Origin of the sequence: Streptomyces sp. NPDC021019, from assembly GCF_044333295.1 — a bacterium.
Classification (GTDB): Bacteria; Actinomycetota; Actinomycetes; order Streptomycetales; family Streptomycetaceae; genus Streptomyces.
Map to the genome: position 1 here is coordinate 1 of NZ_JBIRQR010000001.1, position 57,671 is coordinate 57,671.

Genomic DNA, 57,671 nt, shown 5'->3' on the forward strand with positions numbered 1-57,671 from the left:
GGCCGACGTCCTCTTCGCGATGCTCCGCGACGGCACCTTCTACGAACCCCAACCCGCCCGATCAGCTTGACCAAACCCATAGGGGCACCCCCCCGCGTCAGCCCGCCTTCGCCGCCTCCCCCACCGGCCGCCGGTCCACGACCCGGGCCGTCGCGTCCGCGTCCAGGTGGGCGGTACCCTCCTTGCCGGTCACCGTGACCCGGACCCGGGGGCCCTCTCCTGGGCCGGCGCCGGGCGTCACGTCGATGCGCCAGCTCTTCGGTTCGCGGACGCCCAGGGTCGTGCGGGCCTCGTGGACCAGCGCGGGGAACAGCTCGTACGGGAGCATCTGGACGTGCATCGTCTCGGCGGCCGGGCGGGCGGCGTCACCGCGGAGCCTCATGTGGCGTTCCTCGATGGTGATCGCGGTGACCTCCGAGGTGCCCACGCGGGCCTCCAGCTCCGTGGCCGTCTCCCGCATCCGCCCGAGGAGCAGCAGCGAGGTGGAGGGCCCGGAGACGGTGGTGGACGAGGTGAACGTCCGGGACGAGGAGGCGGACGACGTGACGGAGGGCTGCTTCGACGCGGGCCCCTTGTCGTCGTCGGACGTGAACAGCTCGCCCCGGAAGAGGAGCACCACCAGCGCCGCACCCGCCAGGAAGGTGAAGAGCACCAGCAGGCACCAGGAGCCCTCGCTCAGCCCCGGATTCTCCACCAGCGTGGACTCGGGCGCGGAGTCGATCTCCGCCTCGTCGGCCCGGCGGCTCCACTCCCCGGTCGGGCGGGTGACGATCCGCACCTCCCAGGGCTCGTCCGGGCGGTACTCCACGACGGCGATGGAGCGCGGCCGGTAGACAGGGAGGTCGACCAGGTTGATGTGCTGGGTCATGTTCACGCGGTACGCCGGCCGGCCGTCCTCCGGCTCCGGCGCCACGGTCAGCCGGAAGTCCACTGGCACGTCGGCCATTTCGCCGCTCGTCGCCCGCAGGTCCTCGATGCGGGCGAGGGCGGTCCGGGTGACCGGTGGTACGACGGGCCCCGGGGGCCGCCGCCCGGCGACGAAGCCGATCAGGATGAGGACGACCAGGACTCCGCCGCCGGAGAGGAAGACCGGGGGCCGCTCCAGGATCACGCCGACCACGACCGCCGCGACCGCCGCCCCGGTCACGCCCGAGGTGACCGTCAGGCGCAGCCCGGCGAAGATTGCGGCCAGTGTCGAACGGCCCTGCGCAGCCCGCGCGTTGACCTCAGCGGCGCCCTGCTCCGCCTGCCCCTGCTCCGATTTCCCCATGACCGTGATTGTGTCGTTCGGGGGCGATCCGGGGCAGGGGGCGGCGGAAGAAATACGACGAGGTCAGTCCTCGCCCTCCAGGTTCCCTTCCGTCTCCAGGTACACCTGGCGCAGCGCGTCCAGCACCGCCGGGTCGGGCTTGGCCCACATGCCGCGCGACTCGGCCTCCAGGAGGCGTTCCGCGATGCCGTGCAGAGCCCAGGGGTTGGCCTCCTGGAGGAACTGCCGGTTCTCCGGGTCCAGGACGTACGTCTCGGTGAGCTTGTCGTACATCCAGTCGGCGACGACGCCGGTGGTGGCGTCGTATCCGAAGAGGTAGTCGACGGTGGCCGCCAGCTCGAACGCGCCCTTGTAGCCGTGGCGGCGCATCGCCTCGATCCACTTGGGGTTGACGACCCGGGCGCGGAAGACGCGGGACGTCTCCTCGACGAGGGTCCGCGTGCGGACGGTCTCGGGGCGGGTGGAGTCCCCGATGTAGGCCTCCGGGGCCTTGCCCTTGAGTGCGCGCACGGTGGCCACCATGCCGCCGTGGTACTGGAAGTAGTCGTCGGAGTCCGCGATGTCGTGCTCGCGGGTGTCGGTGTTCTTCGCGGCGACCTCGATGCGCCGGTAGGCGCTCTCCATCTCCTCGCGGGCCGGGCGGCCGTCCAGCTCGCGGCCGTAGGCGTAGCCGCCCCAGACCGTGTAGACCTCGGCGAGGTCGGCGTCGGTGCGCCAGTCGCGGGAGTCGATGAGCTGGAGGAGGCCCGCGCCGTAGGTGCCGGGGCGGGAGCCGAAGATCCGGGTGGTGGCCCGGCGTTCGTCGCCGTGCTCGGCCAGGTCGGCCTGGGTGTGCGCCCGTACGTAGTTCCGCTCGGCGGGCTCGTCCAGCGAGGCGGCGAGCCGTACGGCGTCGTCGAGCAGCCCGACCGTGTGGGGGAACGCGTCGCGGAAGAAGCCCGAGATGCGCAGCGTCACATCGATCCGGGGGCGGCCCAACTCCTCGTACGGGATGGCCTCCAGGCCGGTCACGCGGCGCGAGGCGTCGTCCCAGACGGGGCGGATGCCGAGCAGCGCGAAGGCTTCGGCGATGTCGTCGCCCGCCGTGCGCATCGCGCTGGTGCCCCAGAGGGAGAGGCCGACCGAGGTGGGCCAGTCGCCGTTGTCGGTGCGGTAGCGGGTCAGCAAGGAGTCCGCCAGGGCCTGCCCGGTCTCCCAGGCGAGCTTGGAGGGGACGGCCTTCGGGTCGACCGAGTAGAAGTTGCGGCCGGTGGGGAGGACGTTGACCAGGCCGCGCAGGGGCGACCCGGACGGGCCGGCCGGCACGAAGCCGCCGTTCAACGCGTGTACGGCGTGGGTGAGTTCGTCGGTCGTGGCCGCCATGCGCGGGACGACCTCGGTGGCCGCGAAGGTGAGGATGTCGGCGACCGCGTCCGGCAGCCCGGCGGCGACGGACGCCACGGCGGCCGGGTCCCAGTCGGCGTCGTCCATCGCCTGGACGAGCGCGCGGGCCTGCTCCTCGACGGTGTCGGCGGCGGTGCGGGTGGCGGCCGACTCGTCGAGCCCGAGCGCCTCGCGCAGCCCCGGCAGCGAGGCCGTGCCGCCCCAGATCTGGCGGGCGCGGAGCACGGCCAGCACCAGGTTGACGCGGTCGTTCCCGGCGGGCGGGTTGCCCAGCACGTGGAGACCGTCGCGGATCTGGACGTCCTTGATCTCGCAGAGCCAGCCGTCGAGATGCATGATGAAGTCGTCGAAGCCCTCGTCCTCCGGCCGGTCCTCCAGGCCCAGGTCGTGGTCGAGCTTCGCGGCCTGGATCAGCGTCCAGATCTGCGCGCGGATCGCGGGCAGCTTCGCCGGATCCATCGCGGCGATCTGGGCGTGCTCGTCGAGGAGTTGCTCCAGCCGGGCGATGTCGCCGTAGCTGTCGGCGCGGGCCATCGGCGGCACGAGGTGGTCGATCAGCGTGGCGTGGACGCGCCGCTTGGCCTGCGTGCCCTCGCCCGGGTCGTTGACCAGGAACGGGTAGATGAGAGGGAGATCGCCGAGGGCCGCGTCCGGACCGCAGGCGGCCGACAGACCCGCGTTCTTGCCGGGCAGCCACTCCAGGTTCCCGTGCTTGCCGAGGTGGATCATGGCGTCCGCGCCGAAGCCGTTGTCGTCGGCGGAGGCGGCGATCCAGCGGTAGGCGGCCAGGTAGTGGTGCGAGGGCGGCAGATCGGGGTCGTGGTAGATCGCGATCGGGTTCTCGCCGAAGCCGCGCGGCGGCTGGATGAGGATGAGGAGGTTGCCGCGCCGCAGGGCCGCGAGGACGATGTCGCCCTCCGGGTTGGCGGACCGGTCGACGAACATCTCGCCGGGGGCCGGGCCCCAGTGCCGCTCGACCGCGAGCCGCAGCTCCTCGGGGAGCGTGGCGAACCAGCGGCGGTAGTCGGCGGCCGGGATACGGACCGGGTTCTTGGCCAACTGCTCGTCGGTCAGCCACTCCTGGTCATGGCCGCCCGCCTCGATCAGCGCGTAGATCAGCTCGTCGCCGTCGCCGGAGACCAGTCCCGGGATGTCGGCCTCCGGGCCGAAGTCGTACCCCTCGGCGCGCAGCCGCCGGAGCAGCGCGACGGCGCTGGCGGGGGTGTCGAGCCCGACGGCGTTACCGATCCGGGAGTGCTTGGTCGGGTAGGCGGAGAGGACGAGCGCGATGCGCTTCTCCGCGTTCGGGATGTTCCGCAGCTTCGCGTGCCGTACGGCGATCCCGGCGACCCGGGCCGCGCGCTCGGTGTCGGCGACGTACGCCGGGAGCCCGTCCTCGTCGATCTCCTTGAAGGAGAAGGGGACGGTGATCAGCCGGCCGTCGAACTCCGGCACCGCGATCTGGGTGGCCGCGTCCAGCGGGGAGACTCCCTCGTCGTTCTCCTCCCAGGCGCTGCGCGGGCTGGTGAGGCAGAGCGCCTGGAGGATCGGCACGTCGAGCCCGGTGAGCGCGCCCGCGTCCCACGACTCGTCGTCGCCGCCGGCCGACGCCTCGGCGGGCTTGGTGCCGCCCGCCGCGAGGACGGTGGTCACGATGGCGTCGGCGGCGCGGAGCGCGTCGATCAGCTCGGGCTCGGGCGTACGGAGGGAGGCGACGTACAGCGGAAGAGGCCGGGCGCCGGCGTCCTCGACGGCGGTGCACAGCGCGTCGATGAACGCGGTGTTCCCGCTCATGTGGTGGGCGCGGTAGTAGAGGACGGCGACCGTCGGCGCGCCCTCGGCCACCTCTCGGGCCTGCCGCTCCAGCGGCCCCCACGCGGGGGCCGGGGCGGGCGGCTCGAAGCCGTGGCCGGTCAGCAGCACGGTGTCGGAGAGGAACCGGGCCAGCTGCTCCAGGTTGGCGGGGCCGCCGTGCGCGAGGTAGGCGTGCGCCTCGGCGGCGATGCCGATCGGCACGGTGGAGGCGGCCATCAACTGGGCGTCGGGGGCCTGTTCACCGGTCAGCACGACGACGGGGCGGCCGGTGGCCAGCACCGCGTCGAGCCCTTCCTGCCAGGCCCGTACGCCGCCGAGGAGGCGTACGACGACGAGGTCGACGCCGTCCAGGAGCTCCGGCAGTCCGTCGAGGGAGACGCGGGAGGGGTTGGCGTACCGGTAGCTGACGGGTCCCTCGGAAGCGCGGGCGCTCAGGAGGTCGGTGTCGGACGTCGACAGGAGCAGGATCATGCTGCGTCAGGCCTTCCTCGGGGTGTCCACGCCCCGGGCGGTGTCGGAGGGTCTCCCCACGTCCGGCGGGAACCGGGCGCTCGGAGAAGGGAGTTCCTGACTCGCCCGGCCGGTGGTGGCCGGGCTCACAGTGGCGGGACCGCGCCGGAATCTCACCGGGCTTCCTCCCCTGTCGCCGTCTGGCGATGGCGGCCTGAACGGACCACCGCCTGCATCCTAAGCGGCGGGGCGGTTCAGGGGCAGGGGGCGGGGGTGCGGCGGTGATCACCACGCACGGGCACGGCGGCTCTCCGTACCCGCTGACCAGCGGGTCGAGCCTTCCCGTGTCGGTCCCGCAGGTCCGTCCCGCAGGTCTGCCTGACCCCGTTCCCGCAGACCGGCCGCACCCGTTCCCGCAGACCGGCCGCACCAGCTGTCCCGGATCGGCCACTCCCGCTGTCCCGCAGGTCACAGGAGCGAGCCCGTCGACGGGACCGGCCCGGTCGGTATGCTCGCCGCCATGCCCGATTCCGCCCCCTCGCCCCTTTCCGCGGGCGGCCCGTCCCCCCGCGACGGCGGCGACGCCTGCCCGGGGACGCTGCGGCTGCACCGGGCCGACGACGGTGCGCTGGCCCGGGTACGCGTCCCCGGCGGGGTGCTGAGCGCGGACCGGGCGGACGCGCTGCTCGCGGTGGCCCGCCGGTTCGGGGACGGTGAGCTGCATCTCACCTCGCGGGGCAACGTACAGCTGCGCGGCCTCGACGCGGAGTGCGGCGGCGGGCCGGCCGAACTGCTCGGCGCCGCCGGGCTGCTGCCGTCCGTCGCGCACGAGCGGGCCCGCAACATCATGGCCTCGCCGCTCGCCGGACTCGACGGATCTCCCTCGGTCAGCCGCTGGTCGTCCGAGCTGGACGGCCTGGTGTGCGGATCGGCCGCCGCCGCCGCGCTCTCCGGCCGCTTCCTCTTCGCCCTCGACGCGGGCCTCGGTGACGTGGACGCGCTGGGCGCCGACGTGACGCTGATCGCGGAGGGCGGCGGCTGCCTCCTGCGGGTCGGGGCCGCCGACGAGGTGCTCCGGCTGCCGGCGGCGGACGGCCCGCGCGCCGCGCTCCTGGCCGCCGAGGCGTTCCTCCGCGCCGCCCGGGACTCCGGCGCGTGGCGCGTGAAGGACCTGCCCGACGACGTACGCGCCGCGCTGGTCCGCACCATCGGGGCGTCCGTCGGCCCAGTTGTTCGCCGCCCCCGTCCGCGTACGGCGAAGGCTCCGGCCCCGGGCCTCGTCACCGCGCCGCCGGAGAGCGGCACGACCGCGACAGCTGCGGCAACCGTGACCGCGATCAGCGTCGGCGTACCGCTGGGCCGGCTCGCCCCCGCCCAGTGGCGGCTGCTCACCGAAACGGCCCGGCGGTACGGGAACGAGCTGCGGCTCACCCCGTGGCGCGGGATCGTCATCCCCGGCCCCTTCGGACGGACCGGGCAGGCCGGACCGACCGGGCAGACAAGCCGGTCCGGGCACGCGGCGGAGGCGCTCGGCACCCTGGCGACAGCCGGGCTGATCACCGGCCCGGACTCCCCGTGGACCGGCGTCGGCGCCTGCATCGGCCACCCCGGCTGCGCGAAGTCGCTGTCCGACGTGCGGGCCGAAGCGGGGGCCGCTGTCGGACCGGTCGGGCGGCTCCCTGTGTACTGGTCCGGGTGCGAACGCCGCTGCGGCCACCCCCACGGGGAGTGGATCGACGTGGTCGTCACGCCCGAAGGGCACCGGATCTCGCACGTACGGGGCGAACACCGTGACCCCCGAACAGCGGTCCGGGACGACCCGGCGGCACTCGCCGCGGCGGTGGCCGAGGCCCGCGCCTGAGCACGCTCCCCCAGTTTCCCCTCACTCCCCGACCGGCAGAAGAAAGCGACAGCACTGTGCACCAGTACGAGAAGGACGGACCGGCGATCTACCGCCAGTCCTTCGCCACCATCCGCGCGGAGGCGGATCTGGCCGGGCTGCCCGCCGACGTGAGCCAGGTCGCCGTCCGCATGATCCACGCCTGCGGCATGGTCGACCTCGTGACTGACCTCGCCTTCTCACCGAACGCCGTGGCCGACGCCCGCGCGGCCCTGCGGTCCGGCGCTCCGATCCTCTGCGACGTGGCGATGGTGGCCAGCGGAGTCACCCGCAAGCGGCTGCCCGCCGACAACGACGTGGTGTGCACGCTGTCCGACCCGTCCGTGCCGGAGCTGGCCGCGAGGATGGGGACCACGCGCAGCGCGGCGGCCCTGGAGCTGTGGCGGGACCGGATGGAGGGAGCGGTGGTCGCGATCGGCAACGCCCCGACCGCCCTGTTCCGCCTGCTGGAGATGGTCGAGGAGGGCGCCCCGCGCCCCGCCGCCGTCATCGGCGTCCCGGTCGGCTTCGTCGGCGCGATGGAGTCCAAGGAGGCGCTGGCCGGGCACCCGTCGGGCCTGGAGCACCTGATCATCCGGGGCCGGCGCGGCGGCAGCGCGATAGCGGCCGCGGCGCTCAACGCCATCGCGAGCGAGGAGGAGTAGTGACTTCTCCGGTGAAGGACACCAGTACCGGCAGGCTCTACGGTGTCGGGCTCGGCCCCGGCGACCCGAATTTGATGACGCTGCGGGCCGTCCGGGCCATCGGCGAGGCCGACGTCGTCGCGTACCACAGCGCCCGGCACGGCCGCTCGATCGCGCGGTCCATCGCGGCGGCGCACCTGCGGCCCGACCACATCGAGGAGGCCCTGGTCTACCCCGTCACGACGGAGACCACGGACCACCCGGGCGGCTACCGGGGCGCGCTGGAGGAGTTCTACGAGAAGGCCGCGGCCCGTCTCGCGGCACACCTGGACGCGGGCCTGACCGTCGCGGTGCTCGCCGAGGGCGACCCGATGTTCTACGGCTCGTACATGCACATGCACAAGCGCCTGGCCGACCGCTACACCACCGAGGTCATCCCGGGCGTCACGTCCGTCAGCGCGGCGGCGGCCCGCCTCGGCACCCCCCTGGTCGAGGGCGAGGAGATCCTCACGATCCTCCCCGGCACCCTCCCGGAGGAGGAGCTGACGGCCCGTCTCGCCGCCACGGACACGGCCGTGGTGATGAAGCTGGGGCGCACGTTCCCGGCGGTGCGCGGGGCGTTCGAGGCGTCGGGGAGGCTGGCGGAGGCCCGGTACGTGGAGCGGGCGACGATGGCCGGGGAGCGCACGGGCGCCCTGGCGGACATCGACCCGGCGTCGGTCCCGTACTTCTCGGTGGCGGTGCTGCCGAGCCGCGTCGACGCGCCGCGGCCTTCCGGGCAGGGCGACTCGGGTGAGGTCGTGGTCGTGGGAACCGGCCCGGCGGGCCCGCTGTGGCTGACGCCGGAGACGCGGGGAGCGCTGGCCGCCGCCGACGCCGTGGTCGGCTACACGACCTATCTGGACCGGGTGCCGGTCCGTCCCGGTCAGGCGCGGCACGGCTCGGACAACAAGGTGGAGTCGGAGCGCGCCGAGTTCGCGCTGGACCTGGCGCGGCGGGGCCACCGTGTCGCGGTGGTCTCGGGCGGCGACCCCGGGATCTTCGCGATGGCGACGGCGGTGCTGGAGGTGGCCTCGCAGGACGCGTACGCGGACATCCCCGTGCGGGTCCTGCCCGGCGTCACCGCGGCCAACGCGGCGGCGGCCCGCGCGGGTGCCCCACTGGGCCACGACTACGCCACGATCTCCCTCTCGGACCGGCTCAAGCCGTGGGAGGTCATCGCGGAGCGCCTGCGCGCGGCGGCCTCGGCGGACCTGGTGCTGGCCCTGTACAACCCGGGCTCCAGGTCCCGTACCTGGCAGGTCGGCAAGGCCCGCGACCTGCTCCTGGAACACCGCTCGCCGGACACCCCGGTGGTGCTGGCGCGCGATGTGGGCGGCCCGGCGGAGAGCGTACGGACGGTGCGGCTGGCCGACGTCGACCCGGCGGAGGTGGACATGCGGACGCTGCTGATCGTGGGCTCGTCGCAGACCCGGTGGGTGCGGAGGGGCGGTTCCGGCGCGGACCGGTCCATCGTCTGGACGCCGCGCCGCTACCCGGAGGCGTAGAGCCGGCGCACCCACTCCACGGCCTCATCGGGCGTACGGGCCACCGGCACCCCTTCCGGTACCGGTGGCCGCCGGACGACGACGACGGGAATCCCGGCTTCGCGGGCGGCGGCGAGCTTGGGGGCGGTGGCGTCCCCGCCGCTGTCCTTGGTGACGAGCACATCGATCCGATGGCGGCGGATGAGCTCGCGCTCTCCCCGGAGGTCGAACGGCCCCCGGTCGAGCAGGACCTCCGTCCGGGCCGGACAGGGCGGCTCCGGTGCGTCGACGGACCGCACGAGGAACCACAGCGCGTCGAGTCCCGCTCCCGCGAAGGCGGCGAGCCCCATCCGCCCGGTGGTGAGGAAGACCCGCTCACCCAGCGCGGGCAGCAGACCGGCGGCCTCGGCGAGCGATCCGGCGGCGTGCCAGCGGTCACCGTCCTGGGCGACCCAGCCGGGCCGGCGGAGGGCGAGGAGAGGAACATGGGCCTGGGCGGCGGCCTCGGCCGCGTTCCGGCTCATGGTCGCGGCGAAGGGGTGGGTGGCATCGACGACGGCGGCCACACCGTGCTCACGCACCCAGGCGGCGAGCCCCTCGGGCCCCCCGAACCCGCCGACGCGCACGTCACCCGGCGGCAGCCGGGGAGCGGAGACCCGCCCGGCGAGCGAGGTGGTGACCCGGACCCCCGGGTCGTGGGCGACCAGGTGCTCGGCCAGCCGGCGCGCCTCGGTCGTACCCCCCAGAACAAGCACATGCACAGGCAGATCAGGCAGAACAGGCAGCATCGGAACGGACTCTCTCATGGACGCTGAGGCGCGGGGCGGACGCAGTGCCCAACTCAAACACACGGGCCTGCGCCCCGGCTGGACGACCGGGGCCTGTGCGACGGCGGCGACGACGGCCGCGTACACGGCGCTGCTGACCGGCGACTTCCCGGACCCGGTGACCATCACCCTGCCGAAGGGCCAGACACCGGCGTTCGCGCTGGCGGTGGAGGAGCTGTCGGCCGGGCCGGGTGAGGCGGTGGCGACGGCCGGAGTGGTGAAGGACGCGGGCGACGACCCGGACGTGACGCACGGGGCGCTGGTCCGGTCGACCGTACGGAGGCTGCCGCCCGGCTCCGGCGTGGTGTTCCGGGCGGGCCCGGGCGTGGGCACGGTCACCCTCCCCGGCCTGCCCCTCGATGTCGGCGAGCCCGCGGTGAACCCGGTCCCGCGCCGACTGATGCGCGAGCACGTGGAGCGGGTGGCGGCGGAGCACGGCGGGACGGGTGACGTGGAGATCACGGTCTCGGTCGACCACGGCGAGGAGATCGCCCGCTCGACGTGGAACGGCCGGCTCGGCATCCTGGGCGGCCTGTCGATCCTGGGCACGACGGGGGTGGTGGTCCCGTACTCCTGCTCGGCGTGGATCGACTCGATCCGCCGGGGCGTGGACGTGGCGAGGGCGGCGGGCCTGGCCCATGTGGCGGGCTGCACGGGCTCGACGTCGGAGAGGACGGTGGTGTCGGAGTACGGCCTGCCGGACATCGCGCTGCTGGACATGGGCGACTTCGCGGGCGCGGTCCTGAAATACGTACGCCGGCATCCCGTCGCCCGCCTCACGATCTGCGGCGGCTTCGCCAAGCTCTCCAAACTGGCGGCAGGCCACCTGGACCTCCACTCGGCCCGCTCCCAGGTCGACAAGCCCTTCCTGGCCGAGCTGGCCCGGACGGGCGGGGCGAACGAGGAGCTGGCTTCCCGGATCGCCACCGCCAACACGGGCCTGGAGGCCCTGCGCCTCTGCGAAGCGGCGGGCGTCCCCCTCGGCGACCTGGTCGCCGCCCGGGCCCGCGACGAGGCCCTGGCGGTGCTACGGGGTGCGCCGGTCGCGGTCGACGTGATCTGCATCGACCGGGCGGGGGCGGTGGTGGGGCGGGGGTAGGGCGGCGAAGCACCGGGCTCCGATGCTCACTCTGCCGAAGGTGTGTCAGCCGCACGTTCCCCGCCGCAAACAGGGTGTTGCGGCCTGAGCGCATCAGGCCGGACGCTGTCTCCTCAGGTCACTGACGCCGCCCCGCGATCTGCTACCCGATAGGGTCACCCCATGTCCGGCCGTCTTCTGGAACTGCACGTCGAAAACTTCCGCAGCCTTCGTGATGTGACGATCCCCCTCGGACCGCTCACCGTCCTGGTGGGCCCCAATGGGGTGGGCAAGTCGAACGTACTCAAGGTGTTCGACTTCCTTGCTGCGATCATCCGGACCGACCTGCAACCGGCACTCGACGAGCGCGGCGGATTCGACGAAGTAGCCTTCTGGGGGGGCGAGAAACCACCCACCTCGCTGGCGATTCGCCTCACAGCGGACTGGACCACGCACGCGAGCGCGAAAGCTCCGGACGAGTACTCGCTGACCATTCGCAGGCGTTCCCTGCCTGGCCGCAGCGATTCCTACACCTTGTCACGCCAGGAGAGCTTCCAGTTCAAGCGAACGCAGGGCCGGGGCCGCCGGATCACGATTTCCGGCGATGAGGCCCGAGTCGTGGACAAGAGGGCCGGTCGTGAGTCCGACGGAGGCAAGTTCGGTATCCAACGGCTGAGCAGCGGCCTCTCCACCCTGCCTCGGCTCGGACGGTCGGACGGCGGGGAGGAAGTGGCGAGGGTGGCCGAGCGCTTGTCGTCCTTCAGGGTCTTCGACGTGGACGTCACCGCTGCTCGGCAGCCAACACGCACACACTCGATCAAGGCCGGCCGGCTGGAGCCGCGCGCGGAGAACCTCGCGGCGTTCCTGATCCAGCTCAGCACCGACGAGGAACGCTGGGACCATCTGACGCACGATGCCCGCCGCATTCTTCCGCAACTGGACGCCATCGAGTTCGAGCAGGTCGGAGGCTTCGCCGATCGCCTCGCGGTGGTGCTTCGCGAGCGCGGCCTGCGCCGGCCCACGCCGCTGGCCGATGCCTCGTTCGGGACAGTGCGCCTTCTGGGTCTCCTCGCCATGCTCTACGATCCTCAGCCACCGGCCCTGACGTGCGTCGAAGAGATCGACCACGGCCTGCACCCCCAAGCCCTCGAACTCATCGTGGAGCGGATGAGGGAAGCCTCGGCGCGAACGCAGTTCATCGTGGCGACGCACTCCCCCGCACTCGTCGACCGGCTGGAACCCAACGAATTCATCGTGTGCGACCGGGACGAAGACGGAGCGTCCATCATCCCCGCTCTGACAACGACCGAGATCCGGACGATCGTTGCGGAGACAGGTGACCAACCACTCGGCGAGCTGTGGTTCTCCGGCGTGCTGGGGGGCGACCTGACAGAGGACGAGCTGTGAGTCGCAGGCGGATAGCGAAGCCGCTCGGCCGGAGCATCGTGGTGCTCGCGGGCGAGAGCGCGAACGACCGCCGCATGCTCGCCGCGTTCATCAAGGCAGCCCATCCGGCCCTTGCCGCCGCCGTCACCCTCACCGAGATCACCGATCCCGTACGCCTACGGAAGAAGTCGGGCGCTGAACTGGCCACAGCCGCGAACACCCTGGTCAGCAAGGCGCGTGGCAAAGCACGTCTGAAGGCCGGCGAGTTCGTCGGGATCGCCGTGCACGAAGATATGGATGCCTGCCCCGGCCCTGCTTACGACGCCGCGCGAAAGGCTGTATCGGCCGCTCTGGGCAGGGCGGCAGGCGACTCCTCATCCGTATACGCGCTGGCCGCCGCCGAGTCCGAAGCCTGGCTCCTTCTCTTTCCCGAGGCTTTCACGCTTCACCGGGCTTCCTGGAAGATTCCGACGACGTGGAAGGGCAAGGACAGCGGGCGTCGCCAGAATCCGAAAGAAGATCTCGAAGGTCTTCTCACGAGCCCCCGCTTCAGGGAGAGCGACGGGCCGGATATCGTATCCGTAGCTCTGGCGCAAGGGTTGCTCACCGAGCCCAAGGGGTCGAATCGTTCCTACCAGGAATTCGTCGCGGACATCTGCGACTGGGAGGTTCCCCGCCCGCCAGGTCGCTGACCGTGCCCCTGCCCCGGAACCGCGACGCCGCAGCACACGGCGCGGCTCACCGCCGGAGACCCCGCGTCGCACCACAGCCCCAGGACCTCGGCCTCGGCCAACGGCACGTTGGCGAACAACTGCCGCGTCGCCCAACGCCCCCGCTCTCCGCAGACCCGCCGCTCATGCACGAACCCGCACATGACCGACTGCTCCTTCACCCGCTGGAACGCCCGCCCCTTGATGCCCAGCCTCCGGGCGTGCTCCCGCGGAGAAAGTGCCGCCGATCGTGGCCTTCGCGGGGGACCGCCCGACGGCCTGGGTGGACGACGCACACACCCCGGAGGGCCGGGCGTGGGCGGAATCCCGCGTGGCGCGAACACTGCTGGTGAACACGGACCCGGCGCGGGGGCTCACGGAGGAGACGACGAGAACGCTGCTGAGCTGGTGAGAGGCACCATCGAAGGATCGCTCGTCCGTCACATCCTCGCTACTCTGTGCGACCGTTACGGTGAACGTCATGCCACACGACACAACGCGTCTCCACCACGTGGGCCACATCGTCGAGGACCTGGCAGAGGCGAGCGCCCTGTACGCGCGGCTCGGCTTCTCCGTGCCTCCGCCGAGTTGCCCGGCCATGCCCCGAAGCGTCGGCGGAGCGCCCGAGCCCTTCGGGGCGGCCAATACGCACGCGGACTTCCCGGACTCCTTCCTCGAACTCGCGACCCACGCGCAAGCCGGCGAGACCGGACGCCTCCCCACCGATACGCGCCTCGTACCCCTGGAGGCACCGGCGGAGGAGCTGCAGCAGCTGGTGGAGCGGATCGGGGAGACGAGCGCCGGCCTGGCCGCTTACCTCGATCGTTTCCAGGGCCTGCACATCCTCATGTTCTCGTCGCCCGCCATCGACGATGCGGCCGCGCGTCTGACGTCGGCGGCCGTACGGCACAGCGGGGTCAACACCGTTCGACGAGCCGCACCTTCGGGAGCCGATTCCCCCGTCGAGACGATCCGCTACCTGGAGATCGACACACAGGAGCCGAACACGGGCACGGGTGCCGGAACCGTCCCGGAGGGCCGGGTAGGCATCGTCACCGATCTCGATCCGGGCATCCAGTCCGCACGACACCTGGATCACCCCAACGGGGCGACAGGTCTGGCCGAGGCGACGCTGTGCGTGGCGGACGAGGACCTGGCCGCCACGCACCACCGGTACGCCACCTACCTGGACCGTCGCCCTCGTCAGGAACGCGAGGGCCTGGTCTTCGATCTCGACGGGGCAGCACTGAGGCTCATCCCGGAGTCAGCCCTGACCGCGACCCTGCCGGGCGAGGAACTCACCGCGCTCCCGGCTCTGGTGGCGTACACCGTGACGGTGCGCGACCTGCCCCTGACCCGGGACCTGCTCCACCGCAACGACATCCCGCTGCGGGAAACACCGACCGGCGACTTCTTCGTACCGGCGAAGGCGGCACTCGGCACGGCGGTCGTCTTCCGCGCGGGGTGCGGCGTCCCACTCGACCACCGCTGAGGAGCGAGCCCCCGGCGGAAACGTGGACGGAGTGCTGCGGCGGCGACGTGGCTTCCTGCGGCGTCCCGCTGGAAGAGATCTGCCGGCTTCTGTCCGACACCCCGTTACGGCCGTGGCCGTGGCCGTGGAGGCCTACCGAAGCAGATCAGGCCAGTGACCCGGCCCGGACCGGCGCTGTCGTCAGGACAGCGTCCTCCGGCGGGAGCCCCAGGGGTGGTGCCGCAGGCGGACACGCACCGGCGGGACATCCGCTGCTGGTACGCCGGTCACGGAGAACACCGCACTTCCCGGGCCCCCCGGCACCGCTCCTCGCCCACCCCTCCTACTCCGCCCCCGACTCCACCTGCGTCAGCGCCTGCGTGACCATGCAGGTCGCGAAGTTCTCGTCGCCCGTCATGCGGTTGATGTGTTCGGCGAGCAGGAACGCCGTCGCCTCCAGCGGGGTCAGTTCTGCTTCCGTCCAGTCGCCGTACTGCTTGCGCCAGAGGGTGGGGCTCAGGCCGGTGGCAGCCGCAATGACCAGGCCCGCCATCGTGGGTACGGCCTCCGGCGGAACGCTCATCGGCAGCATCTTCAGGGAGGTGACGAGAGTCGGCACCACGTATTCGACGACATCCTTCTCGTGCGCCTCGTGGGCCTCCCGGAGCCACTTCGTGTACAGGTAGATGAGCGTGCATGTGCCGGCCCGCACGTCGTCGATGCCCTCCGGGCCTAGTGACGAGAGGAGTTGCCGGACCAGTTGCTCCTGTTCGGGGTCGGCCCCGCTCCTGCCCGCGTGGACGGTCCTGAGCCGGGAGTCGATCAGCATGAGCGCCGCGCCCACATCGCCGGCGGGAGCGTGTCGAGGTTCGAAGGGCGACATGGCGGAAGTCCTTTGCGGCAAGGCTGCGGGTCGGCAGCGCGCGGTGTCCGGGTCCGCTTCGTACCTCTGCGCACTCGGGCGACTACGCAGACGACTCTCCACGATCCCCGTCGGCCCCGCCCCGCACTTCGCGGATTCGGCCGACCCTCGCTGTCATTTCCGCCAGAACAGGTGGTGCGTCATGCCGCTGGGGCTCGGAACGACGTCCAGGTGGTACCGGTCGCGCAGGTCGTCGGGGGACTCCCACAGGCGCAGACCGGTCCCCAGTTCCACCGGTGCGACCGCCACGTGCAGGGTGTCGACCAGGTCGGCGTCGAGGAACTCACGGATCGTGGTGACGCCGCCGCCGAGCCGCACGTCCTTGCCTCCCGCCGCTTCCCGCGCGCGGTCGAGGACCGTCGCCGGGTCGCCGCCGACGAAGTGGAACGTGGTGTCCGACAGCGTGAGCGACGGGCGCTCGTGGTGCGTCATCACGAACACCGGGGTCCGGAACGGGGGTTCCTCGCCCCACCAGCCCTGCCACTCGTGGTTCTCCCAAGGTCCGCGCTGAGGGCCGAACTTGTTGCGCCCCATGATCTCGGCGCCGATGTTGTGGGCGAAGTCCCGCGTGAGGTAATCGTCCAGGCCCCGGCTGCCGCCCGGCTCCGTGCGGTTCGGCCAGCTCGCCGTCGCCCCGGCCCAGGAGAAGAGCCGCTCGGGGTCGACATGGCCGAACGGCCGCTCCAGCGACTGCTCCTCGCCGGCGGCGATGCCGTCGCTCGACACGGTGAAGTTCTGGACTTTCAGCAGCTGAGTCACGCGTTCCTCCTGCTTCTGGGTGGCCAACGACGGTGGTGAGACCCCACGGAGCGGGAGAACTCATCGGTCGGGGCAGAGATCACCGCACGTCACCTCACCCCATCACACCGCACGCGCGCGTCAGGGATCCAGGGAGTCCTCGTGAGCGATCAGTCCGGGCGGCCGGCCCGTGAGCCGTTCCCGTGCGTCGTCGTCCGCGCGGCCGGGATCGCCCGTGGCGCCGACCGGCTGTTCGCCGCCGCGCGGGACGCCGGGTGGGAGGTGGGCGCCCCTCGTCACCCCCCGCCCCCGCCCACGCCCGAGCCGGTGAGGCGCCCCCCTCCCCGGGAGAACGCCCTGGGGTTCCCCGGGGGGACGCCCTGGAGTTCCGGGAGGACGCCCTGGAGCTGCTCGCGCCCGCGCGATTTCGGCCAGGGCGGCGAGGCCGGCCACGGCGGTGGCTCGTGGGATCCCCCGTCATTCCTGCCCGTACGGCTTCCGGACTCGGCCCCCCGGCGGAAACGCGCCGCCCGATAAGGTAATGGCCGGATAAAGAGATCGCCAAGTGCGCGCGCACCGCCGCACGTCTCGGGAGGAAGCCATGGGAACCCGCCGTACGTCACTGCCCGGAGTGGGTGCTCAGTACGACTTCACGACCGAGACGGGCCAGCACATTTCGGTCGTCGTCCACCACGACGGCCGCCGGTTCATCGGGTTCTACGAACAGGACGACCCTGATGCGTGCCAACTCTCCGTCCCCCTGACGACGTCCGAGGCCACCGCGCTCGCGCACCTCATCGATCCGGCGCCCATCGACGCCGTACGGACCGACGGCATCGACCTCGTCACCGAGCACATCCCGCTCGGGGCCCGCTCCCCGTACGGCGGGCGGCTGCTGGGGGAGACGCGGGCACGGACCCGGACCGGGGCGTCCATCGTGGCGGTGCTGCGCACCCACAGCGCGCACCCGTCGCCGGAACCGGATTTTCGACTGGCCATCGGGGACACACTCGTCGCCGTCGGTACGCGTGAGGGCGTCGACGCGCTCACCGACATCATTGCGGAGGGCTGACCGTGCATGACACGACTGCGTTGCTGGTGGAGCTGGGAGCCGTCATCCTCGGGCTGGGGCTCGTGGGACGGTTCGCCGGGCGGATAGGCCTCTCCCCGATCCCGCTCTACCTCCTCGCCGGGCTGGCGTTCGGACACGGCGGGCTGATTCCCCTCAAGGCCAGCGAAGAGTTCACCATGGTGGGCGCCGAGATCGGCGTCATCCTGCTGCTTCTCCTGCTGGGGCTCGAATACAGCGCGTCCGAGCTGGTCACCAGTCTCAAGACGCAGTACCCGTCCGGCGCCGTGGACTTCGTGCTCAACGCGACGCCCGGCGCCGTCGCGGCCCTGATCCTCGGCTGGGGCCCCGTGGGCGCGGTCGCGCTCGCCGGTGTCACCTGGATCTCGTCGTCCGGGGTGATCGCCAAGGTCATGACCGATCTCGGTCGGCTCGGCAACCGCGAGACACCCGTCATCCTCGGCGTCCTCGTCATGGAGGACCTGGCGATGGCGGTGTACCTGCCGCTGCTCACCGCCATGCTCGCCGGGGTCAGCCTGGCCGGCGGCAGCCTGGCGCTCGTGATCGCGCTCGGGGCCGTCGGATTCGTCCTCTACCTGGCGCTCCGCCACGGCCGCCTGATCAGCCGCGCGGTCTCCTCCGACAACCCGGAGATGCTGCTCCTGGTCGTCCTCGGTCTCACGGTCCTGGTCGCCGGTGTCGCCCAGCAGCTCCAGGTGTCCGCGGCCGTCGGCGCGTTCCTCGTCGGCATCGCGCTCTCCGGCGAGGTCGCCGAGGGCGCCCGCAAGCTGCTCACCCCGCTGCGGGATCTGTTCGCCGCCGTGTTCTTCGTCTTCTTCGGGCTCTCCACCAACCCGGCCGACATACCGCCGGTGCTGCTGCCCGCGGCTCTTCTGGCCCTCGTCACCACCTTCACCAAGATCGCCACCGGCTACTACGCGGCCCGGCGCGCCGGGGTCGGATCACGCGGCCGCTGGCGGGCGGGCGGCACCCTCGTGGCACGCGGTGAGTTCTCCATCGTCATCGCCGGTCTGGCCGTGGCCACCGAGCCGCGCATCGGCCCCATCGCCACCGCGTACGTCCTGATCCTCGTCATCCTCGGCCCGCTCACCGCCCGGTGGACGCAGCCCCTCGCGGCGAAGATCGAGGCCCGTCGCGGCGGCGGCGACGGGAAGAGCAAGGGCACGAGCGGCGCGGAGAAGGAGCCCGACGCGAAGTCCGCTCCCGAGCGCCGGCTGCCCTCGCACGACGCCCTCACCCCCGAACCGGCGGGCGAGACGCGCGAGTAGCCGCCTTGCGGCCCTGCCGCGAGCGGCCCACGGCGAAGCCCCCGGACACCCTCAGGTCGGTTCCGGGGGCTTCGCCGTGTCCGGGAGCTTCGCCGTGAAGACACCCGCACCCCACCATGGACATCTACACGCCTGTAGAGTTACCTCGGTCCCGGCTCCGGTCCCGGTCCCGGATTCGCACCGCAACGTAGGGAGACGTCATGGCTCTGTGGGATCGCATCAAAGAATCCGCGTCGTCGATGCAGACGCAGCTGGAGGCGAAGAAGAACGACCTGAAGTCGGGGTCGTTCCGGGACGCGAGCATGGCCATGTGCGCCCTCGTGGCCGCCGCCGACGGTTCCATCGACCCGTCGGAGCGTCAGCGCGTCGCGACACTCATCTCGACCAACGACGTCCTGCGGAACTTCCCCGCGGACGACCTCCAACGCCGCTTCAACGGCTACGTCGACCAGCTCACCGCCGACTTCGCGTTCGGCAGGGTCAGCGTTCTCCAGGAGATCGCCAAGGCGAAGAAGAAGCCGACCGAGGCCCGTGCCGTGATCCAGATCGGCATCGTCATCGGCGGCGCCGACGGTGACTTCGACCCGTCCGAGCAGGCCGTCGTGCGGGAGGCGTGCTTCGCGCTCGACCTGCCGCCGCACGAGTTCGACCTGTAGGCCCACCAGGACCGCCGGTGCGGTCGCGTGGGCCGGCAGACCACCGGCCCGCGTCCCCTCCCCACCGGCAGGCCGGGGGTGCGTCACCCCCCTGAGCACCCCCGGCCGCACCTTCCGTACCCCGCCCCCCAGGCCCCCTCCGGCGGGCGTCCGCCGCTCACAGCTCCTTGGCCGGCCAGTCCAGCAGCCGGGCCCCGATGACCGCCGTCTGCAAGGTGTAGCGGTGCATCGGATCCGAAGGGTCGGACCCGGTCAACTGGTGGATACGCTCCAGGCGGTAGGTCAGCGCCCGTACGCTCAGCGCCAGTCGGCGGGCGGTCTCGGCGGCGACACAACCCGCGTCGAAGTAGACCGACAGCGTGTTCAGCAGCGGTTCCGCACCGCCCCGCGCCTTCTGGAGCGGGCCCAGCTCGCTGCGCACCAGATCGGCCATCGCCTGCCGGTCCCGGGTCAGCACCGGGTAGACCATGAGGTCCGAGGCGTACAGCACGGGGTCGTCCATCCCCATCCGGTCCGCCAGGTCGAGGGCTTGCAGCGCCTCGTCGTACGAGTGGACCACCCCGCCGGGGCCCTTGTGCGGACGGCCGACCGCGACCTGGCCGCCGTCCGTCGCCGCGTGCGCCTGCTTGGCGAAGTAGCGCAGGACGTCGGGCTGACTGCCCGGTGCGATGCAGACGATCCGGCCGTCCTTCGTCGTCAGCAGGATCTTGCGGCCGCTGAACCGCGCCAGCAGCGCCGCCTCCACACTGCGCGGCACCGCGTCCGTCTCCGTGTACGCCTCCGGGCCCGACGCCACCGCCACCGCGTGCGCCCGGGAAAGGCGCAGGCCGAATCGGGTCGCCCGCTCCGCGAGCCGCACCAGATCGCTGCGCCCGTAGAGCAGGTCGTCGATGAACTCCCGACGCGCCGCCTCCTCCCGCCGCACGGTGAGCCGCTGGGCCCGCTCGAACCCCTCGGCGAACGCGTCGACCGCCTGCTCCACCGCGGCCAGGACGGCGTCGGTCGTGGCAGGGGAGTTTCCGGCAGCTCCACGGGGCCAGGCCTCTCGGGTCTGCGCCAGATGCATCGTCACCAGAGCGCGGAGCTGATGCCCCGCGTCGGCCGCCGCACGGCCCAGCGCCCGGCGCGCTTCCAGTTCGGCACGGGTCAATCGTCGGCCGGTGAGGGCGACTTCGCCCAGAATGTGGGCATAATCGCCCAGCATTTCCTCGGGAATCCTCAGCTCGGCCACGCACTCTCCTTCAGCCCTGCAACAGTCTTGTCATTTCCCCAACGCACACGGAGCGGTGCCGGTGCCCGGCATGAGCGAAGCGTAAAGATTGCCGGGTTCCGGCAATGCACGGAGCGGGTCCCGGATGACACGATCAGGTCAGCAACAACACGGGGGAAGCACGGGGGAGCACGGGAAACGGGGGACGGAAGTCCCTCCCCGGGGCCCGGATTCCGGCCGTCCACGGGGGATCGGGGACGGTCCGGAATCCGGGATCCGGCGGGAGGAGTCCCGAGGGGGAGCCCCGGCCACCGCGGCAGGCTCGGACAACGCCGCGGCGCCGGGCCCCGCCACCCGTCCGCCGAGCGACCGCTCGCCGCCCCCGTACCGAATGACACGGACGCGCAGCGCCTCAGGGCCCGTGCGCAGAACCGCAGGGGTGGGACCGATGGGCGAATTCCTGAGCGCGGCAGTCGGATTCCCCGCCGTCGTCTTCGGCGCCGCTCTGGTGGTCGTCGTCTGCTTCTGGCTGCTGGTGCTCGCCGGGGTCGCCGGCCACGACTCCTTCGACGCGGACCTGGACACCGGCCCGGCCGGTCTCGGCGGTGTCCCTGTCTCGGTCTCCGTCTCCCTGCTGGTCGTCTTCGCCTGGTTCGGCAGCGTGACCGGCACGGTCCTGCTGCACCGGAGCGAGACCGGCAGCACCACCCGCGCCGTGCTCGCCTTCGCCGTACTCGCCGGGTCGCTGCTCCTCGCCTGGGCGGCCGTCCGCCTCCTCGTCCACCGTTTCCGCCGGTACTTCCCGGCGGAACCTCCGCCATCGCGGCTGGACTTCGTCGGGAGCGTCTGCACGATCCGCACCGGCTCCGTCACCGCGACGTTCGGCCAGGCCGAAGTCGTGTCGCACGACGGATCGACGGCCATCGTGCAGGTCCGCACGGCCGCGCCGTTCCCGTCCGCCTCCCGGCTCTCCGGGCCGGCCGCCGAGGAAGCACCGCTCGTCATGGGCGGCTCCGGACTTCTCTACGCGTACGACGAGGACGGGGAGTTCTTCTGGGTCTCGCCCTACGACGCGGCGCTCGATCCGGGTCCGAACACCAGACCGCACGAGCTGCCGGGCGGAACGACCGGCTGACCCGGCGGACCCGGACGGGCCGCCGGACCGCCCGGGTCCGCCGGCCCACAGGACCACCGGGACAACGACTCCCAGCATCCCAGGAAACCGACTCCACGCGTCCGGGGCTCCGGGCCACCGGGACTTCACACCCCCGGAAACCACCGTCGCCGCCCACCGGCCGGCCTCCCCCGTGACGGGCAGGCCGCCACCCCTACCTCGCTTGTGCCTTTTCCGTACCGACAAGCCGCCAAGGACTCTTCAATGGATGCCATCTCCTTGGGCATCGGCGTGCTCATCGCCGTTGTCCTGCTCATCGTCATCGCCATCGCCTTCGTCATCACCCGGCTGTTCCGCAAGGTCGAGCAGGGCAAGGCACTGATCATCTCCAAGACCAAGAAGGTCGACGTCACCTTCACCGGGGCCGTCGTCCTGCCCGTGCTCCACAAGGCCGAGACGATGGACATCTCGGTGAAGACGATCGAGATCCGCCGAGCCGGACGCGAGGGTCTGATCTGCCAGGACAACATCCGCGCCGACATCCAGATCACCTTCTTCGTCCGGGTCAACAAGACCGTCGAGGACGTCATCAAGGTCGCGCAGTCCATCGGCACGGGACGGGCCAGCGACAAGGTCGCCATCCAGGAGTTCTTCGCCGCGAAGTTCTCCGAGGCGCTCAAGACCGTCGGCAAGCAGCTCGACTTCGTCGACCTGTACACCAAGCGCGAGGAGTTCCGGGACCGGATCATCCAGGTCATCGGCACCGACCTGAACGGCTACCACCTCGACGACGCCGCGATCGACTTCCTCGAGCAGACCCCGATGGCCCAGCTCGACGGGGCCAACATCCTGGACGCCCAGGGCATCCGGAAGATCACCGAACTCACCGCGATCGAGCACGTGCGGACCAACGAGTTCCAGCGCACCGAGCAGAAGGAGATCACCCGGCAGGACGTCGACGCCCGCGAGACGATCCTGGAGCTGGAGCGCCGGCAGGCCGAGGCGGAGATCAAGCAGCGCCGCGAGGTCGAGGTACTGCGGGCCCGCGAGGAGGCGGCCACCGCCCGGGTGCAGGAGGAGGAGCGGCTCGGCGCGCAGACCGCGTTCATCAAGACCGAGGAGCAGCTCGGCATCCAGCGCGAGAACCAGGCGCGGGAGATCGCCGTCGCGCAGAAGAACCGCGAGCGCGTCATCGCCGTCGAGAGCGAGCGCATCGAGAAGGACCGGATGCTGGAGGTCATCGGGCGCGAGCGCGAGACCGAGCTGAACCGGATCGCCGCCACGAAGGAGGTCGAGGCCGAGCGCCGCGAGGTCGCCGACGTCATCCGGGAGCGGATCGCGGTGGACCGCACGGTCGCCGAGCAGGAGGAGTCGATCCTCACCCTGCGCGCCGTCGAGGACGCCGAGCGGTCCCGCAGGTCGGTCATCATCGCGGCCGAGGCGGAGGCCCAGGAGAAGCTGGTCAAGGACATCAAGGCGGCCGAGGCGGCGGAGGCGGCCTCCACCCACCTGGCGGCCGAGCAGCTCACGCTCGCCGAGGCCCGGCTGAAGACCGCGGACCTCGACGCGCAGGCCAAGCTGCGGCTCGCCGAGGGCATCCAGGCCGAGACGGCCGCTCCCGGGCTCGCCGCCGTACAGGTGCGGGACGCGGAGGCGGACGTCACCGAGAAGGCCGGTCTCGCGGAGGCCGAGGCGACGGCGGCCCGGCTCAAGGCCGAGGCCGAGGGCTCGCGGCTCAAGGCGCTCGCCACGGCGGAGGGCACCGCGGCTCAGGCGACCGCCGACGCGGCGGTCATCGGCGAGAAGCTGAAGGCGGAGGCCGCGGGGCTCACGGAGAAGGCGGCCGCGATGGCGGCGCTGGACGAGGCGTCGCGCGGGCACGAGGAGTACCGGCTGCGCCTCGACGCGGAGAAGGAGATCCGGCTGGCCGGTCTCGACGTGCAGCGGCAGGTCGCCGAGGCACAGGCGACGATCCTGGCGACGGGCCTGGAGAACGCCGACATCGACATCGTCGGCGGCGACTCGGTCTTCTTCGACCGGCTCGTCTCGTCGATCTCGCTCGGCAAGGCGGTGGACGGGTTCGTCGACAACTCGCGGACCGCGCAGGCGTTGGCGGGCCCGTGGCTGGACGGTTCGTCGTCCTTCACGGACGACATCAGCCGGGTGCTGGGCTCGTTCTCCACGGGCGATGTGCAGAACCTGACGGTGTCGGCGCTGCTGATGCGGCTGATGGGGCCGGGCGCGTCGGGGGCGGCGTCGGGGCAGGTGCAGCAGCTGCTGGCGGCGGCGAAGGAGCTGGGGCTGGCGGATCTGCCGGTGTCGTCGCTGACGAACGGTACGCCGGTGGCTCCGACGGCCACGACCGCGTCCCGGAACGGAGCGGGAGCCGGGGCCGGGGCGCTCGGGTAGCGCATTCCACCCGGCCGGCCGCCTCGGGCCGAACCCTCGGCCACTCCCAGCCGACGAGGCGGCCACTCCCAGCCCGTCCGGCGCTTGAGGACGCGACCCACGATCCGGAGGCCCGGACCGGACGAGAGCCGCCACTCCCAGCCCGGAGCCGGACAGGCTGACCGGAGCCGGACGGGCCGGGTCGAGCCGGACGGGCCGGCCGAAGACGATGCACTACGTAGGGAGCCGTACGCATGGACAGCGACACCACCACCACCGACATCGCCACCGCGCCGCAGGACACCCCGAGCGCCGCGGGCGACGTGGACGCCGGTGCCTACGAGGTGCTGCGGCGGCGGCTCTCGGCGCAGGCCGGGGAGCTGGTGCGGCGGGCCGAGGCGCTCAACGTACGGCGGACCGAGGAGTTCGGCTCGACCGGGCTGCGGCTGCTGGCCACCGAGCAGCTGCGCACCGAGCGGGCCTCCGTGCCGCGTGACCTCGTCGCGGTGGGCGGGCGGTTGCTCTTCGGATTCGAGCGCGGGCCGGGCGCGCGCGGCGAGGCCGAGGTCGAGGACGTACTCCTCGTACGGGACTCCGCGCCGGCGGACGACGCCCCGGCAGCGGAGTCCGGTGCGGAGTCCACCCTCCTCGACGACGACGGCTTCCGGCGCGAGTTCTCCTCCCTCCACCGCTACTTCCGCGACGCCCGCCTGCTGCGGCTGCGCCGCGTCGACGGCAGGCTTCTCGCCGTCTTCCGGACCGGCGAGAACGCCGAGGACATCCGGGTGCTGCGCTGGGCCCTGGGGCCGGACGGGTCGCCGGGGGCGTTCCTCGACGCACAGGGCGAGCGCGATCACGTCTTCCCGCCCTCCCACGACTTCGCGTGGACCGTGGCGGGGCGCGAGGCCCACGTCCCGGGGCGCCATCCGCACATCGCCGTGGGCAGGGGCGGCGGGCTCTTCGTCGACACGCTCGGCGGCTCCCTCACCGTCAAGGTCACCGACGACACCGAATCCCCGGACGGGATCTACGAGGAGCCCGTCGACGAGCCGTTGCAGTCGCTGGCCGACGCCGACGTCGAGTACGCGGAGGTCGGGCCGCTGGTGCTGCTGCGCGTCCGCCCGTACAAGGAGGACGCCTGGCGGCACCTGGTCTTCAACTCGCTGCTCGCCACCGTCCAGCGGCTCGACGGCATCGGCCCGTCCTGCCACCGGCTCCCCGAGGACCAGGGGATCATCTTCCCCGGCGGCTACTACCTCACGACCGGCACCGCGAAGACCTTCGACACCGCCGAGGAGCTGACCGAGCCGGTCTTCGAGAGCGCGGTCCGCTCGCCCAACGGGGAGGACGTGCTCTACGTCTTCCGCTCCCGTGACGGGCTCCGCAGCCTCCTGCTCCCCTACAACCTGATCCGTCAGGAGGTCGCCACCCCGCTCACCGGGCGCGGGCACGCCCTGTTGGACGACGGGACGCTGATCCTGCTCCGGGACACCCCGGACGGGCCCGCGCGCGTGCACGCCTTGCAGCGCTGGGAGACCCCGTACGTCTCCGACACCTACGCGGCCGCCCGCCCCGCCGGGACCGGACCGCTCGCCCGGACCGGCAACGCCGACCTGGTGCGCGGGATCTCCGACTGTCTCGCCCTCGCCCACGGCGTACGGGACATGACGCCGACGACCGCTGTCTACGGGCGGCTCGTCGCCGACTGCGCCCGTGCCCAGGACCGGTACCACTGGCTGGCCGACGCCGACCTGGGTGCGTTGGGCGAACCGTTGGGCGAGCTGCGGGCCACCGCCCGTCAGGTGCTGGCCGAGTTCACCGCCGTGCAGGAGCTGACCCGGCGCGCCGCCGACGCGCTGGAGGAGACCGCCGCCCGCATCACCGCGCTGGTGCGCCGGGTGCGCGGAGAGGTTCCCGGGTCGGCGTCCGCCTGGGTCGACCGTCTGACCGAACTCCGCCGGGCACACGGCCACTTGTCGACGGTCGGCGACATGCGGTACGCCGACGTCGAGCGCGTCGCGGAGCTGTCGGCCCGGACCCAGGAGGACATCGCCTCGGCCGCCCAGCGGGCCGTGTCGTTCCTCGCCCGCGAGGACGCGTTCGACGGGTATCACGAGGACATCGCGGGGCTCGTGGCCGACGCGGGTGCGCTGGAGACCGTCCGGGACGCGTCCGCCGTGACCGACCGGTTGTCCGCGATGACGGAGGGGCTGGCCACCGTCACGGACGTCGTCGCCGGTCTCGACATCGGCGACGCCACCGTGCGTACGTCGATCCTGGAGCGGATCGCGGAGGTGCTGGGCGGTGCGAACCGGGCCCGCGCCACGCTCGACGCGCGCCGCCGGGAGCTGCTGTCGAAGGAGGGGCGGGCCGAGTTCGCCGCCGAGTTCGCGCTGCTCGGGCAGGCGGTGACGGGCGCGCTGGCCGCCGCCGGCACCCCGGAGACGTGCGACGATCAACTGGCGCGCCTGCTGCTCCAGCTGGAGAACCTGGAGGCCCGCTTCGCGGAGTTCGACGACTTCCTCGCCGAGCTGTCCGAGCGCCGCACCGAGGTGTACGAGGCGTTCTCGGCGCGCAAGCAGACGCTCCAGGACGAGCGGGCGCGCCGCGCGGAGCGGCTGGCCGGGTCGGCGGGCCGGGTGCTGGAGACCATCGCCCGGCGGGTGGCCTCGCTGGAGGACCTCGACGCCGTCCACACCTACTTCGCCTCCGACCCGATGGTCGCCAAAATCCGCCGGACGGCCGACGAGCTGCGCGAACTGGGCGACCCCGTGCGGGCGGAGGAGCTGGACGGGCGGCTGAAGGCGGCCCGTCAGGAGGCGGGCCGCGCGCTGCGCGACCGCACCGAGCTGTACGCGGACGGCGGGTCCGTGATCAGGCTGGGCCGCCACCGGTTCGCCGTGAACACCCAGCCGTTCGACCTGACGCTCGTGCCCGCCGGGGACAGCCTCGCCTTCGCGCTGACCGGGACGGACTACCGGGCCCCGGTCACCGACCCGGCGTTCGCGGCGGCCCGGCCGTACTGGGAGCAGCTGCTCCCCTCCGAGAACGCCTCCGTCTACCGCGCCGAGCACCTCGCCGCCCGCCTCCTCGACGAGCACGGGGCAGGGCGTCTCACCGCGCTCGGCGGGCACGAACTGGCCCGCCTGGTGCGGGAGTCGGCCGCAGAAGCGTACGACGAGGGGTACACACGGGGTGTCCACGACGAGGATGCCACCGCGATCCTGGCCGCGCTGCTGCGCCTGCACGCGGACGCGGGGCTGCTGCGTCACGAGCCCGCCGTCCGGGCGGCGGCCCAGCTCTTCTGGGCGTACGGCGCCGACGCAGCGCGGCGCACCTCCTGGACCAGGCGCGCGGTCTCCCTGGCGCGCGCCCGGGACACCTTCGGGCCGACCCCGGCCATCGGCGCCCTCCAGGAGGAATGGGCGGCGGCGATCGGCTCCCCGTCCCCGTCCGCGCCGGGTCACGCCGTCGCCGCGTACCTCTTCGAGGAGCTGACCACCGGGCCCGCCGGATTCGTCGTGGGCTCCTCGGTCCGCGCTTTCCTGGCGGCCTTCCACCGGGCGGTGGGCCCCGACGCGTACGCCGAGGACCTGGCGGACCTGGGCGACGACCAGGCCGCCCGCCGACAGCTCGTGGAGGGCTGGCTCGCCCCGTACGCCGAGACGGCGGGGGACGGCCTCGACGGCGGCGACCTGGCGGAGGCCGTGGCGGTGGAGCTGTGCCCGGAACTGGAACGGTACGCGTGCGACGCACCGCTCACCGAGCGCCTGGAGGGCCTCCTCGGCGACCACCCGCGCATCGCGGACGGTGGGACCCTCACCGTACGGATCGACGAACTCCTCGCCCGCACCGCCGAGTTCCGTACCCGCACCGTGCCCGGCTTCCGCGCCTACCAGCGGCTGCGCACGTCCCTGGTGACCGCCGAGCGCGGGCGGCTGCGGCTGGACGACCACCGGCCGCGCGTGATGTCGGCGTTCGTCCGCAACCGGCTGCTCGACGAGGTGTATCTGCCGCTGATCGGCGACAGCCTGGCCAAGCAGCTCGGCACCGCCGACGCCGACCGGCGCACCGACTCGCAGGGTCTGCTGCTGCTCGTCTCGCCGCCCGGCTACGGCAAGACGACGCTGATGGAGTACGTCGCGGAGCGGCTCGGCATGGTGCTCGTCAAGATCAGCGGGCCGAACCTGGGCCACGACGTGACCTCGCTCGACCCGGACCGGGCCCCGAGCGCCACCGCCCGGCAGGAGATCGAGAAGATCAACTTCGCGCTGGAGGCGGGCAACAACACGCTCCTCTACCTCGACGACATCCAGCACACCTCGCCCGAACTGCTCCAGAAGTTCATCCCGCTGTGCGACGCCACCCGGCGTATCGAGGGGGTGCGGGACGGCGAGCCGCGCAGCTACGACCTGCGCGGCAAGCGGTTCGCGGTGTGCATGGCGGGCAACCCGTACACCGAGTCCGGCGAGCAGTTCCGGATCCCCGACATGCTCGCCAACCGGGCCGACGTCTGGAACCTCGGCGAGGTCCTCAGCGGCCGGGACGACGTCTTCGCGCTGAGCTTCGTGGAGAACGCCCTGACCGCCAACCCGGTCCTCGCCCCGCTGGCCGCCCGGTCCCGGGACGACCTTGCGCTGCTGGTGCGGCTGGCGGGCGGCAGCGACCCCGCGGCGCGTGCGGAGCAGCTGGAACACCCCTACAGCGCTGCCGAGTTGGATCGCGTCCTGGCCGTACTGCGCCATCTTCTCACCGCCCGGGACAGCGTGCTCGCGGTGAACGCGGCGTACATCGCCTCGGCCGCGCGGACGGACGCCACGCGCACCGAGCCGCCGTTCCGGCTCCAGGGCTCCTACCGCAACATGAACAAGATCGCCGAGCGGATCGTGCCGGTCATGAACGACGACGAGCTGTCCGCCGTCGTCGACGACCACTACGCCGGCGAGGCCCAGACCCTCACGACGGGGGCCGAGGCGAACCTCCTCAAGCTGGCCGCCCTGCGCGGATCGCTCACCGCCGAACAGGCCGGGCGGTGGGCGGCGATCACCGCGTCCTACGTCCGCACGCAGGCGCTCGGCGGCCCGGACGGCGACCCGATGACCCGGGCGGTGGCAGCGCTCGGTCTGCTCGCGGACCGGATCGCGGCGGTCGAGACGGCGATCCGGCGCGCGGCGGACCCCCGGCACCTGCCGGCGGGCGGCCCCCAGGGCGCGGCGGCCGGACACCAGGGCCCGGTGGGCGGACCCCCGAGCCCGGCGGGCGCGCTCGACGACCGGGTGGCTCCGCACCCCGCGCCGAACGACCGGGCGGTTCCGAACCACCATGCGAAGATCGCCAATACTCCACACTGAACGGGAAGACCGAGCCGGAAGGATCACGGCATGCTGGGTTTCGTGCCTCCACTTCCTCAGCAGCCGGGACGCCCACCGTCGGCCAGCCACATGATCGTCTGTGGTGACGACGCCCTGGCGCGCCGACTCGCCGTGGAGCTGCGCTACGTCTACGGGGAGCGGGTCACCCTGCTCCTGCCCCCGGGCCGGGACGCCAACAGCCCGGAGACGCCGCTGACCCAACGGGGGCGCGCGGCGGCCCTGTTCGGCCGGATGTCGGCGGCCATGAACCGCGCGGGCAACGGCAGCGGGGCGACCGGGGGCGACAGCGGCGACACCAACGCCGGGGTCGAGGCCGTCCGCATCATGGAGGCCCCCGAACCGTCCGACGACGTACTGGAGGAGGCGGGCGTCGACCGGGCCGCCGCCCTCGCGCTCGTCTACGACGACGACGAACGCAACATCCGCGCCGCCCTGACCGCCCGCCGCCTCAACCCCCGTCTGCGACTGGTCATCCGGCTCTACAACCGCAAGCTCGGGCTCCACCTGGAGGAGCTGCTCGACCAGGCGGCGGCCGTCGCCATGCCCGGCATCGATCCGGCGCTGCTGGACGCCTCCACCACCGTCCTGTCCGACGCCGACACCGCCGCCCCGGCCCTCGCCGCCACCGCCCTCACCGGCAGCAGCAAGATCATCCAGGCCGAGGGGCTGCTCCTGCGCGCCGCCGAACGCCCGCCGCCGCGCCCCGGCGAGACGGCCGACCCCGGCCTGTGCACCCTCGCCCTGCTCTCCTCCACCACCAACGACCCGGCGGGCGCTGAGGGTTCGGACAGCAGCGGCGACGAGGCCCCGCAACTGCTGCCCGACGAGAGCGCCGTCGCCGCCGCGACCGGCCGGGGCACGGTGGTCCTCGAAGCGGTCAGCCGGGCCGACACGGCCCGTCCGGCCACCCGGATGGGCGGCAGGGGCGCCCCGCTCTCGCAGGTCTTCTCCCGCCGGCTGCGCTGGTCGGCCCTCGGGGTCGCGGCTTCGGTGTTCGCCCTGGTGATCGCCTCGGTCGTGACCACCAACGACAGCGTGGTGCACTCCACCTATCTGACGCTGCTCGACCTGCTGGCGATGGGCGACCCGGCGGAGGAGGACGGTCCGGATGCCCGGCAGATCATCCAGCTCCTCTCCGGCGTCGCCGGGCTCCTCCTGCTCCCGCTGCTGGTCGCCGCCGTCCTGGAGGCGTTCGGCACCCTGCGTACCGCGTCCTCGCTGCGCCGCCCGCCACGCGGCCTTTCGGGCCACGTGGTGCTGCTGGGACTGGGCAAGATCGGCACGCGCGTCCTCGTACGGCTCCGCGAACTCGACGTCCCCGTGGTCGTCGTCGAGGAGGACCCCGACGCGCGCGGCATCCCGCTGGCGCGCTCCATGCACGTGCCGACCGTCATCGGCGACGTCACCCAGGAAGGCGTCCTGGAGGCGGCCAAGATCCGCCGTGCCCGCGCCCTCCTCGCCCTCACCAGCATCGACACCACGAACCTGGAAGCGGCGCTGTACGCCCGCTCGGTGAAGCCGGACCTCAGGGTCGCGCTGCGCCTGTACGACGACGAGTTCGCGACCGCCGTCTACCGCACCCTGCGCACCGCGCACCCCGGAGCCCTGACCCGCTCCCGCTCCGTCTCCCACCTGGCCGCCCCGGCCTTCGCCGGCGCCATGATGGGCCGCCAGATCCTCGGTGCGATCCCGGTCGAGCGCAAGGTCATGCTGTTCGCGGCCCTGGAGGTCGCGGGGCACCCGCAGTTGGAGGGCCGCACCGTCGAGCAGGCGTTCCGGGCGGGTGCCTGGCGGGTCCTGGCCATCGACGCCACCCCGCCCGGCGACCGCACGCCCGACCTCGCCGCCCCGCTGCCGTTCGACCCGGAGGGCGACGTGGCCCCGCCGCCCTCCGGCCTGCTCTGGGACCTGCACCCCGGCTACGTCCTGCGCGCCACGGACCGGGTGGTGATCGCCGCCACCCGCCGGGGTCTCGCGGAGCTGCTGCGGCGGCAGCGGTCGGTGGCGCCGAGACGGTAGGGGCACCGGGCGACAGGGGCGCCGGGGCGACAGGGGCGCCGGGGCGACAGGAGGCCCGGCGGCCACCGGCCACCAACTACCGGCACCCGGCTACCGGAACGCGCCCATCGCCTCCCGCACCTCGTCCAGCGTGGCCTCCGCCAGTGCGTTCGCCCGTTCGTTGCCCGCGCGGAGCACCGACCGTACGTACGTCAGGTCCTTCGCGTACTCCGCCCGCCGGGCCCGGAAGGGGGCCAGGTGGCTGTTGACCGCGTCGGTCACCGTCCGCTTGAGGGCGGCGGCTCCGCCGTCTCCGATTCCCTCCGCGACCGCGTGCGGGTCCCGCTCCAGACAGAGGGCGGCCAGCAGCACCAGGGACGAGACGTGGGGGCGGGCGCCGGGGTCGTAGGTGATGCGCCGGTCGGCGTCCGTGGTCGCGCCCTTGATGAGGCGGGCCGTCTCGTCGGCGGTCGCGCCGAGCGGAACGGAGTTGGCCCGGCTCTTGCTCATCTTCGTGCCGTCCGTGCCGAGCAGCAGGGGCGCGGCGGAGAGCATGATGTCCGGTTCCTGGAAGACGGCGCCGTACCGCTCGTTGAAGCGGCGGGCGATCGTCCGGGTGACTTCCAGGTGGGGTGCCTGGTCACGGCCGACCGGAACCAGGTTTCCCTTGCAGGACAGGATGTCGGCGGCCTGGTGGACCGGGTAGGTGAGCATCAGCCCGCTGACCGTGGACTGCCGTGAGTTTGCGATCTCGTCCTTGACCGTGGGGTTGCGGTTCAGCTCCGCGACGGAGACGAGGCTGAGGAAGGGCAGCATGAGCTGGTTGAGCGCGGGGACCGCGCTGTGGCAGAAGACGGTGGACCGGGCGGGGTCGATACCGAGGGCCAGATAGTCCAGGAGCAGCCCGTCGGTGTACTCCCCCAGCCGCTCGGCGGTGTCCCGGTCGGTGATCACCTGGTAGTCGGGGATGAGGACGACGACGTCCACGCCGAGGTCCTGGAGGCGGACCCGGTTGAGCAGGGAGCCGAAGTAGTGGCCGAGGTGAAGAGGGCCGGTGGGGCGGTCCCCGGTGAGGACCCGGAAGCTGCCGGGGTCCTGGGCGATGCGGCGCTCCAGCTCGGTGCCGTGGAGTCCGGTGCTGTGGAGTTCGGTGCTGTGCAGTCCGGTGCTGTGCAGTCCGGTGCTGTGCAGTCCGGTGCTGTGGAGTTCGGTGCTGTGGAGTTCGGTGGGGGCGGGTGCGGCCGGGGCGGGTGCGGTGCTGGTCATGGAATCGGGTCTCTCCTCGCGTGGATGATGCGTGGAGGACGGCCCCGCCGGGGAGCGCCGCTGCGCTCGGTCACCGTGTCCGCGCCGTACGAGGGCAGCGAAAAGGGCCGTCCATGTCGAACGGCCCTGGTTCCGTGCAGATGCGGTGGCCGCTCCTAGGAGGAGCGCCACCAGTTTCGGCACAGGACGGAGGTCATGGGCCGAGTCTAGCGGCCACAGGGCGCCGAGCCGCATGGAATAGGCAGGAGGGGGGTCCCGTTGTAGGGTGTAGTTCAACATTCAACCAAATCGGTCAGTGGCTTCGGAACGGAGTTCCGAACCACGGCCGGCACTCAGGAAGGCGGACGCCATGCAGTTCGGGATCTTCACCGTCGGGGACGTCACGACCGACCCGACCACCGGCCGGACCCCCACCGAGAACGAGCGGATCAAGGCGACCCTGGCCATCGCGCGGAAGGCCGAGGAGGTCGGCCTGGACGTCTTCGCGACCGGCGAGCACCACAACCCGCCGTTCGTCCCGTCCTCCCCGACGACCACCCTCGGCTACATCGCCGCCCGCACCGAGAACCTGATCCTGTCCACGTCCACCACGCTGATCACCACCAACGACCCGGTGAAGATCGCCGAGGACTACGCCACCCTCCAGCACCTCGCGGACGGCCGCGTCGACCTGATGATGGGCCGGGGCAACACCGGACCGGTCTACCCCTGGTTCGGCAAGGACATCCGCCAGGGCATCCCGATGGCGATCGAGAACTACGCGCTGCTGCACAAGCTGTGGCGCGAGGACGTCGTGGACTGGGAGGGCAAGTTCCGTACGCCGCTCCAGTCCTTCACCGCCACCCCGCGCCCGCTGGACGGCGTCCCGCCGTTCGTCTGGCACGGCTCCATCCGCTCCCCCGAGATCGCCGAGCAGGCCGCGTACTACGGCGACGGCTTCTTCCACAACAACATCTTCTGGCCCATGGAGCACACGAGGAAGATGGTCGACCTCTACCGGCGCCGCTACGCCCACTACGGGCACGGCACCGCCGACCAGGCGATCGTCGGACTCGGCGGCCAGGTGTTCATGCGCAAGAACTCGCAGGACGCGGTACGGGAGTTCCGCCCGTACTTCGACAACGCGCCGGTCTACGGCCACGGCCCGTCCCTGGAGGACTTCACCCGCGAGACCCCGCTGACCGTGGGCTCCCCGCAGGAGGTCATCGAGCGGACGCTGGGGTTCCGGGACGCGGTCGGCGACTACCAGCGCCAGCTGTTCCTCATGGACCACGCGGGGCTCCCGCTGAAGACGGTCCTGGAGCAGCTCGACATCCTCGGCGAGGAAGTCGTACCGGTGCTGCGCAAGGAGTTCGCCAACCTGCGGCCGGCCGGAGTGCCGGAGTCCGCGCCCCTCCACCCGGCGGTCGCCGCCGCCCGAGCCTCTGGAAAGGAGGTCTGACCCCGATGTTCGCCACCACCCCGCTGCGCGTCGTCGCCGTCTCGGCCGGGCTCAGCCAGCCGTCCTCCACCCGGCTGCTGGCCGACCGGCTGGCCGCGGCCACCCGCGAGCGCCTCGCGGCCGAGCAGGACCGGAACGTCGAGGTCCAGGTCATCGAGGTCCGCGATCTCGCCGTGGACATCGCCCATCACCTGCTCAGCGGCTTCCCCTCCGCCACGCTGCGGGAAGCGATCGACGCGGTGACGGAGGCCGACGGGCTCATCGCCGTGACGCCGGTGTTCACCGCCTCGTACTCCGGTCTGTTCAAGTCGTTCTTCGACCTGATCGACAACACCGCGCTGACCGGCAAGCCCGTGGTGATCGCCGCGACGGGCGGGACGGCCCGGCACTCGCTGGTCCTGGAGCACGCGCTGCGCCCGCTCTTCGCGTACCTGCGGGCCGTCACCGTGCCCACCTCCGTCTACGCGGCCTCGGAGGACTGGGGCTCCTCGGGCGACGAGTACACCGAGGGCCTGCCGTCCCGGATCCGGCGCGCCGGCGGCGAGCTGGCCTCCGCGGTCCTGGGACGTACGGTCTCCGGCACCTCGCGGGCCCCGGGCCCGGACGACGGGGAGGACGAGGTCGTCCCGTTCGAGCAGCAGCTCGCGGACCTGCGGCTGGACTGACGCCATGGGGGTGGTTCACCCCGAACCGCCCCCACTTGTCCGATGTGACTACAGTGAGATCGAACGCTGTACAGGCGGGACAGAACAGACCGCGCTGTACGGACTCAACGGACCGCGCTGTACGGACTCACCGGGCTGTACCGAGCTGGAGGCAGATATGGGCAGGATCGTTGTGGGCGTCGACGGCTCCGACTCCTCGATCAAGGCGCTGCACTGGGCGGTGCGCCAGGCCGAGCTGACCGGCGCCTCGGTGGAGGCCGTCAACAGCTGGGAGTACCCCGCCACCAGCTGGGCGTCGATGATGCCGGGCATGCCGGAGGACTTCGACCCGCAGGCCCTGGCCACCGTCTCCCTCACCGAGGCACTGGAGGAGGCCCTCGACGCCGAGGGGGCCGCCGCGGTCACCAAGGTCGTGGTCATCGGCAACCCGGCCCAGGCCCTGCTCGACCGCGCCCGGGGCGCCGACCTGCTCGTCGTGGGAGCCCGCGGCCACACCGGCCTGAAGGCCACCCTGCTCGGCTCGGTCAGCCTCCACGTCACCCAGCACGCGCCGTGCCCGGTGACGGTCGTACGCGACTGAGCCGCCTTCCCGGTCGTACGCGTCCGAGCCGCCTTCCCGGGCGTACGCGTCCGAGCCGCCTCCCCGGTCGTACGGGACCGAGCCATACGTCCGGTCGTACGCGACCGAGCCGCCTCCCCGGTCAGAAAACGGGAGGGCCGTTGTCAGTGGCTGCTCCTATCGTGTGGTCATGACCCCTGCTCTCTTCGGGCGCGACCACCCGGCAGGCGTTCTCCGCTCGGAGATCGCCCGGGCCACGGACAGCCACGGCGGTCTCGTGCTGGTCACCGGCGAGGCCGGAATCGGCAAGAGCACGCTCGTCACCGACGCCGCCCACGAGGCACGGCGGCGCGGGGCTCTCGTGGTCGGCGGCTCCTGCTGGGACTCGGACAACACCCCCGGCTACTGGCCCTGGGTCCAGATCCTGCGCGGCCTGCGCCGGTCCGCCACCGCGGCCGAGTGGGCGGCGGCCCAGGAGGCGTCGGACGGCCGGCTCGCCGCGCTCCTGGGCGATCCGGTCAGGGCCGCCATGGGCGGTGCGGACGGCCCGGGACCCGTCACACTTCCGGCCCCGGGCACCGCCGGTGGCCCGGGACCCGGCGGGGCGCACGGCGGCGGACCCGGCACGGAAGCGGGCACGAGCCCGCCGGGCGACGGTTCGCCGGAGGGGGCCGAGGCCTTCGGACTCTTCGACGCGGTGACCACGGCCCTCGTCACGGTCTCCCAGAGCCGGCCGCTGGTGGTCGTCCTCGACGATCTGCACAGCGCCGACCCGGCCTCCCTGCGCCTGCTCGAATTCGCCGCCCAGCACGCCTGGTTCGAGCGGCTGCTGCTGATCGGCACCTACCGGGACGTCGAGGTGGAGGCCCCCGGGCACCCGCTCCAGCAGCTGATCCTGCCGCTGGTCTCACGCGCCGCCGCGACCCTCACCCTGACCGGCCTCGGCCGGGACGAAGTGGGGGCGCTGATGACACTGACGACGGGCCGCGAGCCCTCACCGCGGCTGATCGACGAGGTCCACCGGCGCACCGGCGGCAACCCCTTCTTCGTCGAACAGACCGCCCGGCTCTGGCACAGCGGGAGCCCGGTATCCACCATTCCGCCCGGCGTGCGGGAAGCGGTCCGCCGGCGGCTCGCCCTGCTGCCCGAACCCGTCGTCTCCCTGCTGACCAGCGCCGCCCTGCTCGGCCGGGAATTCGGCCGTCAGGTCCTGGCCGTGGTGCACGGCGCGCCCGTCCCCCACGTGGACCGGCTGCTGGAGCCCGCCGTCGTCGCCCGTGTCGTCGTCCCTCGCCCCTCCGGGCAGTACGCCTTCGCCCACGACCTGCTGCGCGAGACGCTGTACGCCTCGCTGGACGACGCCGAGACCCGTGGACGCCATGCCGCCGCCGTACGGTCCCTGGACGCGCACGGCGGCCTCGGTGACGCGGTACGGCCCGGCGACCTCGCCCGGCACGCCCACCTCGCCGGCGAGGCCCTGGACCGCGACCGCCGGATCGACCTGCTGCTGGCGGCCGCCCGGGACGCCTCGGGACGCCTGGCCGACGAGGAGGCCCACGGCCACTACCGGCGCGCCCTCGCGGTGGCCGAGGCGGGCCCGGCGGGTGCGGAGGGCCGGGGTCCGAACCTCCGGCGTGCCGCGCTGATCGGTCTCGACCTCGCCGGACAGCTCCGGCACGCGGGGGAGGCGGCCGAGGCGGAGCGGCTGCTGGACCGGTCGGTCGTCCTGGCCCGGGAGCTGGACGAACCGGAGCTGCTGGCCCGGGTGGCGATCACCGTCCACCGGGACGGGTCCTTCGGCGGCCACGGCGTTGCCACGATGGGCCTTCTCGCCGAGGCACACCGCAGGATCACCGGCAAGGAGGGCCAGGAGGGGCTCTCCGCCGACCGGCTCGCCCAGGAACTGGCCATCCACATCATGGCGCTGGCCCGGAGCGGCTCGGACGACGAGGCGCTCGCCTTCTCGCTCTGGGCGCGCCACGACTCCGTGTGGGGTCTCGGCTCGGCGGTGGAGCGGCTCGGGCTGACCGACGAGATGAGCGTCGTCGGCCGGCGCACCCAGCACCAGGACATGGAACTGAACACGGCGTCCATGCGCTGGGTGACGCTGCTGGAGCTGGGCGACCCGGCCTTCCTCGACCAGTTCCGGGCGTTCGTCCGGCTCGCCGAGCTGACCGGGCTGCCCCGGTTCGCCCTGGGGGTCGCCGTCGACACCAGCCTGATCGCCTCCCTGCAAGGCCGGTTCGCCGAGGCGTCCACCGCGCTGGAGGACGACGCGCTCAATCAGGAGAACAGCGACCACCCCTCCTTCGGCTTCATGGGCTACCACCTTCGCTGGGCGATGCACCTGCTCCGGGGCCACTTCGCCGAGGCCGAGGAGGCCCTCGGCGAGCTTCCGGGCTCCGGGTATCCCTACCCCGGGCTGCTGGAAGCGGTCACCGCGGCGGAGCAGGGCGACGCCGCTCCCGCGCTGCGCCTGGTCGCCGAGCACGCGGACCGCGCCGCACCCTATCCGCGGGCGTTCATGCCGCTGTGGCTCCGGCTGCTGGCCCAGACGGCCGCGATCACGCGCGACCCGCGGCTCATCACCCGCGCGGAGGACGAGCTGACCCCCTACACGGGTCAGTGGGTCGTCTCGCTGTACGGGTGCGACATCGGCGGCCCCGTCGACCTCTGGCTCGGGATGCTCGCCGCCGCGCGCGACGACCAGGACGCGGCGGTGGCGGCGCTCACCGAGGCCGCCGCCTCCTCGGACCGCCTCGGCGCCCGCCCCTGGGCCGTACGCGCCCGGCTGTGCCTGGCCCGCTCCCTGCTCGCCCGCGCCGACGGGGCCGGTGACGGAGCAGCGGGTGACGGGGCAGCCGGTGACATCGGGCAGGCCCGTCGGCTGCTCGGTGAAGTGGAGCGGGAGGCGGGTGAGTTGGCCCTGGCCCACCTGGAGGCCGAGGCCGCCGCCCTCCGCGCGGCCCCGCCCATCACCGCTGCCACCGCCCCCCGCCCAGCCGCCACCACCGCTTCCGGTCCCTCCGTCTCGCGAGACCAGGACCACCAGGGCCGGGACCAGGGCCGGCACCCGGTCGCGGCCCCGGACCCGGTCTCGGCTCCGGACCGGGCGACGACCGGGGCTTCCGCAGGGGCCCGGACCGTGCCGTCCGCCGAGTTCCGGCGGAACGGGCCGGTGTGGCGGCTGCGTTGGGACGGGGTGACCGTGCACGTCCCGGACGCCAAGGGCCTGCGGGACCTGCACAGCCTGCTGGGGCTGCCCGGCGCCGACGTTCCGGCCGTCCGGCTCATCGCGCCCGAGGGCGGGGACCTCGTGATCGCCGCCGGACAGCTCGGCGGCGATCCGGTGCTCGACGAGGAGGCCAAGCGCCGCTACAAGGAACACCTGGCCCGGCTGGACTCCGAGATAGACCGAGCCGCCGCCCGGGACGACGCCCGGGGGGTCGAGAAATACGACCAAGAGCGGCAGGCCCTCCTCGACGAGCTCCGCACCGCGGCCGGGCTCGGCGGCCGGACCCGCCGACTGGGCGACCAGACCGAGCGGGCCCGCAAGACGGTCACCGCCCGGATCCGCGACACCCTGCGGAAACTGGACACCCTGCACCCCGCGCTGGCAGCCCACCTGAAGGCATCCGTGACGACCGGGACCACCTGCGCCTACCGCCCCGAACACACCCCCGACTGGCGACTCTGACCCGAACCGCCACGCCTCTTCGCCGCTACTCCCCGACGACGTCGGCGACGACGCACGCCACGTTGTCGGGCCCGCCCCCCTCGCGGGCCAGGCCGACCAACCGGCGTACGGCCTCCTCCGGGTCCTCCGCCGCGATGACCGCGGCCCTCAGCTCCGTCTCGTCCACCACCGCGGACAGCCCGTCCGAGCAGAGCAGATAGCGGTCCCCGGCCACCACCTCCCGCAAGCTGACGTCGGGGCGGCTCGCCACGGCCGGCGGGGCGGACCGGGCCTCCCCGACCAGCGCCTTCAGCAACAGCGCGGGCCCCGGGTGGGAAGCGGCCTCCTCCCTGCTCAGCGAACCGTCGTCGATCATCGACTGGACCAGGCTGTGGTCATGCGTGATCCGGAACAGCTCCCCGCCCCGCAGCAGATAGGCCCGCGAGTCCCCGATGTGTACGAGCCCGAGCCGCGATCCGGTCCACAGCATCGCGGTGAGCGTGGTCCCCGAACCGTCCGGGGCCGCACAGGACGCGACCGCGTCCCGGACCGCCAGCGCAGCGGAATCCGCCGTGTCCTCCAGGGCGTTCAGCAGATCCGCCGCAGCCGGCGCACCCTCCCGGGCGCCCCACGCGGATGGCTTGAGCGCCTCGATCGCCGCCGCACTCGCCGAGGCCCCGCCCTCCCCGAAACCGTCGGCGACCGCCAGCAGCCGTGGCCCCGCGAACGCCGCGTCCTGGTTCGTCGTACGCACCGCCCCGGTATCGGTCAGCGCGGCGCACCGGATCACGAGCGGCACCGCCCCCACGCCCTTATCGGTGTCTCCTGTGTTCCCCGTACTGCCCGTGCTCCTCGTACTGCCCGTACTCCCCGTGCTGCCCGGTATCCGCGACATGGTCCTGCCCTCCGCTGACAGATGGTCGACGAGGTACATCGCCAGATCGCGCCGGGCCGCCGTCTCGGCCTCCACCCGCGCCCAGTAGGCCCGGACCTCCACGGCCGCGGCGCCCGCGTCGAGCGCCACGACCCGGCCGATCCGGCTCAGGGGCATGCCGATCCTGCGCAGCCACGCCACGAGCCGGGCCCCCTCCGCCTGCGCCGGGTCGTAGTACCGGTAGCCGTTCACCGGGTCGACCAGGGCGGGCCGGAGCAGCCCCAGTTCGTCGTAGCGCCGGAGCGCCTTGGCGGAGAGCCGGGACAACCGGGCGAACTCCCCGATCGTCACCAGCTCTCCGCTCGCGGCGCCCACCGCGCGGCCTTCACGTTCCACCCCGTACCTCCTCGTACCGGGCGCCTTCCGCCCGGCCCCGCCGATCCTGGGGCTTCCCCGGCAGGGAAGGTCAAGGAGCACACGGTGGAAACGTCCGCGACGCACGGGCGGGCGGGCCTGCCCGTGCGTCAGGTCACTTCCGGTTGTAGAGCCGCATCGTCACCGCGCCGAAGACCACCAGGAGCACCCCGGACCAGCCCAGCGTCCAGGCGATGTCGGAGGCCGGCCAGTTGCCCTGCATCAGCTCACGCACCGCCGTGCCGAGGTGGGTGACCGGGCTGTTGTTCACGAAGACCTGGAGCCAGCCCGGCATCGTCTTCGGGTCGACGAAGACATTGCTGAGGAACGTCAGCGGAAAGATCACCATCATGCTGACGCCCATCACCGACTTCTCGGAGCGCAGCAGCAGCCCGAACATGGTCCAGATCCAGGAGAACGAGAACGAGAACACGACCAGCAGAGCGACACCGGCCAGCACACCGAGCACACCGCCGTTCGGACGGAACCCGATGATCATGCCGACGGCGAGCATCACCGCCGACGCCAGCAGATAGCGCAGGACGTCGCCGAGCAGATAGCCGACCATCGGAGCGGGCCGCCAGATCGGCAGCGTGCGGAACCGGTCGAAGACGCCCTTGGCGATGTCCGTGTTCACCGCGATCCCCGTGTACATCGTGATCATCACGACGCTCATCACCATGATGCCGGGCAGCAGGAACTGGATGTACTCCTCGGTGGAGCCGGCCAGCGCCCCTCCGAAGAGGTACGTGTACATCAGGACCAGCATGATCGGGAAGGCCGTCACGTCGAAAAGCTGTTCCGGCACGTGTTTGATCTTCAGCATGGCGCGCCAGCCGAAGGTCATCGATGCCGACAGGGCACTGGGCCTCGGTGGACGCTCCTGGCCCACCAGGAGCGCCGAGAGGCGTTCCTTGTCGGGCGCGGCGAGCTCGACGCCCTCCAGTTCCGTCTTGGCGGTCGCGGTGCTCATGCCGCCACTCCCTTCTTGTCCGTGAGTGCGAGGAAGACCTCGTCGAGGCTGGGCTGTCCCAGCGAGAAGTTGTCGACCGTGATGCCGCGACCGGCAAGCTCGGCCAGGGCACGCCCGGCCTGCTCCGCGGCCCCCCGCTCGGTGCTCTGCCCGTCGACCCGGGCGGTCAGCGCCACCGGGTCCGCGTCCAGCTGGACCTCCGCGTCCAGCGCGAGCGCCAGCACCTGCTGCGCCTCGGCCCGCTGTTCGGCGTTCCTCAGCCGCAGATGGACGGTGCCGGCGCCGACGGACGCCTTGAGCTCGCCCTTCGTTCCCTCGGCGATGACCCTGCCGTGGTCGATCACCGCGATACGGGCGGCCAACCGGTCGGCCTCGTCCAGATACTGGGTGGTCAGCAGGACCGTGGTGCCGTGGTCGACGACCGCCCGCACGATGTCCCACACCTGGTTGCGGCTGCGGGGGTCGAGCCCGGTGGTCGGCTCGTCGAGGAACAGCACGTCCGGGGTGTTCAGGATGGACGCGGCGATGTCGATGCGCCGCCGCATGCCTCCCGAGTAGTTCTTCACCTGCTTGCCCGCCGCCTCGCTCAGCCCGAATCCTTCGAGCAGCTGGGTCGCCCGGTCGCGGGCCGCCGGCTTGGAGTGGCCGAGCAGCCGGGCGAGCAGGACAAGGTTCTCCGCTCCGGTCAGGTCCTCGTCCACCGAGGCGTACTGCCCGGTCAGGCTGACCCGGCTGCGGACCGCGTCGGCTTCCTTCACGACGTCCTTGCCGAACACCCGGGCCGTGCCGCCGTCCGGGCGCAGCAGGGTCGCGAGCATGCGGACGACGGTGGTCTTCCCGGCGCCGTTGGGTCCGAGGACGCCGTAGACGGTGCCGGTGGGGACGGCGAGGTCGATGCCGTCCACCGCACGGTTGTCGCCGAAGACCTTCACCAGCCCCGTGGTCTCGATGGCCAGTTCAGTACTCATGATCCATTCCTTGTGGGTCGTCGGAGCAGGTGGTGATCTGCGTCTGGTTCCGGGAGTTCAGGAGACGTACGGCCGGGCGGCGCGCGCCTCGCGCAGGGCCCAGCCCCACCAGCCGAGCTGGTCGAGCATCAGCCCCACCGACCGGTCACGGCCGGTGTCGCCGGGGTGCCCCTCCAGCGGCTGCCGGAGGAAGTCGAGAGCGACCCCGTTCCTCAGGGTCACCGTGTGCAGCTCGGTGAAGACCGACCGCAGCTGCTCCACGGCGTACAGCCCGGCGGAACCGTGGCCGTAGCTCACGAAGGCGACCGGCTTGGTCTGCCACTCCTCGTAGGCGAAGTCGATGGCCTGCTTCAGGGAGGCGGGGAACGAGCGGTTGTACTCGGGGGTGACCACGACGAAGGCCTCGGCCCTGGCGATCTCCTCGGTGAACTCCGTCATCTGCTCGGTCGCCCGCCCCGGGTAGTGCACGGGGAAGTCGTAATCGGCGAGATCCAGCACAGCGAGGTCCAGCTCGCTCCGGTCCTGGGCCCGCTCCATGAACCAGCGGCCGACCGCGTCGCCGATGCGCCCCTCGCGGGTGCTGCCGATGATGACCGCGACACGCAGGGGAAGGCCGCTTCCCGCGTCCCGGCTCCCGCCGGGGCTCTCGTGCGCGCTCCCGCCGGTGGTGCCGTCCGCGGTCCCGCCGGTGGTCCCTTCCGTCGTCATCGCCCGCTCCTCCTCCCGCGACCTCCGTCGCCTTCCGGACCTACCGGGCCTCCCGTCCGGCCCGGCCCGTTCCGCTCCCTCACCTCTTGGGCGCCAGACGCGGGGGCGCGGCCGCCAGATCGAATCTGGCGGCCGCGCACGCGGTCGGAGAGGACCGGGACCCGGCCCCGGACGGCGGACGGAATTCAGGTCTCCCGCGTGTAGAAGACGTAGAACGAGACGCAGAGGACGCCCGCCCCGACCACCAGACCCAGAACGGTCGACCTCAGCACGCTGGTGTCGGTGAGGCTCACCAGGAAGCCGATGGCGCACGCGGTCAGCGCGCCGTACACGACTGCCCGCAGTTCGCGCGGCAGCGAGCGCTGGACCCGGCCCACCACGAAGCAGAGGACCGCCAGAGCGACACCGGAGACGAGCCCCAGCAGGACCTGCCCGCCGGTGCTGGGGCCGCCGTCGCGGCGGATGAACGCCGCGTAGAAGCCGTAGGCCACGCCGAGCGCCAGGGGCAGCGCCCAGGCGAGCGGAGTGTGGTGGCGGGGCCGCGCATGGGCGCGGGAACCGCTTCGGCCGGGCATGGCTGCGTGTGTGGCCATCACGGACAGCTCCTTCCGTCGCCCCCGTCGCACGCCCCCGTTCCTCCAGAGCACACCCGACCGCGCCACCCGGCAACTCGAATGGCGTACGGCCCGGAGCGGCCCGGCCCCGTACGGGATTCCCTGGAGGAGTGCGGACCTCTCCCTCGGCGATCCCGGCGACCACCACGGCCCTCTCGGCGCTCCTGCTCGTTCTGCTCGCCGTCCTCGTGCCGCTGAGCGCGCTCTCCGCCTGGATCGACCTGGAGATCGACGACACCGACCGGTACGTCGCCGCCGTGTCGCCGCTCTCCTCCGACCCAGCGGTGCGGAGCACCGTCGCGGACGTGGTCACCGAGGAGGCGATGCGGCAGGTCGATCTCGGCCCGCTCCAGGACACGGTCCGGGAGTTCCTGCACGAGACCGTGCGGTCGTTCACCACCACCGAGGCCTTCCGGAACGCCTGGGACACCGCGAACCGGACCGCCCACGAGGCCGTGGCAGCCGCCCTGGACGGCGACAGCGGGGAGGCCGTGACGATCGATCTGGCCCCGGTGATCGATCAGGTCAGACAGGACCTGGTCCGTGACGGCGTGCCGTTCGCCGACCGGATCCCGGTCGAGCGGACGGAGATCACCGTGCTCGGCCCCGGTCAGGCCGACGACCTCAGAAGCTCGTTCCGCCGGCTTCGCTCCTGCAGCATCTGGCCGGCCATCGCCACGCTGGTGTTCCTCGTCCTGGTGGTGGGCATCGCCACCGTACGGCGTGGCCTGCGGGCCGGGCTGTGGGCCACCGCGACGGTGGGTGCCGGGTTCGTGCTCGGTGCGATCCTGCTCCGCGTGCTGGTCGCGGTCGGGCGGAGCCGGGTACTGGACGAGGTGCCGGCCAGCGACCGGGACGCGGCCGCCGCCGTGGTCGACGCTCTGACCGCCTCCCTGCGGACCACGGTGTGGGTGGTGCTGGCGGTCGGTGCGGCCCTTCTCGGGGGTGCGGTACTGGCCCGGGTACTCCTGCGGAGCAGACGGCCCGCGGCCGACGTGCGATGAGACGGCACCGGGGAGAGAGTGGGATCCGTGACCGCCGCCGAGCGACCCGAGAGAGACGCCATGGCCGACAGCGACATCTTCGAGAACATCGACGACCTGGTCTCCGAGGAGCGCGACCTGCGTGACCGCTCCGTGGCGCAGATGGGCCTGTCCACGGACGAGAAGGCCCGGCTGCGGGCGGTGGAGGTCCAGCTCGACCAGTGCTGGGACCTGCTGCGCCGACGGCGGGCGCTCAGCGAGTACGGCGAGGACCCCTCGACGGCGAAGGTCCGCCCCGCCGACGAGGTTGAGGGCTATCAGAGCTGACCAGAACCGGTCCCGGGGCGCGCCTGGGGCGGAGGGGCGCAAGGTGCGCCTGGGGCCGCCACCCGGTGTTTCACGTGAAACACCGGGTGGCGGCCTCAGCGCTCCGGCGGATGTCCCTGAAGGCGTTCCATCTCCCGGCGGTCGCGCTTGGTCGGACGGCCCGTGCCCCGGTCCCGTACGGGGACCTGGAGCGCGATCTCGCGGGGCGGCGGGGGCGGACTGTTGTCGACGAAGCACTCCACGGCCACCGGCGGGCCGACCCGCTTCTTCACGATCTTCGAGATGACGACCACCCGGTCCCGCCCCGCGTGCCGGAGCCGCACCTCGTCGCCGACGCGCACGGCCTGGGCGGGCTTGGCCCGCTCGCCGCCGACCTTCACATGTCCCGCCCGGCAGGCGGCGGCCGCCTGGGCACGGGTCTTCGTCAGCCGGACCGACCAGATCCACACGTCGACCCGGACGCTTCCCTCCGCCTGCGGCGCGTCACCGGAAACCATGCGTCCGACTGTAATGCGGACCGGTGGTGGGCGGGCGGCAATAAAGCCGCCCGCCCACCGGACCTCACACGCCGATGTCGCGCCCGTCCTTGCGCCAGACGGCGACGACCGAGGGGCGGACGATCTTGCCCGGGCCGTCGGGCCAGACGCTCGCCGGCTTCTCGACGGAAGCCCCGTCGATCTCGCCCGGGTGCTGGACCGCGACCAGGACCCGGCGGTCCTGGATGACCGGACCGCAGGTCTCGGCCCCGGCCGGGACGGTCAGGAACTGCTTCAGCTCGCCACGCCGGTCACCCTGGGTCGCCACGCCGAACAGGCCGTCGTGCGAGTCGAGCTTGTTGCCGTCCGTGGAGATCCACAGGTTGCCGTGGTCGTCGAACGCCACGTTGTCCGGGCAGGAGATGGGGCTGACGTTCTCCTTGGGGAAGCCGGCGAAGTACGTCGACGGGTCGTCCGGGTCGCCCGCCACGAGGAACAGCCGCCAGGCGAACCCGTCACCCGCCGGGTCGTCCCAGTTCTCCGCGAGCTCCAGGATCTGCCCGTGCTTGTTGTTGTTGCGCGGGTTGGCCTCGTCCGCACCGGCCTTGCCCGCCTTGCCACGGTCCGTGTTGTTGGTGAGCGCCACGTACACCCGGCCGGTACGCGGCGAGGGCTCGACGTCCTCGGGGCGGTCCATCTTGGTCGCGCCAACCTTGTCACCGGCGAGGCGCGTGTAGACGTACACCTCGTCGGCGGTCATGCCGGGCACGTGCGACGTGGTGCCGGTGGCCAGCGGGATCCAGACGCCGCTGCCGTCGAACTCCCCGTCGCTGGGGAGCTTTCCGGTGCCGTCGATCTCGGTGACCGGCGAGTCGCCGCTCAGCTTGGCGACGTACAGGGTGCCCTCGTCCAGCAGCGTCAGGTTGTGCTCGCGGGCCGCCCGCGAGTTGCCCTTCTTCATCCGCTTGCTGGAGACGAACTTGTAGAGGTAGTCGAACTTCTCGTCGTCGCCCATGTAGACGACCGGACGGCCGTCGGAGGTGAGCCGGGGCTCTGCCGCCTCGTGCTTGAACCGGCCCAGCGCGGTCCGCTTGCGCGGGGTGGAGTCCGGGTCGTACGGGTCGAGTTCGACGACCCAGCCGAAGCGGTTGGCCTCGTTGGGCTCCTTCGCCAGGTCGAACCGGCGGTCGAACCGCTCCCATTTGCGCTCGGTGGCGCCCGTGCCGATCCCGTACCGCTTGTGCATGTCGGTGGTGCCGTTGGCGAAGTACTGGTTGAAGTTCTCCTCGCCGTGCAGCGTGGTGCCCCACGGAGTGGTGCCGCCCGCGCAGTTGTTGAGGGTGCCGAGCACCTTGCGGCCGGACCGGTCCGCCGAGGTGCGCAGCAGGGCGCTGCCCGCGGCCGGGCCCGTCATGCGGAACTCGCTGGTCGCGGTCAGACGGCGGTTCAACGGGTGCCGGTTGACCGGCCCCAGCCTGCCGGTGCGGTGCTCCTCCTGGACGACGACCACGGAGAGTCCGTGCGCCGCCCAGGCGATCTCCACCTGCTCACGGGTCGGGTTGGCCGGATCGTAACCGCGGAACATGAGGATCTCGTCCGTGTACTCATGGTTCGCGACCATGACCTGCCGGCCGCGCTCGCCGCGCAGCGGGAGCAGGGAGAGGAAGTCGTTGTTGTAGCCGAACTGACCGGCCTGGGCCTTCGCCGTCTGCTTGTCCGGGTCGAAGGCGGGCGCGCCGCGCAGGATCGGCTCGCCCCAGCGGATCACCACGTTCTGGGCGTACCCCTCGGGGATGGTGACCTTGTCGTCCTTGTTGGGCGCGACCGGCGAGAACCGCAGGCCACGCGCACCGGACGGGGCCGGCTTGTGGGGGTGGCCCCGTTTGTGCCCGTGCCCGGCAAGCGCGGCGGCTTCGGCCTGCGGGGCGTTCGGGCCGGTCAGCGCCGCGGTGCCGGCGGCGGTGGCGACGGTGACCACGGCGGCGGCGCGCATCATCGAGCGGCGCGACACGGCACCGGCGATGATGTCGCCGGCGTACTCGTTGTCGCTGTTGTTGGGCGTCTCCTTGAAGCAGGCGTCCCCGCAGCGGAAGCGGCAGGTCAGCGCGGAACGCCCACCGGGATGCGAGCTGATGAACGGCAGCAGGTTGCGCACGTGGATTCCCTCCGTCTGGTGTCGTGCGTGACGGTATGTGTGCCTCCACGCGGTCCGAGGGACTCCCGGTGAACGGCGGGTGAAGTCCGGGCCACCGCTGTTTCCTTGGGGGCCGTTGCCGGACACCGTCGTGGACTCGGTCCGGGAACGGTTTCGGCTCGGTTGACGCAGGGGTGGGCCGCACCGGCGAACGGCCGGATCCGGCCGCTAACCTTACGTATCCGTCCTGGCCAGGGATGAATTCACCCAGGTCGGACATTCACCGCACCCAACTCATGCGAAAGGCCTCGCCCATGGGCATTCGGAGCTTGCTGCGTAAGGTGTTCGGCCGCACGGAGCAGGACGAGCCGACCACGGCCACCGTCCCGCCCCAGGCCGAGCGCGTTCAGCCCAAGGAGACGGAGCCGGAGACCACTTCGGCGGCCGAGCCCGCGGCGGAGCCGAAGGCGTCGATCCCGGCCCCCACCTCGTCATCCGCGTCCTCCGCGTCCTCCGCGTCCTCCACGCAGACGCCGTCCACCGCGTCCACGGCTTCCCCCGCCTCCGACTCCACGGAGCGTGACGACTCGCCGGCCGCCGACCTGGTGGCGGAGGCCTTCGACAAGGCGGCCGCCGCGCCGACGTCGCCGATCGTCCCCGCGCAGAAGTCGGCCCCGGAGGACGCTCCGAAGGCGGAGAAGGCGGATAAGCCCGAGGCACCGGTCGCCGCCGAGGAGCCCGTCAAGCCCGAGGAGCCCGTCACGGCCGAGGAGCCCGGTTCGACGCCCGAGCCGATCACGATCGACCTCGACTTCGACGAAGCCCCGGAGCCCGCACCGGAGCCGCAGGCCAAGCCGGAACCGGCAGCGGAGACAGAGGCAGAAGCGGCAGCGGAGGCAGAAGCGGCAGCAGAAGCGGAAGTCACCCCCGAAGCGGCGGAGGCCAAGGCCCCTGAGACCGCCCCCGAGGCACCTCGGGCCACCCCTGAGGCACCCCAGGCCTCCGAGGCTCCCGAGGCCTCAGCGGCTCCGGCAGCCGCAGAGACGCCGGAGGCCACAGAGACGCCGACCGCCGAAGAGACCCCGAAGGCCCCTGCCACGCCGGAGCCCGTCGCCACCACCCCCGAACCCGTCGTCGCCACCCCCGAGCCGGTCGCCGCCGCCCCGGAGGCCGCCCCCGGCAAGCCCGCCACCACGCTCGCCCGGGTCAAGTCGCATGCTCCGCAGCTCGTCGCCCCCTACAAGGCGGCGCAGACAGCGCTCAAGGCGCACGGGCTGACCGGGCTCCGCGCCCGCGTCTACCTGGTACTCGACCGCTCCGGCTCGATGCGGCCGTTCTACAAGGACGGCAGCGCCCAGCACCTGGGCGACCGGACGCTCGCGCTCGCCGCGCACCTGGACGAGGACGCCACCGTGCCGGTCGTCTTCTTCTCGACGGACATCGACGGCACCGGCGCCATCGAGCTCTCCGGTCACGAGGGCCGCGTCGACGAGTTGCACGCGGGCCTCGGCCGCCTGGGACGGACGCATTACGAACGTGCGGTCGAGGCGATCGTCGCGCACTACGAGAAGACGGAGGCCACCGGTCCGGCTCTCGTGATCTTCCAGACGGACGGCCCGCCGGATGCCAAGCAGGCCGCCCGGCAGGCCCTCGAGGAGGCCGCGCGGCTGCCGCTGTTCTTCCAGTTCGTCGCCTTCGGCGAGCAGGACGCGAAGGGCTTCGACTTCCTGCGGAAGCTCGACGCCCCGAACACCGGCTTCTTCCACGCGGGCCCCGCGCCCCGTGAGGTCGCGGACGCCGAGCTCTACCGCGAGATCCTCGCGGGGCTGCCGGCCTGGACCGCCGCGCGCGCGGGCGGCTCCGAGGCCTGATCGACCGGCAGCCGTACGGTCACGGCGAGACCGCCGCCCTCCGGGCCCGGTACCGCCGTGACCGTACCGCCGTGGGCCACCGCGATCGACCGGACGATCGAGAGACCGAGGCCCGATCCCGGGCCCATCCGGTCGCGGCCCTCGCCCCGCCGGAACGGCTCGAAGAACCCCGCGATATCGGCCTCCGAGACCATTGGGCCGGTATTGCGCACCAGCAGGGCCCCCTCCCCGGTCAGCGAGACCTCCACCGAGCCGCCCGGCACGTTGTACGTGACCGCGTTGGCCAGCAGGTTCGCCACCAACTGGGCGAGCAGCAGCCGGTTGCCGCGCACGGAGCAGGCGGCCACCACCACGTTCACGGTCGGCCCGCCGCTCGGGCCCTCCCGTCCTCCGCCCTCCGCCCCCCGGCCCTCCGGACCGCCGCCCGCGCCCCGGACCGCCGGACGGCGGGCCGCCTCTTCCCTGACCACGTGGTCGAGCCGGACCGCCTCACGCTCGTCCGCGGCCAGTCCCCGTTCGCTGCGGGCCAGCACGAGCAGCCCTTCGATGAGCCGCTCGCTGCGCCGGTTGGTGTCCAGCAGGGTCTGCCGGGTGCGTACGAGGTCCTCGGGGGACGGATCGTCCAGGCCGATCTGGATCGCGGCGCGCTGGGTGGCCAGCGGGGTCCTCAGCTCGTGCGAGGCGTTCGCGATGAATCTCTGCTGACTGTCGAACGCTTTCTCCAGCCGGGCCAGCAGGGCGTCCAGCGTCTCGCCCAGTTCCTTGAGCTCGTCGTCGGGCCCGGTGGGCGCCATGCGCTCGTGCAGGGTGTGCGCGGAGAGCCGACGGGCCTTCTCGGTCATGTCGTGGATGGGCCGCAACACCCGCCCGGCGGTCCACCAGCCCACCGCGACCGCGCAGCCCGTCATCACGAGCAGGGCGGCGATCGACCAGTACAGGAGCTGCTGCCCCGCCGCGTTGCTGACGTTGTCGGTGAGGTCGTACACGGTGGGCGGCCCCAGGTGCCGCCGGGAGATCAGCGGACCGTTCACCGCGTAGCCGGGCTGGGCGACGGCGGCGGACGAGGCGATGGAGCGCGCCTCGGTCTCCGTACCCGCACGGGAAGCCAGGTTGACGGTGGCCAGCAGCGCGGTGCCGAGCACCAGGAAGACACCGCCGTACACGAGGGCGATCCGGGTCCGGATCGTCGAGTGCGGCAGCTTCGAGGCGTCCACCAGCCGCCGCAGGGACGGCCGCCTCACAGGGCGTACCCGACGCCCTGCACGGTGCGGATCAGCGCGGGCTCGCCGAGCTTGGCGCGGAGCTTGCTCATACAGACCCGCACGGCGCCCGTGAACGGGTCGGCGTTGGCGTCCCAGGCCCGCTCCAGCAGCTCCTCCGCGCTGACTGTGCCGCCGTCGGCCTCCAGGAGCAGTTGCAGCACGGTGAACTCCTTCGGCGAGAGGTCCAGATCCCGGCCGTCACGAAGCGCGGAACGCCGCACGGTGTCGAGCCGGATGCCGTGGCGCTCCAGCTGGGGCGGTACGGGTCTGGCGCTGCGGCGGCGCAGGGCGCGCACCCGGGAGACCAGCTCGGGGAACTCGAAGGGCTTGGCCACGTAGTCGTCGGCCCCCAGGTCGAGCCCGGCGACCCGGTCCTCCATGGTGCCGGAGGCGGTGAGCATCAGGATCCGGGTGCGGGAGCCGGAGGCGACCAGCCGGCGGGCCACGTCGTCGCCGTGCACCCGGGGGAGGTCGCGGTCGAGCACCACGACGTCGTAGTCGTGCAGGCCGAGGTAGGCGAGAGCCGCGTCCCCGCTGTACACCGTGTCGACCGCGAAGCCGGCCCGGCGCAGTCCGGTGGCGACCAGCTCCGCGAGGATCTCCTCGTCCTCGGCGACCAGTACCCGCATGGTGATGTCCCCTGCCTCGTGCACGCTTGTCCGCTCCCTCCCAGGATGCGACTTTCCTACGGGAACCATTACGGGAACGGATGTTTCGCAAAGCTCTCCGCCAAATTCGCGAAGCTCTCCCCCGGAGGCCGCCGCTCCGCCCGCACGGGGTCCGCGTTCTATCGATGTGAGTGGATCTTGATCTGGCCGTTAGGATTTCGACCATGGCGGCCACTGGATCCGAGAAGCAGGGGGCGAAGGCGTACTACGTCTCGACCCCCATCTACTACGTCAACGACGCTCCTCACCTGGGCCACGCCTACACGACCGTCGCAGGCGACGTGCTCACGCGCTGGCACCGCCAGCGCGGCGAGAAGGTGTGGTACCTCACCGGCACGGACGAGCACGGTCAGAAGATCATGCGCACGGCCGAGGCGAACGACGTCACGCCGCAGGCCTGGTGCGACAAGCTCGTCGAGGAGGCGTGGAAGCCCCTCTGGGAGCATCTGAACATCGCGAACGACGACTTCATCCGGACGACGGAGAAGCGGCACACCGACCGTGTGCAGGAGTTCGTGCAGGACCTGTACGACAAGGACGAGATCTACAAGGGCGGGTACGAGGGCCCTTACTGCGTGGGCTGCGAGGAGTACAAGCTCCCCGGCGATCTGATCGACGGCGAGGGCGAGTTCGCCGGGCAGAAGCTCTGCCCGATCCACAAGAAGCCGGTGGAGCTCCTCAAGGAGGAGAACTACTTCTTCAAGCTGAGCGAGTACGGCCCGAAGCTGCTGGAGTTCTACGCGGCGAACCCCGGTTTCATCCAGCCCGAGTCGGCGCGCAACGAGGTGGTGAACTTCGTCGAGCAGGGGCTCCAGGACCTGTCCATCTCGCGCTCGACGTTCGACTGGGGCGTCCCGGTGCCGTGGGACGACAAGCACGTCATCTACGTGTGGGTCGACGCGCTGCTCAACTACGCGACCGCCGTGGGCTACGGCGCGAACCAGGAGAAGTTCGACGGTACGTTCCCGGCGAACGTGCACCTGATCGGCAAGGACATCCTCCGCTTCCACTCGGTGATCTGGCCCGCGATGCTGATGGCACAGGGTCTGCCGCTGCCCGGCAAGGTCGTGGCCAACGGCTGGCTGATGGTCGGCGGCGAGAAGATGTCCAAGTCCAACCTGACCGGCATCAAGCCGCAGGACCTGACCTCGCACTTCGGTGTGGACGCGTACCGCTGGTACTTCCTGCGGGCCATCGCGTACGGCAGCGACGGGTCGTTCTCGTGGGAGGACTTCACCGCCCGCTACACCTCCGAGCTGGCCAACGACTACGGCAACCTCGCCTCGCGGGTCGCTGCGATGGTCGGCAAGTACTTCGGCGGTGCGCTGCCGGAGGCGACGGCCGCCGGTGACGCCGAGCGGGCCGTGCGGGAGGGCCTGGCGAAGGCCGTGGCGACCGCCGACCGGAAGATCGGTGAGGAGCTGGACTTCCAGTCCGGCATCCTGGCGGTCTTCGACTTCGTGAAGCAGGTCAACGGCTACATCACGGAGCAGGAGCCGTGGAAGGTGGCCAAGGACACCAGCCCGGAGGGCCAGGCCCGCCTGGCGACCATTCTGTACACGGCCGCCGAGTCCCTGCGCGGGGTCGCGGTCCTCCTCAACCCGGTGATGCCGGAGACCTCGCAGAGGCTCTGGGAGTCCCTGGGCGCCGAGGAGCCCCTGGGCGCGCTGGCCGACCAGAGGGTCCAGGACGCGGGCGCCTGGGGCGTACTGCCCGCAGGCGCGACGGTGACGAAGGGCGCGGTGCTGTTCCCGCGCCTGGAGGAGAAGCCGGCGTAGCGCGTTCGTACGCACGAGGAGCCCGGGACCGTGAACAGCGGTCCCGGGCTCCTCGCGTTCCGGCTTCGGGTCAGCGCGTCCAGTTCTTGAGCGGCTCGGTGTCCGGCTCGATCCCGACCGGGTCGGGGAGGGCGACGGTCTTGCCGTACGGAACTGTCACGACCTGCTCGTAACGCACGCCGTCGGGCTACGGGCCGGCTCTTCGAAGACGTCCTGCGTCAGGACGCGGTCCTCGACCACGCTCACAACGACCTCCTCCTGCACCGGGCCACCGGGCCACCTGTACCGGGGAACGTCCTCAGCGCACGGGCAAGGGCCCCCGCCCGTACGCCCGATCGGTGGCTCACCGCCCCAGCCTCGCCGCGTCCCCCATCACGATCACCGGGTTCATCGCCGGGTCCAGCGTGCGCAGCAGCTCCTCCATACGCTCCTCCGGGAGGGAGACGCAGCCCTGGGTGGGGCCGCCGTGGTCGACGTGGATCCAGATGCCGCCGCCGCGTTCGAGGCCGAGCGGGCGAGTGCGGTCCAGGGGACTGACGCCCGCCGTGCGGTTGTAGTTGATCGCGACGACGTAGTCGAAGGAGCCCTCCAGCGGCTCTCCGAGGAAGCCCTCGCCGTCCACCGAGAACCGGGGGTGCTCGTCGTACGGCAGCAGCGCTCCCGGGTCGGGGAGCCGACCGCCCGCGTCGGTGAGCGCGTAGACGCCCGTGGGGGATCTCAGGTCGCCCGCCACATGGTGGTCCGTCCAGCCCTCCATGCCGTTGTGCGCCGGCCAGGGCCCCAGGACCGGCTGCCAGCTCTTCGCCGGCCCCTCTCGGCTGTACAGGACCGCGTCGGCCCGGTGGGAGTCGGCCTCCTCTCCGGTCACGACGAACACCTGCCGTGCCTCGGCGGGGACCTGGGCCAGGGTCTCCGGTCCCAGACCGGGGATCTCGGCGGGGCTCGGCGTGGACTCCGGCGTGGACTCCGGGCCGGGCGATGCCCGGCGTACGGAGGCGGCGTCGGATTCCGGACCCGCGGCGCCCTGCCCCGGAGCTCCTGCGGGAGCCTTCGCGGGAGGGGCTCCGGAAGCGCAGCCGGTGAGCAGCAGGGCCAGGACGAGGAGCGGTGCGGCGAGCAGGGCGGGCGGGCGGCGCGGGACGGACACGGTGGCGGGCTCCTCGGCTGGCGGACGGCGCGACGCGGCAAGGGGGTGTGAGAGGGGTGTCTCGGTGCCAGTCCTTGCCGGGCCCGGCCCTGCCGAACCCGAACCGGGGCCATCCGGCTGTACCGCGTCGCCCTGACCGCGTAGCCCTGCGGTCACCAGCACTCCGCCTTCTGCAGCGAAACAGCCCCCGATCAGGTGATCGGGGGCTGTTTCACGTGAAACATCCGTGGAGCGGGGCCGTGCGGGCTACTTCTCCGTGGGCTTCTCCGACGTGCCCGCGCCCTTCGCGGCGACCGGCTTGCGCAGCTGGATGTTCAGCTCGCGCAGGCGGGTCTCGTCCAGCTCGGTCGGGGCGCCCATCATCAGGTCCTGGGCGTTGCCGTTGAGCGGGAAGGCGATCGTCTCGCGGATGTTGGGCTCGTCGGCGAGGAGCATCACGATGCGGTCGACGCCCGGGGCGATGCCACCGTGCGGCGGGGCGCCGAGACGGAACGCGCGGAGCATGCCCGCGAACTCGTGCTCGACGGTCTCGCGGTCGTAACCGGCGATCTCGAAGGCCTTGAGCATCAGTTCGGGCTCGTGGTTACGGATGGCACCCGAGGACAGCTCGATGCCGTTGCAGACGATGTCGTACTGCCAGGCCAGGATGTCCAGCGGGTCCTTCTCCTCCAGGTCGGCGAGGCCGCCCTGGGGCATCGAGAAGGGGTTGTGCGAGAAGTCGATCTTCCCGGTCTCCTCGTCCTTCTCGTACATCGGGAAGTCGACGATCCAGCAGAACCGGAAGACGCCCTCCTCGAAGTGGCCCGCGCGCTTGGCGGCCTCGACCCGGACCGCCGACATGATCTTGGAGACCTCGTCGAACTCCCCCGCGCCGAAGAAGACGGCGTGGCCCGGGACCAGCGAGAGGCGCTCGGTGAGCGTCTTGACGTCGGTCTCGGTGAGGAACTTGGCGATCGGTCCGGCCAGCGCCCCGTCCTCGCCCACGCGCACCCAGGCCAGGCCCTTGGCGCCGTGCTCGACGGCGTACTCGCCGAGGCCGTCGAAGAACTTCCGGGACTGGCCCGCGGTGTCCGGGACCGGCAGCGCGCGGACGTGCTTGCCGGCGAACGCCTTGAACCCGGAGTCGGCGAAGACGTCCGAGATGTCGACGAGCTCCAGCTTGGCGCGCAGGTCCGGCTTGTCGTTGCCGTACTTCAGCATCGACTCGCGGAACGGGATGCGCGGGAACGGCGAGGTGACCTCACGGCCGTTGCCGAACTCGGTGAAGAGCTCGGTCATCAGCTTCTCGATCGGCTGGAAGACGTCCTCCTGCTCCACGAAGGACATCTCGACGTCGAGCTGGTAGAACTCGCCCGGGGAGCGGTCCGCGCGGGCGTCCTCGTCGCGGAAGCAGGGCGCGATCTGGAAGTAGCGGTCGAAGCCCGAGATCATCAGCAGCTGCTTGAACTGCTGCGGGGCCTGCGGCAGCGCGTAGAACTTGCCGGGGTTCAGCCGGGACGGGACGACGAAGTCACGGGCGCCCTCGGGGGAGGTCGCGGTGAGGATCGGGGTCGCCATCTCGTTGAAGCCGAGGGCCACCATCTTGGAGCGGATGGAGGCGATCACGGCCGAGCGCAGCATGATGTTGCGGTGCATGCGCTCGCGGCGCAGGTCGAGGAAGCGGTACTCCAGGCGCCGCTCCTCGTTGACGCCGTCCTCGGTGTTGATCGTGAAGGGCAGCGGGCCGGCCTCGCCGAGCACCTCGACCTCGGTGACCTCGATCTCGATCTCGCCGGTCGGCAGCTCCGGGTTGACGTTGTCGGCTCCGCGTGCGGAGACCTTGCCGTCGATCCGGACGACGGTCTCCTTGGTGAGCTTCGCCAGGGCCTCGTTGCCGGGGGTGCCGGGGCGGGCGACGAGCTGCACCAGACCGTAGTGGTCGCGCAGATCGATGAAGAGGATGCCACCCAGGTCTCGGCGATTGTGCAGCCAGCCGCTCAGCCGGACGTCGGTGCCGACGTCAGAGGCGCGGAGCTCGCCGCAGGTGTGGGACCTGTACCGATGCATCGTCGTTCATCCAGTCTTCGCGGTTCGGGGGTGCCCGGCGGATCAGGGCCCCTGGGAGTGGATTGAGCCTCCCCAGGCTACCGCCCGGGACCGGGACGCTTCATTTCCCTTTACGCCGCGGCCCCACCGCTCCCCGGGGCAGGTGGCGGACCCTCGGTGGCGTCCGCCGAGCACATCTTCCTAAAGTGGGGCAATGCGCACCGAGGAAGTCCTGGCCGCGATCGCGACGGGCCTGTGGCGCTGGGACAACGCAGCCGGCACGGTCACGCTCGACGCGGAGGCGGCCCGGCTGCTCGGGCTGCCCGCCGAGCCAGGCGACTACCGGGAGTCCACGGTGCGCTCCCGCTTCCACCCGGTCGACTGGAACGAGATCTACGCGGTGGTGAACCTTGCGGTCGCCGAGGGCACTCTCGCCGAGGCGCGGCTGCGCATCGTGGACGAGCGCGGCCGGGTGCTCCGTACCGTGCGCAGCCGCTCCAAGCCGGTCGTGCCGCCGGACCGGGACGTCGACAGTTACGTCCTCTTCGGCACGCTCCAGGAGGTCGCCGAGCCGCAGCCCGGCTCCGCCGACGCCGCCCACACACCGATCACCGGGGACTGGCGCCGGTCCCGGGAGGCGTTTCTGCTGGACGCCGGGCGGGCGCTGGCCGAGGCCCGGTCCACCGCGGAGGTGCTGCGGGTCGCCGGTTCGCTCTCCATGCCCGGCTTCACCCCGGACGGCCTCGCGGTCTTCGGCTCCGCCGGGGAGCGGCTGACGATCATCGGGCACCACGGGCACAGCTCGGAGGACGAGGAACCGTTCACCGACATGCCCCTGGAGACGGACTACCCGGCCGCCGAGGTCGTCCGCACGGGCCGGGCGATCTATCTCCCCTCCCCCGACGAGTACCGTCGCCGCTACCCGGCCACCTGGCCGCTCGCCCGGCGCTTCGGACGGCAGTCCTGGGCCTTTCTGCCCCTGGTGTCATCCGGCCGCACGATGGGCGCCTGGATGGCGGGGTTCCGGCATCCGGTGGCGTTCTCCCCGGACGAGCGCGCGGTGCTCTCGACGGTCGCCCGCATGCTCGCCCAGGCCCTGGCCCGCGCCGGGGTGGCCGAGACGGAACGCGAGCTGTCGCTCGGGCTCCAGCGCTCGATGATGCCGACCCTGGGACCGCGGATCCCCGGCATGACGGTGGCCGCGCGGTACGTGCCGACCGGCGGCGGGCTCCAGGTGGGCGGCGACTGGTACGACATGATCCCGCTGCCCAACGGCCGCATCGCCCTGGTCATCGGCGACGTCCAGGGCCATGACGTGCGGGCCGCCGGGCTGATGGGCCAGCTCCGCATCGCGCTGCGCGCCTACGCCTCCGAGGGGCACCGCCCGGACGCCGTGCTCGCCCGGGCCTCGCGCTTCCTGTCCGGGCTCACCGACGCGTACGAGAGCGTCGAGGAGCCGGCGACGCCGCGCTTCGCGACCTGCCTGTACGCGGAGGTGGACCCGGAGGCCGGGACCCTGGACATCGCCCGCGCGGGCCACCCCGACCCGGTGGTGATCAGCGCCGACGGGACCGCGGTGATCCGGCAGACGGCCGGCGGGCTGCCGCTGGGGATCGAGACGGACTCCGACTACCCCACCACCCGGGT

Annotated in this window: 42 protein-coding genes, 1 pseudogene and 1 riboswitch (1 of these 44 running past the window's edge); of the genes and pseudogenes, 24 read left to right on the plus strand and 19 right to left on the minus strand. The window is 72.2% G+C overall.

Going from position 1 to position 57,671, the window contains the following annotated elements; genetic code table 11:
* Positions 1 to 97: 97 nt before the first annotated feature.
* Entirely contained in the window at positions 98 to 1,270 is a 1,173-nt protein-coding gene (locus ACH4RG_RS00005) for a hypothetical protein (protein WP_397919053.1), read from the minus strand.
* Positions 1,271 to 1,333: 63 nt separating this feature from the next.
* Complete coding sequence (gene cobN / locus ACH4RG_RS00010) at positions 1,334 to 4,939, minus strand: cobaltochelatase subunit CobN (protein WP_397919051.1); 3,606 nt, start codon at positions 4,937 to 4,939, stop codon at positions 1,334 to 1,336.
* A 90-nt stretch (positions 4,940 to 5,029) separates the two neighbouring features.
* Positions 5,030 to 5,106: riboswitch (cobalamin riboswitch) on the minus strand.
* A gap of 320 nt (positions 5,107 to 5,426) precedes the next feature.
* On the opposite strand from cobN, the gene ACH4RG_RS00015 reads away from it, so the two are divergent.
* From ACH4RG_RS00015 to ACH4RG_RS00025, 3 genes are read left to right on the plus strand one after another with little or no spacing between them, the layout of a single operon-like run.
* A complete protein-coding gene (locus tag ACH4RG_RS00015; RefSeq protein ID WP_398538844.1) occupies positions 5,427 to 6,779 on the plus strand; it encodes a cobalamin biosynthesis protein CobG in 1,353 nt (450 codons plus the stop codon).
* A 56-nt stretch (positions 6,780 to 6,835) separates the two neighbouring features.
* Positions 6,836 to 7,462 carry a precorrin-8X methylmutase gene (locus ACH4RG_RS00020; RefSeq protein ID WP_397919047.1) on the plus strand — a complete coding sequence of 209 codons (627 nt, stop codon included), beginning with the start codon at positions 6,836 to 6,838 and terminating at the stop codon, positions 7,460 to 7,462.
* A gap of 11 nt (positions 7,463 to 7,473) precedes the next feature.
* Complete coding sequence (locus ACH4RG_RS00025; RefSeq protein ID WP_397919306.1) at positions 7,474 to 8,988, plus strand: precorrin-2 C(20)-methyltransferase; 1,515 nt, start codon at positions 7,474 to 7,476, stop codon at positions 8,986 to 8,988.
* On the opposite strand, the gene ACH4RG_RS00030 is transcribed toward ACH4RG_RS00025, so the two are convergent.
* Positions 8,973 to 9,755, minus strand: a complete 783-nt coding sequence (locus ACH4RG_RS00030; RefSeq protein WP_397929528.1) for a cobalt-precorrin-6A reductase — start codon at positions 9,753 to 9,755, stop codon at positions 8,973 to 8,975. The two genes, ACH4RG_RS00025 and ACH4RG_RS00030, sit on opposite strands and share 16 nt — an antisense overlap.
* Before the next feature lie 16 nt (positions 9,756 to 9,771).
* Here ACH4RG_RS00030 and ACH4RG_RS00035 point away from each other — a divergent pair, with 16 nt between their 5' ends.
* From ACH4RG_RS00035 to ACH4RG_RS00055, 5 genes are all read left to right on the plus strand, one after another.
* The gene (locus tag ACH4RG_RS00035) at positions 9,772 to 10,893 is read left to right on the plus strand and encodes a cobalt-precorrin-5B (C(1))-methyltransferase (protein WP_397919043.1); all 1,122 of its coding nucleotides are present in this window, start codon (positions 9,772 to 9,774) and stop codon (positions 10,891 to 10,893) included.
* Positions 10,894 to 11,055: 162 nt separating this feature from the next.
* Entirely contained in the window at positions 11,056 to 12,279 is a 1,224-nt protein-coding gene (locus ACH4RG_RS00040; RefSeq protein WP_397919041.1) for an AAA family ATPase, read from the plus strand.
* Positions 12,276 to 12,950, plus strand: a complete 675-nt coding sequence (locus ACH4RG_RS00045) for a hypothetical protein (RefSeq protein ID WP_397929522.1) — start codon at positions 12,276 to 12,278, stop codon at positions 12,948 to 12,950. Before ACH4RG_RS00040 ends, ACH4RG_RS00045 begins: the two co-directional genes overlap by 4 nt.
* Before the next feature lie 268 nt (positions 12,951 to 13,218).
* Positions 13,219 to 13,380: a hypothetical protein gene (locus ACH4RG_RS00050; RefSeq protein WP_397919037.1), complete on the plus strand. Its 162-nt coding sequence runs from the start codon at positions 13,219 to 13,221 to the stop codon at positions 13,378 to 13,380.
* Positions 13,381 to 13,449: 69 nt separating this feature from the next.
* Positions 13,450 to 14,460 carry a VOC family protein gene (locus tag ACH4RG_RS00055; protein WP_397929519.1) on the plus strand — a complete coding sequence of 337 codons (1,011 nt, stop codon included), beginning with the start codon at positions 13,450 to 13,452 and terminating at the stop codon, positions 14,458 to 14,460.
* A gap of 322 nt (positions 14,461 to 14,782) precedes the next feature.
* Here the strand turns inward: ACH4RG_RS00055 and ACH4RG_RS00060 are convergent, their stop codons facing one another.
* On the minus strand, positions 14,783 to 15,322 hold the full coding sequence (locus tag ACH4RG_RS00060; RefSeq protein WP_397919033.1) for a hypothetical protein: 540 nt from the start codon (positions 15,320 to 15,322) through the stop codon (positions 14,783 to 14,785).
* Positions 15,323 to 15,475: 153 nt separating this feature from the next.
* A complete protein-coding gene (locus tag ACH4RG_RS00065; RefSeq protein ID WP_398162241.1) occupies positions 15,476 to 16,120 on the minus strand; it encodes a dihydrofolate reductase family protein in 645 nt (214 codons plus the stop codon).
* A 580-nt stretch (positions 16,121 to 16,700) separates the two neighbouring features.
* On the opposite strand from ACH4RG_RS00065, the gene ACH4RG_RS00070 reads away from it, so the two are divergent.
* The 3 genes from ACH4RG_RS00070 to ACH4RG_RS00080 all read left to right on the plus strand — a co-directional run bounded on the left by ACH4RG_RS00070 (position 16,701) and on the right by ACH4RG_RS00080 (position 19,113).
* Positions 16,701 to 17,171 (plus strand): cation:proton antiporter regulatory subunit, encoded by a 471-nt coding sequence (locus tag ACH4RG_RS00070; protein ID WP_397919027.1) that lies wholly within the window; start codon positions 16,701 to 16,703, stop codon positions 17,169 to 17,171.
* A gap of 2 nt (positions 17,172 to 17,173) precedes the next feature.
* Positions 17,174 to 18,457, plus strand: a complete 1,284-nt coding sequence (locus ACH4RG_RS00075) for a cation:proton antiporter (RefSeq protein WP_397919025.1) — start codon at positions 17,174 to 17,176, stop codon at positions 18,455 to 18,457.
* Between the two features lie 200 nt (positions 18,458 to 18,657).
* Positions 18,658 to 19,113, plus strand: coding sequence for a tellurite resistance TerB family protein (locus tag ACH4RG_RS00080; RefSeq protein ID WP_398538845.1), 456 nt, complete (start codon positions 18,658 to 18,660; stop codon positions 19,111 to 19,113).
* 157 nt (positions 19,114 to 19,270) lie between these two features.
* Here ACH4RG_RS00080 and ACH4RG_RS00085 read toward each other — a convergent pair whose 3' ends face one another.
* Positions 19,271 to 20,344 (minus strand): PucR family transcriptional regulator, encoded by a 1,074-nt coding sequence (locus tag ACH4RG_RS00085; RefSeq protein WP_398538846.1) that lies wholly within the window; start codon positions 20,342 to 20,344, stop codon positions 19,271 to 19,273.
* Between the two features lie 427 nt (positions 20,345 to 20,771).
* Here ACH4RG_RS00085 and ACH4RG_RS00090 point away from each other — a divergent pair, with 427 nt between their 5' ends.
* The 4 genes from ACH4RG_RS00090 (at position 20,772) to ACH4RG_RS00105 (ending at position 31,216) form a co-directional block, all read left to right on the plus strand.
* A complete protein-coding gene (locus tag ACH4RG_RS00090; protein ID WP_397919019.1) occupies positions 20,772 to 21,458 on the plus strand; it encodes a hypothetical protein in 687 nt (228 codons plus the stop codon).
* 243 nt (positions 21,459 to 21,701) lie between these two features.
* Positions 21,702 to 23,846, plus strand: coding sequence for a flotillin family protein (locus ACH4RG_RS00095; protein WP_397919017.1), 2,145 nt, complete (start codon positions 21,702 to 21,704; stop codon positions 23,844 to 23,846).
* A gap of 233 nt (positions 23,847 to 24,079) precedes the next feature.
* A complete protein-coding gene (locus ACH4RG_RS00100; RefSeq protein ID WP_398538847.1) occupies positions 24,080 to 29,176 on the plus strand; it encodes a DNA repair ATPase in 5,097 nt (1,698 codons plus the stop codon).
* A gap of 30 nt (positions 29,177 to 29,206) precedes the next feature.
* Positions 29,207 to 31,216: an NAD-binding protein gene (locus ACH4RG_RS00105; protein WP_397929513.1), complete on the plus strand. Its 2,010-nt coding sequence runs from the start codon at positions 29,207 to 29,209 to the stop codon at positions 31,214 to 31,216.
* A gap of 90 nt (positions 31,217 to 31,306) precedes the next feature.
* On the opposite strand, the gene trpS is transcribed toward ACH4RG_RS00105, so the two are convergent.
* On the minus strand, positions 31,307 to 32,461 hold the full coding sequence (gene trpS, locus ACH4RG_RS00110) for a tryptophan--tRNA ligase (protein WP_398538848.1): 1,155 nt from the start codon (positions 32,459 to 32,461) through the stop codon (positions 31,307 to 31,309).
* Between the two features lie 349 nt (positions 32,462 to 32,810).
* Here trpS and ACH4RG_RS00115 point away from each other — a divergent pair, with 349 nt between their 5' ends.
* The 4 genes from ACH4RG_RS00115 to ACH4RG_RS00130 all read left to right on the plus strand — a co-directional run bounded on the left by ACH4RG_RS00115 (position 32,811) and on the right by ACH4RG_RS00130 (position 38,823).
* Positions 32,811 to 33,902, plus strand: coding sequence for an LLM class flavin-dependent oxidoreductase (locus ACH4RG_RS00115; protein WP_398538849.1), 1,092 nt, complete (start codon positions 32,811 to 32,813; stop codon positions 33,900 to 33,902).
* 5 nt (positions 33,903 to 33,907) lie between these two features.
* Positions 33,908 to 34,567: an FMN reductase gene (locus ACH4RG_RS00120; RefSeq protein WP_398538850.1), complete on the plus strand. Its 660-nt coding sequence runs from the start codon at positions 33,908 to 33,910 to the stop codon at positions 34,565 to 34,567.
* A 157-nt stretch (positions 34,568 to 34,724) separates the two neighbouring features.
* Complete coding sequence (locus ACH4RG_RS00125; protein WP_398538851.1) at positions 34,725 to 35,147, plus strand: universal stress protein; 423 nt, start codon at positions 34,725 to 34,727, stop codon at positions 35,145 to 35,147.
* Positions 35,148 to 35,316: 169 nt separating this feature from the next.
* Positions 35,317 to 38,823 carry an ATP-binding protein gene (locus ACH4RG_RS00130; protein WP_398538852.1) on the plus strand — a complete coding sequence of 1,169 codons (3,507 nt, stop codon included), beginning with the start codon at positions 35,317 to 35,319 and terminating at the stop codon, positions 38,821 to 38,823.
* Between the two features lie 25 nt (positions 38,824 to 38,848).
* Here ACH4RG_RS00130 and ACH4RG_RS00135 read toward each other — a convergent pair whose 3' ends face one another.
* From ACH4RG_RS00135 to ACH4RG_RS00155, 5 genes are all read right to left on the minus strand, one after another.
* A complete protein-coding gene (locus ACH4RG_RS00135) occupies positions 38,849 to 40,072 on the minus strand; it encodes a MerR family DNA-binding transcriptional regulator (RefSeq protein ID WP_397919001.1) in 1,224 nt (407 codons plus the stop codon).
* Positions 40,073 to 40,205: 133 nt separating this feature from the next.
* Positions 40,206 to 41,063, minus strand: coding sequence for an ABC transporter permease (locus tag ACH4RG_RS00140; protein WP_397918999.1), 858 nt, complete (start codon positions 41,061 to 41,063; stop codon positions 40,206 to 40,208).
* Positions 41,060 to 42,031, minus strand: coding sequence for an ATP-binding cassette domain-containing protein (locus ACH4RG_RS00145; RefSeq protein WP_397918997.1), 972 nt, complete (start codon positions 42,029 to 42,031; stop codon positions 41,060 to 41,062). Before ACH4RG_RS00145 ends, ACH4RG_RS00140 begins: the two co-directional genes overlap by 4 nt.
* Positions 42,032 to 42,088: 57 nt before the next feature.
* On the minus strand, positions 42,089 to 42,739 hold the full coding sequence (locus tag ACH4RG_RS00150; protein ID WP_397918995.1) for an NADPH-dependent FMN reductase: 651 nt from the start codon (positions 42,737 to 42,739) through the stop codon (positions 42,089 to 42,091).
* A gap of 185 nt (positions 42,740 to 42,924) precedes the next feature.
* The gene (locus tag ACH4RG_RS00155) at positions 42,925 to 43,332 is read right to left on the minus strand and encodes a hypothetical protein (protein ID WP_397918993.1); all 408 of its coding nucleotides are present in this window, start codon (positions 43,330 to 43,332) and stop codon (positions 42,925 to 42,927) included.
* A gap of 131 nt (positions 43,333 to 43,463) precedes the next feature.
* On the opposite strand from ACH4RG_RS00155, the gene ACH4RG_RS00160 reads away from it, so the two are divergent.
* Entirely contained in the window at positions 43,464 to 44,357 is an 894-nt protein-coding gene (locus tag ACH4RG_RS00160) for a hypothetical protein (RefSeq protein WP_398538853.1), read from the plus strand.
* 60 nt (positions 44,358 to 44,417) lie between these two features.
* The gene (locus ACH4RG_RS00165) at positions 44,418 to 44,663 is read left to right on the plus strand and encodes a DUF2630 family protein (protein ID WP_397918989.1); all 246 of its coding nucleotides are present in this window, start codon (positions 44,418 to 44,420) and stop codon (positions 44,661 to 44,663) included.
* A 95-nt stretch (positions 44,664 to 44,758) separates the two neighbouring features.
* On the opposite strand, the gene ACH4RG_RS00170 is transcribed toward ACH4RG_RS00165, so the two are convergent.
* Both ACH4RG_RS00170 and ACH4RG_RS00175 read right to left on the minus strand, forming a co-directional pair.
* A complete protein-coding gene (locus tag ACH4RG_RS00170; RefSeq protein ID WP_397918987.1) occupies positions 44,759 to 45,160 on the minus strand; it encodes an RNA-binding S4 domain-containing protein in 402 nt (133 codons plus the stop codon).
* A gap of 64 nt (positions 45,161 to 45,224) precedes the next feature.
* Complete coding sequence (locus ACH4RG_RS00175; RefSeq protein WP_398538854.1) at positions 45,225 to 47,294, minus strand: PhoX family protein; 2,070 nt, start codon at positions 47,292 to 47,294, stop codon at positions 45,225 to 45,227.
* A gap of 293 nt (positions 47,295 to 47,587) precedes the next feature.
* On the opposite strand from ACH4RG_RS00175, the gene ACH4RG_RS00180 reads away from it, so the two are divergent.
* Positions 47,588 to 49,144 (plus strand): VWA domain-containing protein, encoded by a 1,557-nt coding sequence (locus ACH4RG_RS00180; protein WP_398538855.1) that lies wholly within the window; start codon positions 47,588 to 47,590, stop codon positions 49,142 to 49,144.
* On the opposite strand, the gene ACH4RG_RS00185 is transcribed toward ACH4RG_RS00180, so the two are convergent.
* Both ACH4RG_RS00185 and ACH4RG_RS00190 read right to left on the minus strand, forming a co-directional pair.
* Complete coding sequence (locus tag ACH4RG_RS00185) at positions 49,078 to 50,385, minus strand: sensor histidine kinase (protein ID WP_398538856.1); 1,308 nt, start codon at positions 50,383 to 50,385, stop codon at positions 49,078 to 49,080. The genes ACH4RG_RS00180 and ACH4RG_RS00185 overlap by 67 nt on opposite strands.
* Complete coding sequence (locus tag ACH4RG_RS00190; protein ID WP_032752670.1) at positions 50,382 to 51,035, minus strand: response regulator transcription factor; 654 nt, start codon at positions 51,033 to 51,035, stop codon at positions 50,382 to 50,384. The genes ACH4RG_RS00185 and ACH4RG_RS00190 overlap by 4 nt, the downstream gene beginning before the upstream one ends.
* A 203-nt stretch (positions 51,036 to 51,238) precedes the next feature.
* Between ACH4RG_RS00190 and metG the strand changes: the two genes are divergently transcribed.
* On the plus strand, positions 51,239 to 52,852 hold the full coding sequence (gene metG / locus ACH4RG_RS00195; RefSeq protein ID WP_397918979.1) for a methionine--tRNA ligase: 1,614 nt from the start codon (positions 51,239 to 51,241) through the stop codon (positions 52,850 to 52,852).
* A 70-nt stretch (positions 52,853 to 52,922) separates the two neighbouring features.
* Here the strand turns inward: metG and ACH4RG_RS00200 are convergent.
* The 3 genes and pseudogenes from ACH4RG_RS00200 to aspS all read right to left on the minus strand — a co-directional run.
* Positions 52,923 to 53,039 (minus strand): annotated as a pseudogene (locus ACH4RG_RS00200) (Uma2 family endonuclease); the annotation flags it as partial.
* 156 nt (positions 53,040 to 53,195) lie between these two features.
* A complete protein-coding gene (locus tag ACH4RG_RS00205; RefSeq protein ID WP_397918977.1) occupies positions 53,196 to 53,999 on the minus strand; it encodes a L,D-transpeptidase family protein in 804 nt (267 codons plus the stop codon).
* A 246-nt stretch (positions 54,000 to 54,245) separates the two neighbouring features.
* Entirely contained in the window at positions 54,246 to 56,045 is a 1,800-nt protein-coding gene (aspS, locus tag ACH4RG_RS00210) for an aspartate--tRNA ligase (protein WP_397918975.1), read from the minus strand.
* A gap of 193 nt (positions 56,046 to 56,238) precedes the next feature.
* On the opposite strand from aspS, the gene ACH4RG_RS00215 reads away from it, so the two are divergent.
* Positions 56,239 to 57,671: the 5' portion of a SpoIIE family protein phosphatase gene (locus tag ACH4RG_RS00215; RefSeq protein WP_398538857.1), read on the plus strand. 688 nt of this gene lie beyond the right edge of the window; only the first 1,433 of its 2,121 coding nucleotides appear in the window; the start codon lies at positions 56,239 to 56,241; the stop codon falls past the right edge of the window.

What these genes read in the sequence shown, in the direction of transcription:
- ACH4RG_RS00105 (WP_397929513.1), top strand. Translation starts at nt 29,207, where the DNA reads ATGCTGGGTTTCGTGCCTCCACTTCCTCAGCAGCCGGGACGCCCACCG.
- ACH4RG_RS00170 (WP_397918987.1), bottom strand. Translation starts at nt 45,160, where the DNA reads ATGGTTTCCGGTGACGCGCCGCAGGCGGAGGGAAGCGTCCGGGTCGAC.
- ACH4RG_RS00100 (WP_398538847.1), top strand. Translation starts at nt 24,080, where the DNA reads ATGGACAGCGACACCACCACCACCGACATCGCCACCGCGCCGCAGGAC.
- ACH4RG_RS00115 (WP_398538849.1), top strand. Translation starts at nt 32,811, where the DNA reads ATGCAGTTCGGGATCTTCACCGTCGGGGACGTCACGACCGACCCGACC.
- ACH4RG_RS00130 (WP_398538852.1), top strand. Translation starts at nt 35,317, where the DNA reads ATGACCCCTGCTCTCTTCGGGCGCGACCACCCGGCAGGCGTTCTCCGC.
- ACH4RG_RS00005 (WP_397919053.1), bottom strand. Translation starts at nt 1,270, where the DNA reads ATGGGGAAATCGGAGCAGGGGCAGGCGGAGCAGGGCGCCGCTGAGGTC.
- ACH4RG_RS00095 (WP_397919017.1), top strand. Translation starts at nt 21,702, where the DNA reads ATGGATGCCATCTCCTTGGGCATCGGCGTGCTCATCGCCGTTGTCCTG.
- ACH4RG_RS00015 (WP_398538844.1), top strand. Translation starts at nt 5,427, where the DNA reads ATGCTCGCCGCCATGCCCGATTCCGCCCCCTCGCCCCTTTCCGCGGGC.
- ACH4RG_RS00030 (WP_397929528.1), bottom strand. Translation starts at nt 9,755, where the DNA reads ATGCTGCCTGTTCTGCCTGATCTGCCTGTGCATGTGCTTGTTCTGGGG.
- trpS (WP_398538848.1), bottom strand. Translation starts at nt 32,461, where the DNA reads ATGACCAGCACCGCACCCGCCCCGGCCGCACCCGCCCCCACCGAACTC.
- ACH4RG_RS00080 (WP_398538845.1), top strand. Translation starts at nt 18,658, where the DNA reads ATGGCTCTGTGGGATCGCATCAAAGAATCCGCGTCGTCGATGCAGACG.
- ACH4RG_RS00090 (WP_397919019.1), top strand. Translation starts at nt 20,772, where the DNA reads ATGGGCGAATTCCTGAGCGCGGCAGTCGGATTCCCCGCCGTCGTCTTC.
- ACH4RG_RS00140 (WP_397918999.1), bottom strand. Translation starts at nt 41,063, where the DNA reads ATGAGCACCGCGACCGCCAAGACGGAACTGGAGGGCGTCGAGCTCGCC.
- ACH4RG_RS00155 (WP_397918993.1), bottom strand. Translation starts at nt 43,332, where the DNA reads ATGGCCACACACGCAGCCATGCCCGGCCGAAGCGGTTCCCGCGCCCAT.
- ACH4RG_RS00070 (WP_397919027.1), top strand. Translation starts at nt 16,701, where the DNA reads ATGGGAACCCGCCGTACGTCACTGCCCGGAGTGGGTGCTCAGTACGAC.
- ACH4RG_RS00190 (WP_032752670.1), bottom strand. Translation starts at nt 51,035, where the DNA reads ATGCGGGTACTGGTCGCCGAGGACGAGGAGATCCTCGCGGAGCTGGTC.
- ACH4RG_RS00055 (WP_397929519.1), top strand. Translation starts at nt 13,450, where the DNA reads ATGCCACACGACACAACGCGTCTCCACCACGTGGGCCACATCGTCGAG.
- ACH4RG_RS00125 (WP_398538851.1), top strand. Translation starts at nt 34,725, where the DNA reads ATGGGCAGGATCGTTGTGGGCGTCGACGGCTCCGACTCCTCGATCAAG.
- ACH4RG_RS00165 (WP_397918989.1), top strand. Translation starts at nt 44,418, where the DNA reads ATGGCCGACAGCGACATCTTCGAGAACATCGACGACCTGGTCTCCGAG.
- ACH4RG_RS00120 (WP_398538850.1), top strand. Translation starts at nt 33,908, where the DNA reads ATGTTCGCCACCACCCCGCTGCGCGTCGTCGCCGTCTCGGCCGGGCTC.
- ACH4RG_RS00035 (WP_397919043.1), top strand. Translation starts at nt 9,772, where the DNA reads ATGGACGCTGAGGCGCGGGGCGGACGCAGTGCCCAACTCAAACACACG.
- ACH4RG_RS00145 (WP_397918997.1), bottom strand. Translation starts at nt 42,031, where the DNA reads ATGAGTACTGAACTGGCCATCGAGACCACGGGGCTGGTGAAGGTCTTC.
- ACH4RG_RS00180 (WP_398538855.1), top strand. Translation starts at nt 47,588, where the DNA reads ATGGGCATTCGGAGCTTGCTGCGTAAGGTGTTCGGCCGCACGGAGCAG.
- aspS (WP_397918975.1), bottom strand. Translation starts at nt 56,045, where the DNA reads ATGCATCGGTACAGGTCCCACACCTGCGGCGAGCTCCGCGCCTCTGAC.
- ACH4RG_RS00060 (WP_397919033.1), bottom strand. Translation starts at nt 15,322, where the DNA reads ATGTCGCCCTTCGAACCTCGACACGCTCCCGCCGGCGATGTGGGCGCG.
- metG (WP_397918979.1), top strand. Translation starts at nt 51,239, where the DNA reads ATGGCGGCCACTGGATCCGAGAAGCAGGGGGCGAAGGCGTACTACGTC.
- cobN (WP_397919051.1), bottom strand. Translation starts at nt 4,939, where the DNA reads ATGATCCTGCTCCTGTCGACGTCCGACACCGACCTCCTGAGCGCCCGC.
- ACH4RG_RS00150 (WP_397918995.1), bottom strand. Translation starts at nt 42,739, where the DNA reads ATGACGACGGAAGGGACCACCGGCGGGACCGCGGACGGCACCACCGGC.
- ACH4RG_RS00040 (WP_397919041.1), top strand. Translation starts at nt 11,056, where the DNA reads ATGTCCGGCCGTCTTCTGGAACTGCACGTCGAAAACTTCCGCAGCCTT.